Source organism: Micromonospora sp. CPCC 205539 (genome assembly GCF_036906815.1).
In the GTDB taxonomy this organism is placed as follows: Bacteria; Actinomycetota; Actinomycetes; order Mycobacteriales; family Micromonosporaceae; genus Micromonospora.
The window spans coordinates 1-55,891 of sequence record NZ_JBAKHW010000001.1 but is presented as its reverse complement, the minus strand read 5'-3'; the positions used below and the strand labels follow the sequence as shown (position 1 = coordinate 55,891).

55 protein-coding genes (1 of these 55 cut by a window edge) are annotated in these 55,891 nt (G+C 70.1%); 22 read left to right on the top strand and 33 right to left on the bottom strand.

Features of this window, described 5'->3' with window-relative positions; all coding sequences use genetic code 11:
* The 3 genes from V6V47_RS00275 to V6V47_RS00265 form a co-directional block, all read right to left on the bottom strand.
* Positions 1-350: the 5' end (the start) of an ArsR/SmtB family transcription factor gene (locus V6V47_RS00275; RefSeq protein ID WP_334625850.1), read on the bottom strand. 376 nt of this gene lie to the left of the window's left edge; only the first 350 of its 726 coding nucleotides appear in the window; its start codon is at positions 348-350; its stop codon lies beyond the left edge, outside the window.
* 923 nt (positions 351-1,273) lie between these two features.
* Entirely contained in the window at positions 1,274-2,404 is a 1,131-nt protein-coding gene (locus V6V47_RS00270) for a DUF1996 domain-containing protein (RefSeq protein WP_334625849.1), read from the bottom strand.
* 246 nt (positions 2,405-2,650) lie between these two features.
* Positions 2,651-3,106: a GNAT family N-acetyltransferase gene (locus V6V47_RS00265; protein ID WP_334625848.1), complete on the bottom strand. Its 456-nt coding sequence runs from the start codon at positions 3,104-3,106 to the stop codon at positions 2,651-2,653.
* 147 nt (positions 3,107-3,253) lie between these two features.
* Here V6V47_RS00265 and V6V47_RS00260 point away from each other — a divergent pair, with 147 nt between their 5' ends.
* Complete coding sequence (locus V6V47_RS00260) at positions 3,254-4,072, top strand: hypothetical protein (protein WP_334625847.1); 819 nt, start codon at positions 3,254-3,256, stop codon at positions 4,070-4,072.
* A 30-nt stretch (positions 4,073-4,102) separates the two neighbouring features.
* Here V6V47_RS00260 and V6V47_RS00255 read toward each other — a convergent pair whose 3' ends face one another.
* Positions 4,103-5,086, bottom strand: coding sequence for a hypothetical protein (locus V6V47_RS00255; protein WP_334625846.1), 984 nt, complete (start codon positions 5,084-5,086; stop codon positions 4,103-4,105).
* Between the two features lie 141 nt (positions 5,087-5,227).
* Here V6V47_RS00255 and V6V47_RS00250 point away from each other — a divergent pair, with 141 nt between their 5' ends.
* Both V6V47_RS00250 and V6V47_RS00245 read left to right on the top strand, forming a co-directional pair.
* Entirely contained in the window at positions 5,228-5,866 is a 639-nt protein-coding gene (locus tag V6V47_RS00250; protein WP_334625845.1) for a class I SAM-dependent DNA methyltransferase, read from the top strand.
* A 319-nt stretch (positions 5,867-6,185) separates the two neighbouring features.
* Entirely contained in the window at positions 6,186-6,572 is a 387-nt protein-coding gene (locus V6V47_RS00245) for a GNAT family N-acetyltransferase (protein WP_334625844.1), read from the top strand.
* Between the two features lie 184 nt (positions 6,573-6,756).
* Here V6V47_RS00245 and V6V47_RS00240 read toward each other — a convergent pair whose 3' ends face one another.
* Positions 6,757-7,770 (bottom strand): ADP-ribosylglycohydrolase family protein, encoded by a 1,014-nt coding sequence (locus V6V47_RS00240; RefSeq protein ID WP_334625843.1) that lies wholly within the window; start codon positions 7,768-7,770, stop codon positions 6,757-6,759.
* 131 nt (positions 7,771-7,901) lie between these two features.
* Here V6V47_RS00240 and V6V47_RS00235 point away from each other — a divergent pair, with 131 nt between their 5' ends.
* From V6V47_RS00235 to V6V47_RS00225, 3 genes are all read left to right on the top strand, one after another.
* The gene (locus tag V6V47_RS00235) at positions 7,902-8,609 is read left to right on the top strand and encodes a hypothetical protein (protein ID WP_334625842.1); all 708 of its coding nucleotides are present in this window, start codon (positions 7,902-7,904) and stop codon (positions 8,607-8,609) included.
* Between the two features lie 134 nt (positions 8,610-8,743).
* Entirely contained in the window at positions 8,744-9,223 is a 480-nt protein-coding gene (locus V6V47_RS00230; protein ID WP_334625841.1) for a hypothetical protein, read from the top strand.
* Positions 9,224-9,298: 75 nt separating this feature from the next.
* Positions 9,299-10,507: an MFS transporter gene (locus V6V47_RS00225; RefSeq protein ID WP_334625840.1), complete on the top strand. Its 1,209-nt coding sequence runs from the start codon at positions 9,299-9,301 to the stop codon at positions 10,505-10,507.
* Here V6V47_RS00225 and V6V47_RS00220 read toward each other — a convergent pair.
* Complete coding sequence (locus V6V47_RS00220; RefSeq protein ID WP_334625839.1) at positions 10,492-11,097, bottom strand: HD domain-containing protein; 606 nt, start codon at positions 11,095-11,097, stop codon at positions 10,492-10,494. The two genes, V6V47_RS00225 and V6V47_RS00220, sit on opposite strands and share 16 nt — an antisense overlap.
* A gap of 134 nt (positions 11,098-11,231) precedes the next feature.
* Here V6V47_RS00220 and V6V47_RS00215 point away from each other — a divergent pair, with 134 nt between their 5' ends.
* The 6 genes from V6V47_RS00215 (at position 11,232) to V6V47_RS00190 (ending at position 15,296) form a co-directional block, all read left to right on the top strand.
* Positions 11,232-11,672 carry a YbaB/EbfC family nucleoid-associated protein gene (locus V6V47_RS00215; RefSeq protein ID WP_334625838.1) on the top strand — a complete coding sequence of 147 codons (441 nt, stop codon included), beginning with the start codon at positions 11,232-11,234 and terminating at the stop codon, positions 11,670-11,672.
* A 5-nt stretch (positions 11,673-11,677) separates the two neighbouring features.
* Positions 11,678-11,998 carry a type VII secretion target gene (locus tag V6V47_RS00210; protein WP_334625837.1) on the top strand — a complete coding sequence of 107 codons (321 nt, stop codon included), beginning with the start codon at positions 11,678-11,680 and terminating at the stop codon, positions 11,996-11,998.
* Positions 11,999-12,008: 10 nt separating this feature from the next.
* Positions 12,009-12,710, top strand: coding sequence for a WXG100 family type VII secretion target (locus tag V6V47_RS00205; protein ID WP_334625836.1), 702 nt, complete (start codon positions 12,009-12,011; stop codon positions 12,708-12,710).
* 7 nt (positions 12,711-12,717) lie between these two features.
* Complete coding sequence (locus V6V47_RS00200) at positions 12,718-13,482, top strand: EndoU domain-containing protein (protein WP_334625835.1); 765 nt, start codon at positions 12,718-12,720, stop codon at positions 13,480-13,482.
* A gap of 5 nt (positions 13,483-13,487) precedes the next feature.
* Positions 13,488-14,081 (top strand): hypothetical protein, encoded by a 594-nt coding sequence (locus V6V47_RS00195; RefSeq protein WP_334625834.1) that lies wholly within the window; start codon positions 13,488-13,490, stop codon positions 14,079-14,081.
* Between the two features lie 129 nt (positions 14,082-14,210).
* Positions 14,211-15,296 carry a glycerophosphodiester phosphodiesterase family protein gene (locus V6V47_RS00190; RefSeq protein ID WP_334625833.1) on the top strand — a complete coding sequence of 362 codons (1,086 nt, stop codon included), beginning with the start codon at positions 14,211-14,213 and terminating at the stop codon, positions 15,294-15,296.
* 65 nt (positions 15,297-15,361) lie between these two features.
* Here V6V47_RS00190 and V6V47_RS00185 read toward each other — a convergent pair whose 3' ends face one another.
* From V6V47_RS00185 to V6V47_RS00175, 3 genes are all read right to left on the bottom strand, one after another.
* Entirely contained in the window at positions 15,362-17,257 is a 1,896-nt protein-coding gene (locus V6V47_RS00185) for an ABC transporter ATP-binding protein (protein ID WP_334625832.1), read from the bottom strand.
* A gap of 50 nt (positions 17,258-17,307) precedes the next feature.
* A complete protein-coding gene (locus tag V6V47_RS00180; RefSeq protein WP_334625831.1) occupies positions 17,308-17,949 on the bottom strand; it encodes a hypothetical protein in 642 nt (213 codons plus the stop codon).
* A gap of 98 nt (positions 17,950-18,047) precedes the next feature.
* A complete protein-coding gene (locus V6V47_RS00175) occupies positions 18,048-18,428 on the bottom strand; it encodes a YccF domain-containing protein (protein WP_334625830.1) in 381 nt (126 codons plus the stop codon).
* Positions 18,429-18,531: 103 nt separating this feature from the next.
* Here V6V47_RS00175 and V6V47_RS00170 point away from each other — a divergent pair, with 103 nt between their 5' ends.
* The gene (locus V6V47_RS00170; protein WP_334625829.1) at positions 18,532-19,023 is read left to right on the top strand and encodes a hypothetical protein; all 492 of its coding nucleotides are present in this window, start codon (positions 18,532-18,534) and stop codon (positions 19,021-19,023) included.
* On the opposite strand, the gene V6V47_RS00165 is transcribed toward V6V47_RS00170, so the two are convergent.
* Both V6V47_RS00165 and V6V47_RS00160 read right to left on the bottom strand, forming a co-directional pair.
* On the bottom strand, positions 19,024-20,232 hold the full coding sequence (locus V6V47_RS00165) for a chitosanase (RefSeq protein ID WP_334625828.1): 1,209 nt from the start codon (positions 20,230-20,232) through the stop codon (positions 19,024-19,026).
* 155 nt (positions 20,233-20,387) lie between these two features.
* Positions 20,388-21,218, bottom strand: a complete 831-nt coding sequence (locus V6V47_RS00160; protein WP_334625827.1) for a PIG-L family deacetylase — start codon at positions 21,216-21,218, stop codon at positions 20,388-20,390.
* A gap of 248 nt (positions 21,219-21,466) precedes the next feature.
* Here V6V47_RS00160 and V6V47_RS00155 point away from each other — a divergent pair, with 248 nt between their 5' ends.
* On the top strand, positions 21,467-21,973 hold the full coding sequence (locus tag V6V47_RS00155) for a hypothetical protein (protein ID WP_334625826.1): 507 nt from the start codon (positions 21,467-21,469) through the stop codon (positions 21,971-21,973).
* 16 nt (positions 21,974-21,989) lie between these two features.
* Here the strand turns inward: V6V47_RS00155 and V6V47_RS00150 are convergent, their stop codons facing one another.
* Entirely contained in the window at positions 21,990-22,697 is a 708-nt protein-coding gene (locus V6V47_RS00150; RefSeq protein WP_334625825.1) for a SanA/YdcF family protein, read from the bottom strand.
* A gap of 115 nt (positions 22,698-22,812) precedes the next feature.
* On the bottom strand, positions 22,813-24,153 hold the full coding sequence (locus V6V47_RS00145) for a glycoside hydrolase family 18 protein (protein WP_334625824.1): 1,341 nt from the start codon (positions 24,151-24,153) through the stop codon (positions 22,813-22,815).
* Positions 24,154-24,310: 157 nt separating this feature from the next.
* Here V6V47_RS00145 and V6V47_RS00140 point away from each other — a divergent pair, with 157 nt between their 5' ends.
* Positions 24,311-25,249 carry a bile acid:sodium symporter family protein gene (locus V6V47_RS00140; protein WP_334625823.1) on the top strand — a complete coding sequence of 313 codons (939 nt, stop codon included), beginning with the start codon at positions 24,311-24,313 and terminating at the stop codon, positions 25,247-25,249.
* An 11-nt stretch (positions 25,250-25,260) separates the two neighbouring features.
* On the opposite strand, the gene V6V47_RS00135 is transcribed toward V6V47_RS00140, so the two are convergent.
* The 6 genes from V6V47_RS00135 to V6V47_RS00110 form a co-directional block, all read right to left on the bottom strand.
* On the bottom strand, positions 25,261-25,737 hold the full coding sequence (locus tag V6V47_RS00135; RefSeq protein ID WP_334625822.1) for a heme-degrading domain-containing protein: 477 nt from the start codon (positions 25,735-25,737) through the stop codon (positions 25,261-25,263).
* 145 nt (positions 25,738-25,882) lie between these two features.
* Positions 25,883-28,495 carry a rifamycin-inactivating phosphotransferase gene (gene rph / locus V6V47_RS00130; RefSeq protein ID WP_442934168.1) on the bottom strand — a complete coding sequence of 871 codons (2,613 nt, stop codon included), beginning with the start codon at positions 28,493-28,495 and terminating at the stop codon, positions 25,883-25,885.
* Between the two features lie 147 nt (positions 28,496-28,642).
* Positions 28,643-29,140 (bottom strand): YcxB family protein, encoded by a 498-nt coding sequence (locus tag V6V47_RS00125; RefSeq protein WP_334625821.1) that lies wholly within the window; start codon positions 29,138-29,140, stop codon positions 28,643-28,645.
* Positions 29,141-29,229: 89 nt separating this feature from the next.
* On the bottom strand, positions 29,230-29,622 hold the full coding sequence (locus V6V47_RS00120; protein WP_334625820.1) for a hypothetical protein: 393 nt from the start codon (positions 29,620-29,622) through the stop codon (positions 29,230-29,232).
* Positions 29,623-29,733: 111 nt separating this feature from the next.
* Complete coding sequence (locus V6V47_RS00115; protein WP_334625819.1) at positions 29,734-32,100, bottom strand: VWD domain-containing protein; 2,367 nt, start codon at positions 32,098-32,100, stop codon at positions 29,734-29,736.
* Entirely contained in the window at positions 32,097-32,684 is a 588-nt protein-coding gene (locus tag V6V47_RS00110) for a hypothetical protein (RefSeq protein WP_334625818.1), read from the bottom strand. The genes V6V47_RS00115 and V6V47_RS00110 overlap by 4 nt, the downstream gene beginning before the upstream one ends.
* Before the next feature lie 253 nt (positions 32,685-32,937).
* Between V6V47_RS00110 and V6V47_RS00105 the strand changes: the two genes are divergently transcribed.
* On the top strand, positions 32,938-33,747 hold the full coding sequence (locus V6V47_RS00105) for an SAM-dependent methyltransferase (RefSeq protein ID WP_334625817.1): 810 nt from the start codon (positions 32,938-32,940) through the stop codon (positions 33,745-33,747).
* A 63-nt stretch (positions 33,748-33,810) separates the two neighbouring features.
* Here the strand turns inward: V6V47_RS00105 and V6V47_RS00100 are convergent, their stop codons facing one another.
* From V6V47_RS00100 to V6V47_RS00090, 3 genes are all read right to left on the bottom strand, one after another.
* Entirely contained in the window at positions 33,811-34,425 is a 615-nt protein-coding gene (locus V6V47_RS00100; protein WP_334625816.1) for a DUF1345 domain-containing protein, read from the bottom strand.
* A gap of 404 nt (positions 34,426-34,829) precedes the next feature.
* On the bottom strand, positions 34,830-35,273 hold the full coding sequence (locus V6V47_RS00095) for a hypothetical protein (RefSeq protein ID WP_334625815.1): 444 nt from the start codon (positions 35,271-35,273) through the stop codon (positions 34,830-34,832).
* 223 nt (positions 35,274-35,496) lie between these two features.
* Positions 35,497-38,220, bottom strand: a complete 2,724-nt coding sequence (locus V6V47_RS00090) for a M14 family zinc carboxypeptidase (RefSeq protein ID WP_334625814.1) — start codon at positions 38,218-38,220, stop codon at positions 35,497-35,499.
* 249 nt (positions 38,221-38,469) lie between these two features.
* On the opposite strand from V6V47_RS00090, the gene V6V47_RS00085 reads away from it, so the two are divergent.
* Complete coding sequence (locus V6V47_RS00085) at positions 38,470-38,901, top strand: effector-associated constant component EACC1 (RefSeq protein WP_334625813.1); 432 nt, start codon at positions 38,470-38,472, stop codon at positions 38,899-38,901.
* Entirely contained in the window at positions 38,898-40,850 is a 1,953-nt protein-coding gene (locus V6V47_RS00080; RefSeq protein ID WP_334625812.1) for a caspase family protein, read from the top strand. Before V6V47_RS00085 ends, V6V47_RS00080 begins: the two co-directional genes overlap by 4 nt.
* A 13-nt stretch (positions 40,851-40,863) precedes the next feature.
* Here the strand turns inward: V6V47_RS00080 and V6V47_RS00075 are convergent, their stop codons facing one another.
* Both V6V47_RS00075 and V6V47_RS00070 read right to left on the bottom strand, forming a co-directional pair.
* Positions 40,864-41,220 carry a winged helix-turn-helix domain-containing protein gene (locus tag V6V47_RS00075; protein WP_334625811.1) on the bottom strand — a complete coding sequence of 119 codons (357 nt, stop codon included), beginning with the start codon at positions 41,218-41,220 and terminating at the stop codon, positions 40,864-40,866.
* Positions 41,213-41,983: a hypothetical protein gene (locus V6V47_RS00070; protein ID WP_334625810.1), complete on the bottom strand. Its 771-nt coding sequence runs from the start codon at positions 41,981-41,983 to the stop codon at positions 41,213-41,215. Before V6V47_RS00070 ends, V6V47_RS00075 begins: the two co-directional genes overlap by 8 nt.
* Before the next feature lie 234 nt (positions 41,984-42,217).
* Between V6V47_RS00070 and V6V47_RS00065 the strand changes: the two genes are divergently transcribed.
* The 3 genes from V6V47_RS00065 to V6V47_RS00055 all read left to right on the top strand — a co-directional run bounded on the left by V6V47_RS00065 (position 42,218) and on the right by V6V47_RS00055 (position 45,859).
* A complete protein-coding gene (locus V6V47_RS00065) occupies positions 42,218-43,594 on the top strand; it encodes an FAD-dependent oxidoreductase (RefSeq protein WP_334625809.1) in 1,377 nt (458 codons plus the stop codon).
* A 216-nt stretch (positions 43,595-43,810) separates the two neighbouring features.
* A complete protein-coding gene (locus V6V47_RS00060) occupies positions 43,811-44,710 on the top strand; it encodes a DUF4394 domain-containing protein (RefSeq protein WP_334625808.1) in 900 nt (299 codons plus the stop codon).
* Between the two features lie 192 nt (positions 44,711-44,902).
* Positions 44,903-45,859, top strand: coding sequence for a LysR family transcriptional regulator (locus tag V6V47_RS00055; protein WP_334625807.1), 957 nt, complete (start codon positions 44,903-44,905; stop codon positions 45,857-45,859).
* On the opposite strand, the gene V6V47_RS00050 is transcribed toward V6V47_RS00055, so the two are convergent.
* From V6V47_RS00050 to V6V47_RS00015, 8 genes are read right to left on the bottom strand one after another with little or no spacing between them, the layout of a single operon-like run.
* Entirely contained in the window at positions 45,784-47,019 is a 1,236-nt protein-coding gene (locus V6V47_RS00050; protein ID WP_334625806.1) for a vWA domain-containing protein, read from the bottom strand. The two genes, V6V47_RS00055 and V6V47_RS00050, sit on opposite strands and share 76 nt — an antisense overlap.
* Complete coding sequence (locus tag V6V47_RS00045; RefSeq protein WP_334625805.1) at positions 47,016-47,870, bottom strand: SRPBCC family protein; 855 nt, start codon at positions 47,868-47,870, stop codon at positions 47,016-47,018. Before V6V47_RS00045 ends, V6V47_RS00050 begins: the two co-directional genes overlap by 4 nt.
* Positions 47,867-48,736 (bottom strand): AAA family ATPase, encoded by an 870-nt coding sequence (locus V6V47_RS00040; protein WP_334625804.1) that lies wholly within the window; start codon positions 48,734-48,736, stop codon positions 47,867-47,869. Before V6V47_RS00040 ends, V6V47_RS00045 begins: the two co-directional genes overlap by 4 nt.
* The gene (locus tag V6V47_RS00035; RefSeq protein WP_334625803.1) at positions 48,733-49,305 is read right to left on the bottom strand and encodes a nucleotidyltransferase family protein; all 573 of its coding nucleotides are present in this window, start codon (positions 49,303-49,305) and stop codon (positions 48,733-48,735) included. The genes V6V47_RS00040 and V6V47_RS00035 overlap by 4 nt, the downstream gene beginning before the upstream one ends.
* A gap of 9 nt (positions 49,306-49,314) precedes the next feature.
* A complete protein-coding gene (locus V6V47_RS00030; protein ID WP_334625802.1) occupies positions 49,315-50,181 on the bottom strand; it encodes an XdhC family protein in 867 nt (288 codons plus the stop codon).
* Between the two features lie 12 nt (positions 50,182-50,193).
* The gene (locus V6V47_RS00025; RefSeq protein WP_334625801.1) at positions 50,194-52,584 is read right to left on the bottom strand and encodes an aerobic carbon-monoxide dehydrogenase large subunit; all 2,391 of its coding nucleotides are present in this window, start codon (positions 52,582-52,584) and stop codon (positions 50,194-50,196) included.
* Positions 52,581-53,129, bottom strand: a complete 549-nt coding sequence (locus V6V47_RS00020; RefSeq protein WP_334625800.1) for a (2Fe-2S)-binding protein — start codon at positions 53,127-53,129, stop codon at positions 52,581-52,583. The genes V6V47_RS00025 and V6V47_RS00020 overlap by 4 nt, the downstream gene beginning before the upstream one ends.
* Positions 53,130-53,131: 2 nt before the next feature.
* Positions 53,132-54,004, bottom strand: coding sequence for an FAD binding domain-containing protein (locus V6V47_RS00015; RefSeq protein ID WP_334625799.1), 873 nt, complete (start codon positions 54,002-54,004; stop codon positions 53,132-53,134).
* Positions 54,005-54,122: 118 nt separating this feature from the next.
* Here V6V47_RS00015 and V6V47_RS00010 point away from each other — a divergent pair, with 118 nt between their 5' ends.
* A complete protein-coding gene (locus tag V6V47_RS00010; protein WP_334625798.1) occupies positions 54,123-55,193 on the top strand; it encodes an XdhC family protein in 1,071 nt (356 codons plus the stop codon).
* Between the two features lie 17 nt (positions 55,194-55,210).
* Here the strand turns inward: V6V47_RS00010 and V6V47_RS00005 are convergent, their stop codons facing one another.
* Complete coding sequence (locus V6V47_RS00005; RefSeq protein ID WP_334625797.1) at positions 55,211-55,630, bottom strand: PPOX class F420-dependent oxidoreductase; 420 nt, start codon at positions 55,628-55,630, stop codon at positions 55,211-55,213.
* Positions 55,631-55,891 lie beyond the last annotated feature (261 nt).

Below are 55,891 nucleotides of genomic sequence, written 5' to 3'. Positions count from 1 at the left end.
CCGAGGTCGACCTCGGCGTGGAACGGCCCGTCGACCTCGAGCGCGCTCTGACGCCACCGGATCCCCGTGTGCAGCGTGTTCAGAACGACGGCCACACCCTGCGTCGCGAGTTGCCAGGCTCGGCGCTTCATCTCGAACGACATGGCGCGTCGGATCCCTGGCCAGAGTGGTGCCAGCACATTGTCGTGATAGATCCGCATGGACTGCCCGAGGTACTTCAACGCGGCCACGCGCCCCTGGGCGAGATCCCGGACCCACGGTGGGGGGCCCTGCGTCCACGGCAGCTCGGTCAGCTCGGCTTGGAGGCGTGCCGGATGTGTCGACTGGACGACGTCGAGCGCCTCGTCCAAGGAGCCGGCGCTCTCCGGTATGAGGAAATCGGGAATGCCCCCGCTAGCTGGAACGAGGTCCAGTAGTTGACGCGCTCGCGCCGGGATGTGTCGGGTGCGTCCGGCCCTGTGGAGGCGCCGGAACGTGCTTCGGGGCTGCTGGATGACCTGCGCGCTGACGGCCAGTTCGCAATAGGGGCCGGGGAGGGCGAGGGTGACCCGGGACAAATCATCAACATCGAGCCTGAGCCGTATCACCAATCTGCACCCCGTTTGATCGGCTGACAACGATGCAGTATCGCATCTACAAGGGAAAGTCTCAAGCATCATTTAGCGGAGGTTGAAAGGATTCCCGATGGGACGTCGCAGTGCCAAGGATTGTGGGTGGCGAGCAATCAACTGATCGATGGGGAGGAATGTAATGCGCTTACGTCAAGTGCTCACTGGGATGGGTCTTGGTGTTGTGCTCATCATCGGCGCGATGCCCGCACCGGCTCAGGCCCATCAATCGGCTGCCCACGAAACCGCGCCCACGTCTTCCGCGGCGGCCGCCTGTCAAAACCCGACGCCCAGGCTGGACAGACCGACCAACGGGACGGTCGTCAGTGCGAAGGCTCCATTGCGGATAGGCCCGAACGAGGTGTGCCGTCCGATCGGGACGGAGCTGAAAGATGCTTCTCTCATTTTCTACTGCTACGTGCGAAACAGCGCTGGAAATACGTGGACCTTCGTGGAGAACCCGCGAGTGCTCGCCTACGGCTGGATTTACGACAAGCACTTGAGCGGTAACGGCAGCGCAGTTCCCTGCTAGCCGAGCATTGGATGGTCGCAATCCATTTCTGAACGGCGTCCGAGATTATCCCTGAACGACGACGACGGCGGACGGTCAGCCCCGGATGGGGGAGGACCGTCCGCCGCCAGCAGGCGTGGTGCCGCGATAACCGCTAGAAGTTACCGGCCGAGTTGCACTTCACGCCCTGGTCGAGGCAGTTGCGCACCCGTGCGGCGAGCGCGTCGTCCTGCCACGCGTTGAAGAAGTCCGCGTGCATCGAGAACGTGGTGCCGGACGCGAGGGAGACGCCGTCGGTGTTCGCGCTGAGCGGGTACGAGATCACGAACGACACTGAGGGGACCGGCACCGGGTGGCTCGACGGGCAGGCGCCGGTGCGGTTGTCGAAGTCGGCCATGTGCGCCTTGTGGTCCGGGCTGTCCAGGTGCTTGCCGTCCCAGCAGTCCCCGAAGGAGATCTGCCGGACGATGTGCGCGGTCTTGGCGCAGACCGGCATGACCTTGTCGGCGCTCCGACCGATCTCGCCGCCGATGCCGGCACACCAGAAGTGGTTGCCCTGCTTGTCCGGGGTGTCGACCTGGTTCTTCGCGTTACCCGTGACCATGCGCAGGCCGAACGGGAAAGGCTGGGTCTTGCTCGGGTCCTTCAGGCGGGAACCGTAGTAGACGGTCACCTCATCGGGTTCGACGACCTTTCCCTTCTGGATCATCGTCGGGATCCAGTAGGCGGACTGGTCCTGGGGCGAGTTGCACGTGGTGGCGGTCGACGCTCGCAGCGACTCGGCGGTCGAGTTGGCGTTGGTCGACTTGTTGCCCCAGAACGTGTGGTTGTGCGAGGCGCCCTTCAGTTTGGGCAGCACGATCGGGTCGTCGTTGTTGCGGTGGCTGGTCGTGCAACCGACGTTGAACTCGGGCACCTTGACCGGGTTGCCGGTCACCGGCTTGGGCTTGCGGGCGAAGAACGCCTTGGTCGCGGCCGCCTGCGCCGCGGCGTCGACCTTGAGCCAACTGCCGGGCGAGGTGGGCGTCGTGTTGGTGGGCGGGGTGGCCGACGCGCCCGTCGCGGGTGGGGTGGCCGAGGTCGCCGTACCCGGTGTGGCCGAGGCGCTGCCCGGGGCCGCCGACGCCGACGCGGCGGGGTCGGTCGAGCCCATGCCCGAGTCACCGGACGGACCGGACGCACCGGGGGTGCCCGGATTCTCCTTGCATCCGCCCGCGAGCGCCACACTCAGCAGCAGCAACGCGGCGACCGAACGACGTCGTCTGGGGGTGGGTCGTACATTCATGTGGGGTCACACCTTTCATCCGGAAAGGAAGACTACGAGTGCGCCCCTGCTCATTTCGAGCCAGAATGTTTATCTCTTTCTTAAATCTCGCTCCGCGATCGGCGGATCTGCTTTCTGGAGCCACCGAGCTGTCGCGTCGATCTTATTTTCTCGGTTTCTCGCCAAAAACCGTAATCTGCGATGCCGCAGTAAGGTCGCCATTCTGCGGGCCCTATTCGCACCGCGGCTGCGTGCGCCTCGGCGGGATCACCACATCAGCACGCCGACGGTCTCGCCCTCACTCTGCTCGCCGGTCGGCCGGAAACCCAGTGTCAGGTAGAACTCCTCGGGCCCGCCGGCGCGAGGCTCCCAGGTGACGTACGCCCGGGTGCCGCCGCGGCTGCGGATCTCCGCGCACGCGGCCTCGACGGCGAATCGACCGTAGCCGTTCCTCTGGGCGTCGGCCGCGATGTTCAGCCGCCAGAGGCCGGAGCGCCGGTCGTCGGGATCGCGCTCGGGGTCCCAGGGCAGGTCGAAGAAGGCCATCAGGAAGCCGACCAGCCGATCGCCGTCGTAGATCAGCCTCGGCCAGGCGTGATCGGGGAAGACGTACGCCTCGGCCAGCGATTTCACCACCGGCGCGACCAGATCCTCCTGGTCCGGGCGCACGGACAGGGCGAGCGCCGCCTCGTAGTTCTTCGGAGTGATCCGCTCCAGCCGCATCGGCGGACCATAGCGGGCGGACGCGGGCTCAGCGAGCGGATTTGGGATGCGTGCCGCCTCGGCCTCCTCGGTGCGTCAGCCGCGCCGTCGGCCATGGCCCCGCTCTTCAGTCACCTGCCGTGCACGGCCCACAGGCATAATGCGCACGTGTCGCACGCCGATCTCACGTTCGCCGCCTGGATGGCCCTGCCCGACGAGGCCGCCGGTCGCACCGCCGCCGCCATCGCCCGTCGCATCGACGCCCGCCTGGTGGGGACAAGCCCGCAGGTGTACGCCAATCAGGTCGGCCGGGTCGCCCTCTTCGAGCGCGACACCATCCGCTACGCCCTGGTGCCCGGCGGCACCGTGCAACTCGGCTACGACGCCGACCGTTTCGCACCGAGCGACCGGCAACTCGCCGACTTCGCCGAGTCGGCCGCAGAGTGGGACCTGTCCGGGCCACTCAACCGTTTCGTCGCCGAGGTCACCTCGGCGCCGCGCCAGGTGGACCTACCGGCCCGGCTCGTCGCGGTGCGCTCGGAGGAGGCCGACGCGCTGTTGGCCGATCTCGACGACAGCGACGAGGCGTACGACCACGCTGGGCTGATGGCCGGCCTCGGCAGCCGCGGCCTCAGACCGCCGACCCCGGACGAGTGGGAGTACGCCTGCGGAGCCGGCGCCTCCAGTCTGTTCCGCTGGGGTGACGACTACCCCGAGGGCGAGCCGTACGGGGATGTGCCGCTCATTCAGGAGCCGAACCTGTTCGGGCTGGTCATCGCCGACGACCCGTACCGGTCCGAGTTCACCACCGAGCCGGCGGTGCTGGTCGGTGGTGATGGTGGCTCGGCTCTCTGCGGCGGCTACGGCAGTTTCCTGAGCTGGCTCACCCTCGCCACCGCGTACCGGGAAGCCGACTTGGCGGACGCCATCTACGACGGTGGCCTTGTCGGAGAGACCCCGGTGCGGCCCGTCCTGGAGATTCCCTGACCACGCTCCCTGGTCGACGGGTACGGGCGGTCACTGCATGGCGGTGGCGGCCGGGTGGTCGAAGGAGACCGGGCAGCGGAAGACGTACAGGGCATAGCCCCGGCCGATCTCGACGGCGGTGGGTGTGAGCGATGTGCTTGCCGGCTCCTCCTCCACCGGCCGCCAACTGCTGTCCGGCCCGTGTCGCTCGGTCGAGGCGGCGGTGAACAGCAGCGTCATCGCTGTGCCGCACTCGGCGCAGTCCATCGGGTGCGGGTCGGTCAGCGACCAGTTCGCGTAGCCGCCCACCTTCCAGCCCGGCGCGAGCGACAGGTCGCGCTGGTAGCTGTGCCCGGTCTCCTTCCTCCACGCGGTGATCCGAGCGTTCAGATCCTCGGGCAGCAGAGCGCCGTACTGGTACTCGCGGACCTGCTCCGGGTGCACGACGCAGGGCACCGGCAGGTAGGAGTCGCTGACCACGGGTGGCTCGGGGGCCGTGGTCAGCGGGTCGACCACGTCGGCGCTGCGTCGCCAGTACAGCCGTACCCGTGGGTTGTAGCCCTCCTCGGAGTGATCGAGCGGGCACCAGAGCACCTGGAGCAGGTCGGTGCCGTCCGGGCCGGCGAAGTCGGGAACGTCCCGACGATGCAGCTGGGCGACCGGGATCAGCGGGATCGGTTGGTCGAGCAATTCGTCCGGCTCGGAGAAGTCGTAGTCGGGCACCACGGCCCGCTCTTCGGCCGTCAACTCGTAGGCGCCGGTCGTGTCCGCCCGAAGCTGTGCCGCCGCGTAGATCTCCCGGCTGCGGCGGACGGTCGCTGGTGTGCTGAGTTGGTCGGCGTCGTGGGCGTCGCCGTCCAGGCAGACCGGCCAGGGCTCGTCGGCCGGCCAGAGTAGCGGGCCGCCGACCGAACTGTCGGCGGTCGTGGGCTTGCCGGGTCGGGGATGCAGCCGGGTGGCCGTCGTCGAATGGTCGCGCAGTTCTGGGAAGAGTGCGGTGATGTCCACCGGTCGCGGCGGCGTGGTGCGCGTCATGGCCGGCGATCATAGGGGCCGGGTAGGACCAAGGGGACCCCGAAGTCGCGCAGCGTGGCCCTTAAGGTCTGACTCACGCAGGCCGGTCACGATGTCGGCCCGGCCGATGCCGTTGGCCGGGTCGGCGCTATCGTGCAGCGCATGGCCGTTACCGGTTGGCTCGACGACACCCGGGCCTCCTACGACACGGTGGCGGCCAGTTACGCCGAGCTGTTGCGTGACGCTCTCGCCGGCGAACCGTTCCAGCGGGGCATCCTTGCGCTCTTCGCCGAACTGGTGCGGGCCCAGGGCAACGGGGCGGTCGCCGACATCGGCTGCGGCCCGGGCCGGCTCACCGGCTATCTAAACGGCCTCGGCCTGGACGCGTTCGGTGTCGACCTGTCACCGGCGATGATCGAGGTAGCCCGGCGGGACCATCCCGCCCTGCGTTTCGAGGTGGGCTCCATGACTCGCCTCGACCTGCCCGACGGTTGTCTGACCGGCCTACTCGCCTGGTTCTCCCTGATCCACGTTCCCGACGACGAGGTACCGAGAGTCCTGTCCGAATTCCACCGGGTACTGCGGCCCGGTGGAGTCGTGCTGCTCGGGTTCCACGCCGGCGACGGCAGTCGACTGAAGACCGAGGGCTACGGCGGTCACCCGATGCACGTCTACGTACACCGCCGCCCGCCGCACCGGGTCGCGGCCTGGCTGCAGGCCGCCGGCTTCACCGTCGAGGCCGAGATGACCCACCGGCCGGCGCCGAACGTCGAGGGCGGGTTCGTCTTCGCCCACCGCTGACAGGGGCGGAGGCATCCGAAACCGCAGACCAGACGGGCCCGGACGGCCCGCCTGCCCACCCCAGCGAAGGCTTGCGCCGTCCAGGATCCATGTCGGATGTTCACGCCCGACCGTTCGCCTGACGTGGTGCAGTGCCTACTCCTCGGCGAGAACTCGCTGGTCGTAGCCGTTCCTCAGTCTCCTGCCGCGACGCCCGATTCGCCGCAGATGCGGACGCTGAACGCGGGCGCGACATACTTGCTCCATGGATAGAGCATGGAGGCTTCGTCCAGCGCTGTCTGCGGACGCGGAATGGCTTGCTGACCTCAAGGCGCGCGCCATGCGCCCAGACCTGGAACGCCTGGGACTGTGGGATAAGGAGTGGGCTCGCCGCCGGTTCCTGGACACCTACGTTCCTGCCAACACCGACATCATCGAGGTCGACGAGGAGCCGGTGGGTGTCATCGCCGTGCGGCCCGAGGTCGATGCGCAATGGATAGAGCACTTCTATCTTGATCCTGCGATTCAGGGTCGGGGCATAGGCAGTCAGGTACTCCGGTACGTCATGGACGCCCACCGCGACGCGAGGCCTTTCCGGCTTGCCATCGACCGGGGTAGCACGGCGCGCTGGCTCTACGAGCGAGTTGGCTTCGTTCACCTCTGCGACGACAGCAACGGCGTGGATCAGATTTTTGGCGCTCCGGGAACCGCTGCCGCGCGAACGTGACGATCAGATCCACCCCCTGTCACGTCGGGGGTCCGCCTTCCTCCCCAAGCAGTAGGCGGCACAGCATCGGGCCATCGAGCACAAGACAGCACTGGATGACCCCGGCTTGCTGAGCCGAGGCGAGTGCACCGACATCGACATGTGCGGACGTCGACCGATCGGCAACCCGGATCACCGTGGCTGACTAGTCCCAGGCGTGGCCCATGGCGGTGAGCTGGTCGGCGTACTCGATCTGATCCTGCCAGTGCGCCGGCCAGGCCGCCATGCCCAGCGAGGCGCCGAGGAACGCCCCCGCCAGGCACGCGATGGAGTCGGAATCCCCGGACGTGGAGGCCGCGCGGGCCAACGCCGTCACCGGGTCATCGGCATGCCAGATGGCGCAGAGCAGCCCGGTGGCCAGGGCCTCCTCGGCGATCCAGCCGGCCCCGGTGACCCGGCAGGCGTCCCCGCCGTCGTCGGCCATGCTCAGGGCGAGGTCGAGACGGTCCAGGACGCCCAGGCACTCGTCCCAGCCCCGGCTGACGTAGTCGGCCGGGGTCTCGATGCCGGGCTGCTGCCAGAGATCGTCCAACCACGACAGTCGATAGACCGTGCGCTGCTCGTGCGAGCGGGCGCGGAGCAGGCCGGGCAGCGCCGCCACTTCGGCGCCGTCGCGCAGCATCCGGACGGCGTACGCGGTCAGCTCCGAGGCCGCGAGCGCGGTCGGGTGCCCGTGGGTCATGGCCGCCTGGAGTTGCGCCACCCCAGCGAGTACGTCGAGGTCGTAGTCGGGCACCAGCCCCACGGGCGCGACCCGCATGTTCGCACCGCACCCCTTCGAACCGGTGACCGTGGCCTGGGTCCAGGGCACGCCGAGCGAGAGCTCGCCGCAGGCTCGCAGGCACGTCATGCCCGGAGCCCGGTTGTTGTCTGGGCTCGTGGCCCACTGCACGAACCGCTCCCGCAGCAGCGCTTCCAGCGCCTCCGGGGAGGGCTCCCGCGCGTCCAACAGGGCGTGACCCACGGCGAGCGCCATCTGGGTGTCGTCGGTGACCAGTGCGGGAACCCCGGTCAACTCACGCGGGCCGTCGGGCCCGTACCGATTCTGGATCTCGGCGGTCGTCAGGAACTCGGTCGGCTTGCCCAGCGCGTCGCCGTACGCCAGCCCGAACAGACAACCTGCTGCGGTATTGGCTGCGGCCGGTCTCGTTTCCTGCACGCGGCATGTTACCCCGCCTCAGCCGGGCATTTTCGGCTTGGCGCCAGCGGAGGCGATTCATCAGGCGGTCCGCATTGGACACCCATTGCAACAATGGCGGCTGTGGTCCAGTTGCGCGAGGAGCAGGTGCCGTGCAGATCATCGAGGTGACCGATTTCGGAGTCCGGTCGGCGGTTATCCGCCTGCGGCGCCGTGAGACGGCGCTGCAGTTCGTGCTGTATCCGATGATCCACATGGCGAAGCCTGAATTCTATGCCGCGGTGACCACCCGGCTCAAGCGGGCCGACATGGTCGTGGTCGAGGGCGTGGGTGACGGTCAAGGGAAGAGCTCGGTGCTGGTCGGCGCGCTGACGCTCAGCTACACGGTGCTCACGTTCAACCGGCGGGTGAAGCTGGTCAAGCAGGACATCGACTATGCGGCGTTGGGCGTCCCGGTGGTACGCCCCGACGTCAGCCTGGACGAGTTCGCAGCCGGCTGGCGGCGTGTGCCGCTGGCGACGCGGCTGATGATGTGGTGCGCACTCCCCGTCGTCGTCGGCGCCCGCCTCTTTGGCGGTACCCGGATGATCTGGTCACGGTCGATGGAGCAGAACGACTTGCCCTCTCCCGAGGAGGAAGACCTCGCTGACTGGTCGCCGAAGCTGGAGGCCGCCTTCGGCGGCGAACGCGACGACCGTCTCCTGGCTGCCCTCACCCGTCTCCATGAGGAGCGTTGCGGGGAGGACATCGAGGTCGCCGTGGTCTATGGCGCGGCCCACGTACCGGCCATCGTGCACGGATTGCACCGGTACGGCTATCGAGCACGCGCCGCCGACTGGCTGACCGTCGCCGACCTGTGACCCGGCCGACGCTGCTGGTCAGGGCGACCGTGGCGCACCGCAGAGCCATCGCCGACGGAGGACTTGCGATCTCGTGTCGATCACCAGTCCGGCAAGCATCCCGCCAGGGTCTGGCGTCAATGTAACGTTGACGTGTGACGTCTGAGCTGGCTCAGTTGGCCGACGTGCGCGCTACCCGCGCTCGGTTGGACGAGCAGGAGTTGGAGCTCATCGACCGGGCGCGGCACTCCGGCGCCACGTGGGCGCAGATCGCGCAGGCGCTGGGCTTCGGCAGCCGCCAGGCCGCGGAGCAGCGCCGCCAACGCCTCGTGACCGCGCGGTGGTCGCGGCGGCAGCATCTCGATCTCGGCTACGCACCGCGGATCGCGGCACTCCGCGCCGCAGTGGCCGACCTGCGGCGGTGGATCGAGACGGATCGGCGGTGGGACGCGCGTTTTCGGCGGGCGGCGCTCGTCCGGAGCACCGTGGAGGTCGCCCTGGACGCCGCTCCGGGCTCGTTGTACGCGTTGGCACTGCACCTCATCGCTGATCTCACCGACGCTGGTGAGGGGCTGCCCGCCCCGGTGCGAGCTGCCGCGGCGGATATGGCAGCCGCGCTGTCAACGGACCGTTGACAGGCCGAACCAGCGTTGCTCCGCGCAGGCTCAAGAATGAGGATATGAGTCTTCCCGGATCAATCTGGAGGGCTCATGCGCCGCAATGCCGGCCTGTTCGTGGCGATCTCACTGCTGTCGGGCTCCGGCAGCAGCGCCATGTCGTTGGTCGCCGGCATCTGGATCCTGGATCTCACCGGGTCCACCAGCCTCGCGGCCCTCGCCGGTCTCTGCGTGTACGCCCCGGTGCTCGTCGGCCCCTGGCTGGGCGGACTGCTCGACCGGGCACCCCGACGGCCGCTGGTCATCGTCGTCAATCTCCTGCTGGCAGCCGTACTCCTGGCTCTCTTCGCGGTCCGCGGGCCCGAGCAGACGTGGCTCCTCTTCGCCGTCTCGGCTACCTACGGTCTCAGCTACGTGCTGATCGACGCGGGCGAGACGGCGCTGCTGCCGTCCGCGCTGCCACCGGCGGACCTCGGTGACGTCAACGGGTGGCGATCGAGCGCGCAGGAGGGCATGAAGCTCGTCGCCCCACTGGCCGGCGCTGGCCTGTACGCCTGGCAGGGCGGCCACGCGGTCGCCGTGCTCAGCGCGGCCATGCCGGTGCTGGTCGCCGTCCTCTACGCGGCGGTGCGCCTGAACCGGACGCCACCGGAGCAGCCGACACGGCAGCAGCGTGGCCTGCGGGCCGGGCTCGCCGTCCTGTCCGGGCAACGGGCGACGCGCGTACCGGTCGCGCTCGCCGCCGCCGCGATTGCCATGTCCGGCTTCTCGACCGCGGCGGTCTATGCGGTCGTCACCACGGATCTGGGCCTGCCGACGACGTTCCTCGGGGTGCTGGGCAGTGCCCAGGGCGCCGGCTCCATCGCTGGCGGTCTGATCGTGGGCCGGCTCCTCACGCGGCGCGGCCCCGTCGGGGTCGGTGTCGCCGGGACGGTGCTGTTCGCCGTCGGCTGCCTCGCGCGTTGCCTGCCGTGGTGGCCGGCCGCGGTCGTCGGTGCGGTGGTCGCCGGCATCGGCCTGCCCTGGACGCTGGTCGCAGCGGTGACCGCCGTGCAGACGCACACGCCGACGGCGCTGCTCGGCCGGGTCGCCGCGACGGCCAACTCCGTGATGTTCGGGCCGATCACGCTGGCGATCCCCCTGGGTGCGGTGGCCGTCCAGCTCGGTGGCCGTCCACCGCTCATCGCCGCTGCCGTGTTCTGCCTGGCGGCTGCGGTTGCCGCGTCCCACCGCCCGCGCGGGCAGTGGAATGCCGATGAGGCGCCGCACCGCACGGCGGTGCCACGTCAGACGACAGGATGACCCTGCACCGGATGGGTGGCTTGGAACGCGAGCCGGCGGTCGGCGTCGGCGCCGATCCGGTCGAGGATGTCGTCCAGGTCCAGGAACACCGACCACGGCTCGCGACCGGTGACGTCGGCCAGTCGGTCGACGAGCAACTGCTCCAGGTCGGTGACCCGCTTCCCCTTCCAGATCTTGTCCGCCAGGCTGACCAGCAGGTCGTCGACCTCGATCCCGGCTTCCTGCCAGGAGGCGTGGGTGCGCGCGTAGCGGGCCAGCGACGCGGCGACACCGTGCCGTAGCAGCAGTTCGTAGCCGGCGGGCTCGTGGGCGGAGCCGGGGCCGGACAACTCCTCCGGGTGCACGACCTTGCCCATGTCGTGGGTGGCGGCGCCGAAGAGCACCGCCGCGCGGTTGACCGGGAGCTGCGGGAAGCGGTCCGTCAACGCGTCCGTGAGCTGCGCGGCGACGTCGTGGACGGCCCGCAGGTGTGCGGCCAGGCGCGGCGGCGCCTGAAGTGTTTCCAGCAGGGCAACGACCTGGTCGGGGAGGGGCCGCAGCGGCGGGTCACCGGGCACGGTGAGGGCGCGGCGCAGCGCGTCGGAAGTCACCCTCGCAAGGGTACGAGCCGCACCGGACAACGGGCTTGGCGTCGGATGAGGGTTCACCGCGGTGCTCGCCACGGGACTCCCTCGATCGCGGATGCTTGTTAGACTCCGCCACTGATGATCATGGCGGGGGGAACATGAGCGCCGGCCTTGCGGGCGATGGTGGTGGACTGCTGGATCCGGACAGCGCCAGGGAGCGACTCTCGGCGTGGCAGGGCCGGATCGGCAAGCTGGCAGCCGACACCAAGGCCATGAGCGACCGTCTCGAGCACCTGCGGGTGACCGCGTCCGACGGCAACAGGCTGGTCGAGGTCACGATCGATTCCGCTGGGGCGCTGGTGGATCTGCGGCTGGGCCAGCAGACCCAGCGACTCGCCCCGGATGTGGTCGCCAGGACGATCATGGCCACGATCCGTGCGGCCAAGGAGGAGTTGGCCGACCGCTCACAGGAGATCATCGCGGAGACCGTGGGGACCGAGTCGGCGGCGGCACGCGAGATCGCCGAGCGCGTCGGGCAGCAGCTGCGCGGTCCGGACCCGGGCGCGGAGACCGGCGACGACTCTCGAAGCTGGCGGTGAGCCCGATGGACGACGGGTTCGCGGTCGAGGCGGAGGAGATCCGCACCCACGCGCACAACATCGAGGCGCTGGCGGAGCGCTTCGCGGCGGTGAAGGCCGCCAGCGCGCACATCTCGCAGGACGATTCGGCGTACGGGATGCTGTGCGGCTGGATCTCGGCGGTCCTGGAGGGCAAGCACACCCGACAGGACGAGCTGTTCGCCGAGGTGGAGGAGAACCTGAGGCTGGCCGCCACGGGCCTGCGTCAGACCGCCGACGGTTACGACGCGGTCGACGACGACAACGCCACCCTGCTGCACGGGGTGGGGAACCAGTTGACCCCGTGAGGACGGCGCGATGACCGACGGTTCGCTCGTCGCCGACGTGAACTCGACGCGTGAGGTCTGGACCGGCGCCTCCCTCGCCGACAGCGTCGAGAGTCTGGTCGACGCGATCAGGAGTGAGGGCTGGGTCGACGACCTGTTGGCGGGTGCCGCTTTCGGGCTCGACGTAGCGGCGAGCGTGATGGATCCGTTCAGCGCGCTGCTGGCCAACGGTCTGGGTTGGGCGATGGAATACTTCGAGCCGCTGCGGGAGATCCTCGACGATCTCACGGGGATGCCCGATGTGGTCGCCTCGCATGCCGCCACCTGGAACAACATGGCCACCGAACTGCACAGCATGGCCGCTGACCTGCGCGCACGCCTCGACGGCGACCTGCCCCAGTGGTGGGGGCAGGCCGCGATGGCGTACCACGGTCTGATGGACCACAACGTCGAGGCCCTCGGCGGCCTCGGCGCGGTCTCCGCCGCGATGGCGGCGGCCACCGAGGGCGCCGGCAACCTGGTGGCCTTCACCCGCGACATCGTGCGCGACCTCATCGCCGACCTCGTGGCGCGGGTGATCGTCTGGGCGGTCGAGGCCATCTTCGTCGTCACGATCCCGGTGGTCGCCGCGCAGATCGCGGCGGCCGTCGTCAAGTGGGCCGGCCGCATCCTCATGTACGTCGGTGCCCTGATCACCAGCCTGACCAACCTCACCCGCATCGTGAACGGATAGGGCGTCCATGGCGAAGCCCGGAAAGCCCCCCGGCGGTGGCGGTGGCGGTGGTGGCGGTGGCACCGGCAAACCCCCGAAGAGCTACGGCGGCATCAACGCGGGCAAGGGCATCTCCAGCGCGCAGCAGGCCACCGGCCAGGCATCGAAGCAGGGGCACCCTCCCGGCGTCGCCGGCCCGGGCTCGACCAGTTCGAAGCCGGCGAAGCCCACTCCGCCTCCCGCGCCGACCCAACCGCCGACGGCGGGTGGCGTCCACCACAGCGACGCGTCGAGGAAGCACATCATCGAAGGCGACGGCGGCCGGCAGGGCGGCCACCTCGCGGGCACCGGCTTCTCCAACAAGACGGAGTTTCCGAAGAGCTGGGATGAGACGAAGATCCTCGACGCCGCGCACCAGGTGACGCAGCAGGGCCCGCCCTCGAAGGGGCCGTACCTGACCAAGGACGTCAACGGCAACCCGGCGTGGGCGTACGACTACACGGGCGTGGTCGACGGGGTTGAGGTCAAGACGACCGTGCTCGCCGACGGCGAGATCCGCACCGCGTACCCCCCGGACAAGTCCAACCCGGGCGTCATCAGCAACCCCCCGGCGCCGAACCCCGCTCCGCAGGGAATCCCGAACGCCGTCCCGCCCCGTTACAGTAATCCCGCTGCCGGCGGCGACGGCAGTTGGACCTGGGAGGGCCCGAAGGGCGGCCGGATCATCCGGGTGGTCCAGGACGACCAGGGCAACGTCACGAAGACCGATCTCGGCGAGTACAAGAAGAAATGAACACCATGGATGCGAAGACCTACGCCGCGGCCGCCGAGGTGTGCAGGCGGCTCGCGGGCCGGCTGTCCGACGACGTCCTCGGCACCGTGCGGGAGAACTACGCGGCGGGCGAGCTCGACCTCGGCGACACCGCGCTCCTGCTCAACCTGGCGTACCAGGGCGTCGGCATCACCCTCGAGGAACAGGCCCTGATGCGGTCCTTCCTCGGCGACCCCGACGGCCCCGACCTGGCCGAGGTGCCGGTCATCGCCGAGGTGCCGCCACCCCCGTACCGGTTCAGCCCGACCGGCCCCGCGCACGCCCCCGACCCGACCCGGGCCGACACCCTCCTGTCCGCCGCCGCCCCGCTCCGGCACGGCCGCAGCCTCCACCGCGCCTGGCGGGCACCCCTCGACGGGGCACCCGACGGGGCCGCGTGGTCGTACGTGTTTCAGGTGGCCGAGGGTACGGACGAACTCGCGACGTACTCGGGCGTGATGGCGGAGCTGTGGGTCTCGCTGCAACTGAAATGGCCGGTCGAGGTCATCGTCGAGAACTCGCCGCGGACGCCCTACCAGGCCGCCGCGCTGGCCGCCGCGTCCCCGGTCTGGCAGGCCTGAGGCGCGACCCGCTGTGCCGCGGGTTCGGCGAACGTTCACCGACAGCTTGTGGCGAGGACATCGCCCGGGGCGCCCGCCTGCCTAGCCTCACCAGGGCAAACGCACCCCAAGAGCTGAGGTACCCGACTCATGTCCCCACGTCTGTCCCTGCGCCACCTCCTGGCGGGCCTGGTTGTTGTGCCCGCGCTCGCGGCGCCGGTAGCCGCGCAGGCGGCACCCGCCGACAACGCCAGCGCGCTGCGCCCGCACAAGGCGAACTTCGACCTGCAAGCGCACCGCGGTGGCATCGGCATGACCACCGAGGAGTCGCTCCAGGGCTTCGCCAAGGCGATGCGCCTCGGGGTCACCACGCTGGAGCTGGACACCCAGATCACCAAGGACCAGAAGGTCGTCGTCAACCACGACCGCCAGATCAGCGCGCAGAAGTGCGTGGACACCTCGCCGGTCACGCTCGGTGACCCGATGTACCCGTACGTCGGCAAGTACATCAAGGACCTGACGCTCGCCCAGATCAAGACCATGGACTGCGGCTTCCAGCAGCTCCCTGGGTTCCCCGAGCAGGAACAGATCAAGGGCTTCCGGATGGTCGAGCTGAAGGACGTCCTCGGCCTGGTCAAGAGCTACCGCGCCAAGGACCTCAAGCTCAACATCGAGACCAAGGTCGAGGCGGGAGCGCCCGAGCAGACCGCCCCCCGCGAGCTGTTCGTCCGACGGGTCTTCGAGGAGATCCGCCGTTCCGGCATCGAGAAGCAGGTCACCATCCAGTCGTTCGACTGGGGTGCGCTGAAGGAGATGCACCGGCTCGCGCCGAAGTGGCCGCTGGTCGCCCTGACGAACTACGACTTCCTCCAGGTCGGCAAGCCCGGCGCCTCCCCGTGGCTCGGCGGCATCGACGCGGACGACTACGACGGTGACTTCGTGAAGGCCGCCGCCGCCATCCGGGGTGTCACGGCCCTCTCGCCGAACTACGGCTTCCCGCAGAACGGCACGATCAGCGACCCGAACTTCCGCTTCTACCCCGACAAGACCATGGTGGCCGAGGCGCACGCCCGCGGCCTGAAGGTCATCCCGTGGACCTGCGACGACCCGGCCACCGTCTCGGCGCTCATGGACATGGGTGTCGACGGCATCATCACCAACTACCCGAACCGGGTCCGGCAGATCATGGCCGACCGGGGCATGCGTCTGCCGCAGAGCTACCGGCCCCGCCACTGAGCCAGTAGTAGGCACGAGAACGGCCCCATGAGCGGAAACGCGCTCCGGGGCCGTTCTCGTCGCGGTCAGGCGACCGCCACGGGCTCACCCTGGTCGGCCGGCTCGTCCTGATCGAACTGGGTGCGGTACAGCTCCTGGTACCGGCCGCCGGCCGCGAGCAGATCGGCGTGTCGCCCGCGTTCGACGATCCGACCGTCCTCGACGACGAGGATCTGGTCGGCCGCCCGGATCGTCGACAGTCGGTGCGCGATGACCACGCTCGTCCGGCCGGTCAGGGCTTCGGCGAGCGCCTCCTGGACCGCAGCCTCCGACGTGGAGTCGAGATGCGCGGTGGCCTCGTCGAGGATGACCACGCGGGGCCGCGCCAGGAGCAGCCGCGCGATGGTGAGTCGCTGCCGTTCGCCACCCGACAGGCGGTAACCACGTTCACCGACGACGGTGTCGAGGCCGTCCGGGAGTGACCTGATCAGGCTGTCGAGTCGGGCCCGGCGGAGGACGTCCCACATCTCCTCCTCGGTCGCGTCCGGGCGAGCGAACTCCAGGTTGGCGCGGATGCTGTCGTGGAACAGGTGCCCGTCCTGGGTCACCACACCGAGCGCCGTACGGATCGAGTCGGCCGCCAGGTCGCGTACGTCGACGTCGGCGAGCTTCACCGTGCCGTCCTCGACGTCGTAGAGGCGGGGGACGAGCTGGGCGATCGTCGACTTGCCCGCGCCGGAGGAGCCGACGAGGGCGACCATCTGGCCCGCTTCGGCGCGGAACGACACTCCGTGCAGCACCTCTTCGCCGCCGCGCGCGTCGAGCTTCGCCACATCCTCCAGCGAGGCGAGCGACACCTTGTCGGCGGCCGGGTAGCCGAACCGGACGTCCTCGAACTCCACCGCCACCGGCCCGTCGGGGAGCGGCCGGGCGTCGGACTTGTCGAGGATCAGGGGCTTGAGGTCGAGGACCTCGAACACCCGCTCGAAGCTCACGAGCGCGCTCATCACCTCGACCCGGGCGCTGGCCAGCGACGTCAGCGGCGCGTAGAGGCGGGACAGGAGCAGCGCCAGCGCGACCACGGCGCCGGCGTCGAGGCTGCCCCGGAGGGCGTACAGGCCGCCCAGCCCGTAGACCAGCGCGAGCGCCAGCGAGCCGACCACGGTGAGGGCGGTGATGAACACCCACTGGAGCATGGCGGCGCGGATGCCGATGTCGCGTACCCGCCGTGCCCGCGCCGCGAACTCGGCGGACTCCTGGGCCGGGCGCCCGTACAGCTTCACCAGGGTCGCCCCGGGTGCCGAGAAGCGCTCGGTCATCCGGGTGCTCATCGCCGCGTTGTGTTCTGCCGCCTCGCGCTGCAACCGTGCGAGCTTCGACCCCATCCGCCGCGCCGGCACGATGAAGATGGGCAGCAGTACGAGCGCCAACAGCGTGATCTGCCACGAGAAGCTGAGCATCACGGCCAAGGTCAGGATCAGCGTGACGATGTTGCCGACGACGCTCGACAGCGTGTCACTGAAGGCCCGCTGCGCTCCGATCACGTCGTTGTTCAACCGGCTGACCAGCGCACCGGTGCGCGTACGGGTGAAGAACGCCACCGGCATGCGCTGGACGTGGTCGAAGACGGCGGTCCGGAGCTGGACGATCAGCCCCTCGCCGATGCTCGCGGACAGGTAGCGCGTCACCAGACCCAGGCCGGCTTCGGCCAGCGCGATCAGGGCGATCAGCACCGCCAGACGGATGACGACGCTGGGATCGGCTCCGTCGACGATCGCGTCGACCACCCGAGCGGCGAGAACCGGCGCCGCCACCGTGAGGACCGCCGTCACCACGCTCAACATCAGGAACCTGATGATCAGGGAGCGGTGTGGTCGCGCGAACCCGGCGATGCGCTTCACCGTGGCTCTCGACAGTGGCCGTTCGTCCTGTGCGTTCATCGCGCGGTGCAGGGACATCCACGCGGTAACTTCCATGCTCATGCCGTACCTCCGTAACGGAGGTTAGAACCTCACCCAAGCTTGAGGTCAACTCACCGCGCCGGGTGCTCCACCTCCGCGCGGATCTGGCCGAACAGTTCGTGCGGGTTGTCCGTCTGCTTGAAGCCGAGGAAGGTCACCAGAGCGAGCGTGTGCTGGTCGACCCACACGCAGACGTCGCCACGGATGCCCGTCTCCGTCCGGCCGACGCCGCATCTGGCCGCACCACCCAGCGGGCCTGGCGCGATCGGGGTCACGGCGGTGACGTTCGGCAGTCCGGTGAAGAGCTTGTCCAGGGTCGCGTCCGGGTCGGTGATCGTGCCGGAGACCCCGCTGACCAGGATGACGCGCTGATCGTCGCCGGGGATGTGCAGCCCGAGGTCTCGGGAGTAGACCTCCTCGGCTCGAACGTAGGCGGTGCCCACCGCGCTGGTAGGTGCGCCGGCGAGCAGCTTCTTGAAGTTGCCCATGTTCTGCTGGGCCTGGCCGTGCAGGACTCGGTCCACGGACTCGGTCCAGGTGTCCAGGAGCTTGGTTGGCTTGTCGAGGCGCATCGCTGCCGTGGCGGGCGAGGGCTGCGTCACCGCTGCGGGCTCGGGGGCGCCGGCCGGCCCCGTGCATCCGGTCACCGCCAGCAGAATCGCCAGAGTCAGCGCGTTGGCAATCGCCACGCCGGCCGGCCTTGTACGCGTCATGAGTCCCGTCCCCGTCTCGTGTTTCGCGCGCAAGATATCGCAGCCGCCGCTGGCTGCCGCGCGGGGCGTCGCGGCGGTGGTGCGTGATCGACACGGGGTCAGGGTGCGGCGACGACCTCGCGGCCGAGGGGCCAGAACGCGGCCGGGACGAGCTTGAAGTTCGCGATGCCGAACGGAATTCCGATGATCGTGACGCAGAGCGCGATGCCGGCGAGGATGTGGGACAGGGCGAGCCACCAGCCCGCCAGCACCACCCACAGGACGTTCGCCAGCCCGGAGGCGACGCCGACGCCCGGCTTGGGCACGAGGGTACGGCCGAAGGGCCACAGCGAGTAGACGGCGAGGCGCAGCGACGCGACGCCGAACGGGATGGTGACGACCAGGACGAAGCAGATCAGCGCGGCGAAGCCGTAGCCGATGGCGAGCACGATGCCACCGCCGAAGATGAGCCACAGCACGTTCAGCACGAAGCGAATCACCTCTCCATCATGAGCGACGCTCGCCATTCGGAACCGGATGGGCCCCTGCGGTGTCCTGACAGAGTCGGGACTGGCCGGCGCGACCGTGATTCGGAGGCGCGAGATGGGTGCATGGCACAGAGTTCTGCTGGGATCGGCGGTTCTGCTGCTGGCGGGGTGCACGGCGCCCGCGGGCCAGTCGGTCACTTCGACGAGCGCCCCGGCCGGCTGCGGCCCACGGATCGAGACCGGGCCCCTGCCGGACTGGGCGGACGCCGGGTTCCACGGCGACACCCGGGCGCCGCACGTCTTCGGCGCCAAGGGTGACATCGTCGCGGTGCTCTTCGGAAACCCGCTCACGCACGGCAGGAAGGACGGGGCCAACAACAAGATCCTGTGGGTTTCCCGGCCGGCCGCGACCTCGCCCGACCCGGCGTCGCCGGCCGCTCTCGCGATCACGGCGACGCTGGACGGCACGCAGACGCGGGTGACCCGCGAGGTCGCCGGTGGCCCGGGCCCGTCGATCATCGACATGCCGCAGGCGGGCTGCTGGCACCTCGACCTTCGATGGTCCGGGCGCACCGACACGATGGATCTCGTCTACGCCGCCGGCTGATCAGCCGATGCGGTACTGGTCACCGTAGACCGCGAACACCAACGGCGTGGTCAGGGTGAAGTTGCCGTTGTTGAGGAACACCCGCTGGGCCGTGTCGACGCGGGAGGTGTCCGAGTGGGCCTCCTCCTTCTTCATCTCGATGACCCGCTCGTCGAGGAAGGCGTTCAGCCAGGTGCGCTCGTCGCCGCCCTGCGCCGGCGGCTTCGTCCGGGCGAGGGCGCGGCTGCGGATCTGCCGCATGCCCTCGTACCCGTGCATCACCGCCGCGTCGTAGTAGGCGAACTGGCCGAGCGCCCGGACCCCGTCGGTCTTGCCGTCGCGTACCGAAGGGTTGAAGTACACCCGGTCCCGCTCGGCCTCCTGCGCGGCCCGGAACACCGAGTCGTTGGCTGCGGTCCGCCAGTCGCGGGGGTAGTTGGGGTCGAGGCCCGCGTGCGAGTCGCTGCCGTCGACGGCGCGCAGCGCCGGCAGGTACGAGGCCAGCACGTTGCCCGGCTTGGTGCGCGTGTACGCCTCGACCAGTTCCAGCATGTCACCGGTGCCGGAGCAGAAGCCGATGATGCCGGCGGTGTAGCCCCGCCCGTCGCCGATGTCCTCGATGTAGGAGAACTGTGCGCGCCAGTCGAGCGACGAGTTCTCCGCCGCCGAGACGATCTGCATGGCGATGTCCTTCTTCGCCGGATCGTCGAGGTTGACCCCGCCCGGGGTGGTGGGCGGGGGAGTGGGCGTGCCACCGCCGGGCAGCGTCCACCGCTGGTTGGTGCCGCCGGAGCAGCTCCAGATCTGCAACCGGGCACCGTTCGCGGTGCTCCGGTCCGTGACGTCGAGGCACTTGCCCGAACCGGTGTTGACGAGCGCGCCACCGCTGGCCGTCCACTTCTGGGCGGCGGTGTTGTTGCAGTCGTACAGCTGCACCTTGGCGCCGTCGGTGGTCGACGCGGCGGTGACGTCCAGACACTTGCCGAGTGCCCGGACGGAGCTGTCGGTGTTGCCGACCGTCCAGCTCTGGGCCGCGCTGCCGTTGCAGTCCCAGAGCTGGACCGGCGTGCCGTTGGCCGGGTTGGCCCCGGCCACGTCGACACACTTGCCGCCGAGGCCGGTGATCGGGCCGGCGGTCGCGGCGCTGGCCGACGGTAGGCCGAAGCCGACCGCCGCGGTGCCGATCAGCAGGGCACCCACGGCGTAGGCGGCTGTGCGTTTGCGAGACATGGTGCTCCTCGGGGGAGTGGCGGCGTGCCGCCGGCCGGTCGTCTGCCCCCGTGCGACGGATCGACCCTGGCGGGTGCCGCGAGCACCAGGAAACATTATTAACAAATAACAGTACGTCGATGCGCTGTCAAACGGTGGACAGTGCCTCAGGCCGGTCAGCGCAGCCCGGCGAAGAGGTCGTCCTCGGGCAGCGGAGCGCCGGTCGTGTCACGAACCCGGAGGAAGGTCTCCGTGCCCATCAGCTCGGTGAACCGCTCCCGGCCCAGTTGCAGGAAGAAGATGTTCTCGGTCTGACTCGCGTGCGCGGCCAACGCGTCGAACTTCTGCCCGGCGTAGCTGGTCGTGTCCACCCAGGTGGTGATCTCGTCGTCCGGCAGGCCGAGCTGCGGCCCCGGCTCGTCCGCCGCCTCCGGGTCGGCCCACTCGACACCCAGCTCCTGCATGATCCGGCCGAACTCGGCGAACATGGTGCGCGGCACCGTGGTCCAGTAGACCTTCGCGGGGATGTCCGTCTGCGCGACGGCCGCCATGGTGATCCGGTGCGCCTGGATGTGGTCCGGGTGGCCGTAGAAGCCGTTCTCGTCGTAGGTGACGATGACGTCCGGCCGGTACTGCCGGATCAGCTCGGCCAGCCGGTCGGCCGCCTCGGCCACCGGAGTCGTCCAGAACGCGCCGGGCTGGTCGTTGGTCGGCCAGCCCATCATCCCGGAGTCGGCATAGCCGAGCGTCTCCAGGTGCGTGACCTTCAACGCGGCGCAGCTGACCTCCAGCTCACTCTGGCGCATCGCCACCACGGCGGCCGGGTCGTGCCCCGGGTCGCCGGGCTTGACCCCGCCAGGGCCGTCACCGCACCGCCCGTCGGTGCAGGTCACCAGCACCGTCGTGACGCCTTCCGCCGCGTAGCGGGCAAGGACGCCACCGGTGCTCGTCGCCTCGTCGTCGGGGTGGGCGTGCACCGCCATCAAGGTCAAAGGTCGTTCAGCCATGCCATCACCCTACGAGGCTCGTCGTCGCCGCACGGGCCAGCTGACCAAGCCGCCCCCGGGGGCGCCGCTGTCCGCGCTGCAACCAACGTGGCATCAGTGCGGGGCGCGTACCACCAGAGTTTCGACACATGTCAATCTGCCTGGGGATGCCCGGAGGGCGGTCGATTTCTATAGTCCGATTAGTGCGCCGGAGTCGCCGGCACAACCATCGGGAAAGAGGGATCCACATGGGACGAAGAATTTACGGAATGGTGGGGGTCGCACTGATCTCAGCCGTCGTCGCGACAGTCGGCCCCGCCGCGTCGGCGAATTCGGCTGCGCCCGCGAGTTCTGCCGCAAAGGCGAGTTCGGTCGCACTGGTACAACCGCAGGCCAGCAAGGCCCCCGAGCACAGCGAGGCGGTGGCCGGGAGTCCGCCGAGCTCGTTCGACTCCTGCGTGAACGGGCCGAACGGCAGGTCATGCTTTCAAAAGTACGGGGACAAGATCTGGGTGCTGGACACGTACGCGAACGGCAGGGGTCACTTCGCGTCCTGGAGCAATTGGCTGTGGGACGGAAACAGTTGGGAGCTCTATCGGGAGGGCTTCTGCAATAACGGACTCACCGCGGGAGTGTGGGGCTACTGCGACAAGGAGTTCTACGAGGACAGCACAAATCCGAACCCGTACGGAAACAAGGGTAGCGGCCTCAGAATCTCCTCGTGTGATGCCCTGATCGGTTGCTCGGACTACTTCTGGATCCGCAACAACGGCTGATCGCCGACGGAACGCCTCAGCCGTCCCGGAGGGCGTCGTCGACGCCGGTGTCGGGACGGCCGAGGTGGGCAGGGTCACGGCCGGAGAGCAGATCCAGCGACGCTTTCAGGCAGGCGCCGTACTCGCGGGCGGAGCTGACCCGCCACCGCTGCGCGTACCGTTGCGCGGTCTCGTCGCCCACGCCGTTGGCGTCGATGCCGAGGCGCCGGCACAGCGCCACGGCCCGGGGCAGGTGGAAGGACTGGGTCACCACGGTCGCGCGCCGCACCCCGAAGATCCGCTTCGCCCGCGCACACGAGTCGTAGGTGTCGAAGCCCGCGGGGTCCAGCACCACCTTCTGCACCGGCACGCCCCGGTCGACCAGCCAGCTCAGCATCGCGGCGGGCTCGTTGTAGTCGGCGTTCCGGTTGTCGCCGGAGACCAGGATCGCCCGGACCTTGCCGCTGGCGAGCAGCCGCTGCGCGATCTCCAGCCGGGCGGCGAGGAACGGTGACGGCGTGCCGTCCAGCTCCACCTTGGTGCCCAGGACCAGGGCGACCGGGGCGTCCGGCACGCTGGCGCCGCTGTAGAGGTGGCCGTCCGCGCCACTACGGATCCACGCGACGCTGGCCGCCACGGCGCCGCTCAGCAGGACCGCACCGACGACCATCGTGACCAGTGCGCGGCGGACCAGCCGACGGTGCTCCACGTACCACTGTCTCACCGCACCACGTCGCCCCCGCATGCTGCGGGATTATGCCCGGTGATCGTTGTGGAACGGCGAGGCGCGTGCCGCCGGCCCGCCGCCGGCCGAGGAGATCGGTCGGTGACGGGCCGGCAAGGGCGCTGCGCGGGTGCGCCTAGAAGGTCGTCAGCCCGAGGCTGATCGTCTTGGTGAGAGTGGCGTTGTCGTCGTCGCCGTCCAGCGACCAGATCATCGCGCCGGCCAGGCCGGTGCGCCGGATGTAGAGCATCTTCTGCAGCACGACAGCGGGGTCGTCGTACGTCCAGAACGTCGTACCGTCGAACAACCAGGCGTGCCCGGCGCGGAGGTCGCGGTGCACGGTGAAGCCGTTGCCGGCCAGGTTCTTGAGTTGCTTGTAGTCCTCGTAACCGGCCTCGAACGTGGCCGGCGCGGGCGCGGTGGCGGGCTGGAACAGGCCGTTGCCGCCTCCGGTGATGCCGGTCCAGCCCCGGCCGTAGTACGGGATGCCCAGGACCAGCTTGTCGCGGGGCGCGCCGCGGTCGATCCAGCCGTTGATCGCCACCTCGACGGAGAAGTCCGGGTTGTCCGGCGAACCGGCCGGCACGCGCAGCGCGGACTGCTGGTTGGCCACCGCCTCCCAGCCACCGTGGAAGTCGTAACCCTGCACGGTGGCGAAGTCCAGGTAACGGAAGATCTTGCGACCCTCGAACCCGGCGTCCATTGCCGCCGGGTTGGCCGGCAGGAACGCCGTCAGCGGGTGGTGCGTGCGGGTCGTGCGGCCGTACGCGTCGAGCTGCCGACGGAACTCGGCGAGCAGCTTGGTGAAGTTCTCCCGGTCCTCAGGGCGGACGACATTGCCCGGCTCACCCGCCCAGTTCGGCCACTCCCAGTCGAGATCGATGCCGTCGAAGACACCGGCGGCGGCACCCGGACCGCCGCTGCCACCGGCTGCCGGCAGGTTGCCCTTCAGGTACAGGTCGATGCAGGAGGTGACGAACGCCTTGCGGGAGGCGTCGGTACGGGCGGCGTTCGAGAAGTACGTCGACCAGGCCCAGCCACCCAGCGAGATCAGAACCTGCAGGTCGGGGTGCTTGGCCTTCAGCTTGGCCAGTTGGCCGAAGTTGCCGTTGAGCGCTTGACCGGGGGCGTCGGCGACACCGTCGACGCTCTCCTCCGCGGGGACGGGACGCTGGTAGTCGGCCCAGGGATCGCCCTCACCCGGCCCGCCGTCCAGATAGCAGCGACCGTCCTCGGTCACGTTGCCGAAGGCGTAGTTGAGGTGGGTGAGGCGGCTCGCCGCCCCCGAGGTCTCCAGCTTCTTGACCGGGAACGCCCGGCCGTAGATGCCCCACTGGGTGAAGTAGCCGACCCGGTGGTAACCGGTCCGGTGGGTCGGGCGGTCGCTCGCGCTCGCGGCGGCCGGCGGTGCGGCGGTGACCAGCAGCGTCGCCAGGGCGACGAGGGCGGTGAGGCGGCGGTGGCGGAATTGTCGCATCGGCACTCCCACGAGGATGGAGCAGAAATAGTAAAGACACTTATCTGATTGATGAAGCTAAGCCGATCACCGTCCGCGGTCAAGAGTTGACGCGCCAACCGTAGCCAGCCGCACGGGGGATTGTGGGGGCGTTACCAGGTGGTAACGATGTCGTGTCATGGACTCCGCGCTGACTTTGATCGGACTACCCATCGCCCTCGGCATCATCATGCTGGGTCTGGGGCTCGGACTGACCATTGCGGATTTCCGCCGGGTGGCCAGCTACCCGAAGGCCGCCGTCATCGCGCTGGTCTGCCAGGTGCTGGTGCTGCCGGCGCTCTGCTTCGGCCTGGTCCTCGCCTTCGACCTGGCGCCGGAGTTGGCCGTCGGGATGATGCTGCTGGCCGCTTCCCCCGGCGGCACCACGGCCAACCTCTACAGCCACCTGTTCGGCGGGCACGTCGCCCTGAACGTCACCCTGACCGCCATCAACTCGGTGCTCGCCGTGGTCACCCTGCCGGTCCTGGTCAACCTGTCGGCGCGCTACTTCCTGGCCGACGGGACCGACATCGGCCTGCAGTTCGACAAGGTCCTACAGGTGTTCGCCATCGTGCTCGTCCCGGTCGCGATCGGCATGCTGATCCGAGCACGGGTGCCCCACCTCGCCGAACGCCTGGACCGCCCGGTACGGATCCTGTCCGTCGTCGTGCTGGTCGCGGTGATCACCGGGGCCGTGCTCGGCGAACGCGAGAACATCGCCGACTACTTCGTCGCGGTCGGCCTGGCCGTGCTCGCGTTCAACATCCTGAGCCTCGCGATCGGCTACGGCGTGCCCCGGCTGGCCGGCGTCGATCGGCCCGCCGCGACGGCGGCCGGGTTCGAGATCGGCATCCACAACAGCACGCTGGCCATCACGATCGCGCTCAGCCCGGCGCTGCTCGACAGCACCGAGATGGCGATCCCCGGGGCGGTCTACGGCATCGTCATGTTCTTCACCGCGGCGGCCTTCGGCTACCTGGTGACCCGCACCGGCACCCGGCCGGCCGCCGAGCCGGGCGGGCCCGCCGTCGAGCCGGGCGGGTCCGCCACCACCTCAGGCGGCGCCGCCGTCACCTGAGCTTCGCTCGACTAGCGCGCGACCCCGCGCAGGATGTCGACGACGAAACGGTGGTCGTCCAGTTGCGGCAGCCCGGAGACACCGATCCAGCCCACCACGCCGGTGCCACGAACGTGCAGCGGCAGCGCGCCCCCGGCGGCCGCGTACCGCGAGGCCGGCAGGCCGTACCGCTCGGTCAGCGTCACCTGCTTGTCCCGGCAGAGCCGCGCCATGTACAGCGAGGAGTGCTCGAAGCGCGTCACCACCCGACCCTTGCGACGCAGCCACCCGTCGTTGTCCAGCGTCGAACCCGGCAACCCGCAGTGGAACAACTGTCGCCCGGCCCGCCACACACCCACCGCGATCGGGAGTGCCTGCTCCCTCGCGGCGGCGACGGCCCGCATCCCCAACTCGTACGCGTCCGACTCCGACAGGGTCGCGAGCTCCAGCGCGGCTTCCTCCCGCAGCAGCTCATCCAGCGTGGGCCACGGGGCCTGGTCGACTGACATGCGAACCTTCTTCTCGTCGAGCGCGTGCCGCGGTACGGCTCGCAGTGGCGGACCGAGGACTGCCCCGGTTGACCAGGACAGCTGCTCAATCTAACTACGTCCGATCGTCGCCGCGTTCGCGGCCACTCAGTCGAGGCCTGGCCGGTCAGGGCAGGAACTCGACGTACCCGTCGCTGCCGTGCACGCGGATCCGCTGCCCGTCGGCGATCAGCCGGGTGGCGTCCACCACGCTGACGACCGCCGGCAGGCCGTATTCCCGTGCGATCACCGCGCCGTGTGTCATCTGGCCGCCGACCTCCGTCACCAGGCCCGCGATGGCGACGAAGAGAGGCGTCCAGCTCGGGTCCGTATGGGCCGTGACGAGGATGTCACCCGGCTCGAGGTCGGCCTGAGCCATGTCCAGGATGACGCGCGCACGCCCTTCGACGGTCCCGGCGGAGACCGGCAGGCCGACCAGGGCGCCCGCCGGTACGTCGTCGCGTCGGTACGTCCCGGTGACGACCTCGCCCTCCGACGTCAGCACCCGGGGCGCCGTGAGCGCCTGGTACGACCGGAACGCGTCCTTGCGCTGCTGGATCAGCCCCTCGTCCACCTGGTTCGAGCGCACGACGTCGTGGAACTCCTGGAACGTGAGGTAGAAGACGTCCTCCTTCTCGGGGAGCACGTTGGCCTGCACGAGGCGCTCGGCCTCGTCGAGCAGGGCCTGCTTGTAGACGAAGTAGCGGCTGATGATGTCGTACTTCGGGTACTCCCGGTAGCCGATGAAGGTCCGCACCCGGTCGATCATCCGTTTGGTCTCGTCGGCCTTCTGCTCCCCGTCCGGCAGCGCCCGCAGGCGTTCGAGCACCTCCCGCTCTTTCTCCTGCGCGTCCTGCCGTCCCTGCGCGAAGCGCCGCTCGGCGGCGCCCGGCTCGAAGAGCTTGATGTTGTCGAGGATCACGGGAACGAGCGTCGTGGGCTGCTCGCGCCAACGCGGCCTCGTGATGTCGATCTCGCCGACGCAGCGCACGCCGTACCGGTCGAGGTACGCCTCGATGGCGTCGCGCGCTTCGGTCCCGCCCGCGCGCTTCGGCAGCTCGTCCAGGAAGCTGTCGTCCTCGACGCCCCGCAGGAACGCCACCACCTCCGGATGCGGTCGGATCACGTCCGCGACGTCGAGCAGCGCCAAGCCCATCTCCGAGGTGATGTTGCCGGGAGCGGACAGCGTGAGGGTGTCGGCCGCGTTCCTCTCGCCCAGCCATTCCTCCAGCCGGTCGTTGAGCCACCAGGTGGCCTCGATTCCGGCCATGACCGCTTGCATGTTCAATCGATCGCTGAGCACCCGCTTGTGCTCCTGAAAGGCCTCCAGCAGGAAGTCGAACAGCGCCGGGCCGCTCAACGTCGCGATGTCACGCCGCAGAGCGGCGATGGACACCTGACTGCGCTCGATCAGCTCGTCGACGATGGCCGGATCGTTCTCGATCGGGGCGGGCGGCCCGCCGGCCGGCGGCCCGCCGGGTTCGGCGTCCGGGAGCGCCGGGACGAAGTCGGGGCGGTCGAGGAGGGTCTCCAGCGCGTTTCCGGTCAGGGGATCGGACCTCCCCGCCATCTCCAGGAAGCTGGCGCGGCTCGCGGGCGAGGCCAGGAGCCGGGTCGCGTCGACGAACAACCTCCCGCCGGCCTCGTGCATCGGCGCCAAGGCCGTCAGCTGCCACATGGAGAGCCCCAGGGGCTTCATGGGGTCGGTCATCATCTGCTGATGACCGACGGAGAGGTAGACGTGGTTCTCCTGGTCGTGAGCCACCGGGACGGGGAACAGCGTGGTGATCGGCCGGCTCTGCACGATCTCGAAGTCACCGTCGACCAGGCACCATTCGATGTCCTGCGGACGGCCGAAGTGCGCTTCGATCCGTCGCCCGAGCTGCACGAGCCGCACGACCTGCGCATCCGTCAGCGCCGGCTGCTCCTGCCGCTGCGGGTCGATCGCGACCTCCTGCGTGCCGCCGGTCGGCAGGGCGAGAACGGCACGTTGTTTGGCGGCGATCTGCGTGGCGACGACCTCGCCGTCGCGCACCGTGAAGACGTCCGGGTTCACCAGGCCGGAGACCAGGGCCTCGCCGAGGCCGAAGCTGGCGTCCACGGTGGCGATCTTCCGGTTGCCCGTGACGGGCTCGGCCGTGAACAGGATGCCGGCCGCTTCCGGGACGACCATCTGCTGGACGACCACGGCCATGAGGACCTTCCGGTGGTCGAAGCCGTTCCGCGTGCGGTAGGTCACCGCACGCTCGGTGAACAGCGACGCCCAGCACCGGCTGACGTGCTGGAGGATCGCCGCCGGCCCCACGACGTTCAGGTAAGTGTCCTGTTGGCCCGCGAACGAGGTCGTCGGCAGGTCCTCTGCCGTCGCGCTGGATCGCACGGCGTAGGCGCCCTGCTCGCCGAGCTGGGTGAGTGCGCGGGTGGTCGCCGCCGCGAGATCGCCCGGGATGGCGATCCCCTCGATGGTCCGGCGGATCTCCGCGCTGAGTGCGCGGATCGCCTCCCGGTCGTTCGGGTTCAGGCGGGCCAGCTGATCGAGCCGGTCGTCGAGCGCCGGCGCTTCCGCCATGATCCGCCGGAAGGCGGCCGTCGTCACGCAGAACCCGGCGGGCACGCGGACGTCCGGAATCCGCGACAGCCCGCCCAGGTGCGCGGCCTTGCCGCCCACGACCGCGGCCTGCGACTCGTCGATTTCCTGAAGATCCAACACGTACTGCTCGGTCAACGACAACGCACTCACGTCGTGCCCCCAATTACTCGGCGGTGCCGAATCCAGCCGCCGATTCTGCGGCAGGACCGGGGTCTTGCCGCAAGCCCCCCTGTGCGCTATACGTTAGAAGTGGAGGGAGCGAGATTTGCTGTCTCTGCGGTCGGCGACGCGTAGATCTCACCGAGATTCGAGCAGCCCTCGTCCGACTATGAAGGCTCGCAACGTTTCGGCGTCGTCGACGGACATCAAGCCGCGTGGGATGACCGTCGCCGGCATCTTGCCGACATACACGATCCAGAACTCAGGCGTGTCCCTGACCTGGGTGACCCCGTCCCAGGCGATGCCGCCGGATTCCGAGCCGCTGCGCATCATGATGTTGTCGTCGGTGATGTCGTAGCCGCCTTCGACGGCATAGCGACTCGAGCGGCGGCGGGCGCGCAACCGCACCCACGGCGAGTAGAGCATCGACAGCAGGCCACCGATGACCAGTGCCAGGCACAGCGACGAGACCTGCTCACCCCAGGTGAGCCCCCGCGAGACGGCGAAACCGATCGCCCCGGCCGCCGTCAGCACCGCGCCGATATAACCGTACTTGCGCAGCCGAACACTGCTGAGCGCTGCGGCCACGCGGCCCGGGTAGGCGGGATCGGCTGGGACGTCAAAGCGGATGTGCACGCCAGAACGATAGTGCCCCCACCTGATGGTGCGGCGTCAGGTCGGCGTGGTGCTCTCCCCCGAGGAGCACTACGCCGACCTGGCGTTTCTCAGTAGTCGCAGGTCGGCGAGTTCATGATGTCGATGGCCACGGCGTAGCCGTAGGGCTCCAGGTACGCGAGCTCGTCCGGCTGGACGCAGACCCAGCCGCCGCCCGAGTAGTAGATCTTCGCGCCGTCGTCGTTCCGGCTGTTGTAGACCCAGTCCGCGCCTTTGCTCCGCGAGCCGAGCGTCTGGTACCAGTTGTCCTGGAACGACGCGGTCGGCGGGTTGCCGTTGTACGGGCTTCCGGTGACCCAGAAGCAGACTCGGGGGTAGTTGCAGCCCATTCCCGAACCGGCCTGTGCCGGTGTGGCGACGAGCCCGCTCGCCGCGGTCATCGCGCCCGCGGCGAGCGCGGCGGACAGAAGTCGACGGGACCGGGTGAAGGTGGTTGCGCGCATCGTGTGACCTCCTGCTGAGAAGAGTGGGGCGCTGGATCGGCCCCGAAATCACGATGTCAGCGGCCGTTGCGGGCAACCAGGAGCTTCACCGGCGGTTGACCGGCGGTTGGGTCAGCCGGTCTGCCGGACGGTGAACGTCGCCGATCCGGTCTCGTCCGCCCACGGGTCGAGCACGAGGGTGTACGTGCCGCGCTTCGGCAGTGGGCCCGTCTCGAACCGTCCCGTCCCGCCGATGACGCATCCGCTACCCACCACGTCACCGTCCGGGCCGGTCAGGGTCAGGATTCCGCACCGGTCGGGCAGGCTGGCGGCAGTCGCCTCGACGGTGAGCCGTCGACCGGCGTCGGCGGGAAACCGCAGGCGGCTGACCGCGCCGGGGCGGCTGATGGACAGCGTGCTGGCCCGCCCGTCCGGGACGGTGTCGAGCTGGTCGTCGTGGGCGTCGCGGAGCCGTACGTCCGCCCAGCCCGTGTCGGTCGAGTAACCGTCGAGGTCCAGGACGTACCGACCGGTGGTCGGCAGGACGAACCCGTCGACGAATCCCTGGCCGCCGATCACGCACCCGGAGGCCACCTGTGTGCCGGCCGGGTCACGCAGGCGCAGCAGATCGCATCGATCCGGCAGGGTGGCGCCGGTGACCTGGAGGAAGACCTTCTGGCCGGCGCGCCCGTCGAACGCCAGGCGGCTCACCGCTCCCGGCTGGGCGAGCGTCGCCCGGACCGCGGGCCCGTCGACGGTGAGCGTCCGGTCCTCGTCGGTCACGGTGACCACGCGTACGGTCGCTCGGCCCAGGTCGGAGTCCCACAGGTCGAGCACCACCTGGTGGTCGCCGGTCGCGGTCAGCGTGGTGGCGTCGATGAAGCCGACACCGGAGATGACGCAGCCGGTCGCCAGGGTGCGCCCCTGCGGGTCGAGCAGGAGCAGCACGCCACACCGATCCGGAACGGTGGCGGCGGGGACCTCGACGAAGATCTTCTGACCGGTGCGGCCCGGCACCTTGAGCGCGGCGGTGGCACCGGGCCGGGTCACCTCCAGGTCGACGTCACCGGCGGCGGGGGCGTCGCGCTGCGCGCGGGCGGCGTCCGCGGCGAACGCCACCTGCCCGGTGAGGCCGACGTCGAGTGCGCAGTCCGCCAGGGTCTGCGGGTCGGTCACACCGGCCCGCCGGCAGATGAGTTCGGCGGTGGCCCGGTTCGGCAGGTCACCAACGGTGAGTGACCGCTGCGGGAAGCGCCGATCGGTGAACGTGCCAGTGTCCTGACCCGGCTCGTAGTCGAACAACGACCGCCCAGCCTCGACCCGCCAACTGTCGGCGAAGCCGGGGTAGAGCGCCTCGAACGTCGGTGGCTGGGCCAGCTTCGCGCCGTTGCGGACGATCAGGTCGTCGCCGGGGTTCCCGTCGTGGTCGCCGAGCAACCCCTCCAGCGCCCCGGCCCGTCCGTCGGGCGCGCTGACGCTCACGCTCATACCCCACACCCCGATCGGGCGTACGTGCAGCCGCGCGCCGTCCGGCCAGTCCACGGTCACCGTGCCGTCGTACTCGGTGGTGACCGTGCCACCGTGGGGCAGCTTCACGCCGGCTGGCCCGGAGGTCGGCGCCGCGCCGTTGACCCGGGTCACCGGCCCGTCGGGTGTCGCGTACACGCCGACCCGGTCACCGGCCACCCGGACCGCGACGGCGGAATTGACGGACACCACCGAGCTGGCCGGGAACATCGTCTGGCGGGCCTGCACCTCGAAGTCGTCCTTGGTCGAGCGGGCGAGCACGAACTCCCCGGCGGCCTGGAAGTCGTACCGCAGGCCGTCGAAGGTGAGCAGGTGCGGGTCGCCATTGCTGTTCGCGCAGCGGTAACCCTTGCCGACCACGGAGATCGAACAACCACCACCGGGCCGCGGCGGCGGAGGCGGGTCGCAGTCCTTGCCGTTCGCCGGCAGCTTCATTCCGCTGTACGTCGTGCGCTCCTGCAGGCCGGCGGCTCGCCGGTAGGCGTTCTCCGCCAGCACGGCGTGCACCTCGTCGGGGTCGACGGTGCTGACCTGTCGACCACCCTGGGTGCAGAACGTGCCCCGTTTGGTGTCGTTCGCCTCGTCGAGCGCGTGGTTCATCTCGTGGATGAGGGTGGCGCACTGGTCCTCGGTGAAGCCGGCGCCCTCCTCCGGCAGCTTCCGCCCGTCGTTCTCCGGCCACCAGTTGATCTGCACGTCGCTGCCGGGCACGTACGTCGTGGTGCTGCTCTCCGTGCCGATGATCGGCCTGCGTACCTTGATCTGCTTGCCCGAGCGCTCCAGCGCGTCGAGCACGGCACCGTTGCCGGAGCCACGGATCTGCCCCACGCAGCCCGCGTACTCCGTCTGGAGGTCGGTGTTGACGCTGACCACGGCGGACGCGGCCTGCGGGGCGAGCAGCACCAGCACCCCCGCCAGCACCACGCCGACGCGACCCGCCCGCCCACCGACTCGCCACCGCACCCCGGTCACCCGCCCTTCACCTCGAACGCCACCGTGCCCTGCTCCACCGTGGCGGCGCAGGCGTCCGCCGCGACCCCCCGCAGCGGCGCCCGCAGATAGCCCAGCACCAGCCGGTACGCCCCCGGCTGGTCGACCGGCCACCAGGTGACGGTGGCGCCGCCACGGCCGTCCGGGGCGGAGGTGGTCAACGCCGCGCCGACCGGGCTCTGCGGGTCACTGTTCAGGGTCAGCTCGACCGACCCGCGCGGTGGCACCCGCACCAGGTTCTCGATCAGGTACGCGGTGAAGTCCCGGTAGTACGCGGCACCGCCGACCGTGGGCGCCACCGCCGCGTCGTCACGGGTCAGCGACAGCACCGTCACCGCCCCGTCCGGCACCCGACTGAGCTGGCACTCGGCATCCCGCTTGTTGACCAGCTTGATCCGAAGGCCGACCTGCTCACCGACCCGGTAGGCCGGCTGCGACGCGCCGACGGTCAGGCCGATCGACGCCGCGCCACCGGCGGGGGAGGGCGTCGGCCGGGACTTGCGGCACCCGGCCGCCGTGGACACCAGCAGCAGGGTGAGGCAGCCGGCGAGCGCCGCTCGACCCATCGACCCTGCCCGGGGTAGGCCCATCGCCGTGTGCCTCCTCCGGGTGCCGACGTCCGTGTCAAAGATCCCGGCCAGCCTGCACCGGGTCACACGGCGACGCTGTCGTGATGCGGACCGGCGGATGTCCGCTAACCGACGCGCCGGGCGCCGAGGGCGCGAACGTCGGACCCCGGCGTCAGGTCAACCACCGAGATTCAAGTATCCACCATGGACGGTATGCTCCGGGCTCGGTGGCGCGGAGAGGTGGACGATCATGACTCAGTCGGAGCCCGGGGCTGGCCTTCAGCCCGACAAGCCGAACGCGGCGAGGATGTTCGACTACTACCTCGGCGGCAAGGACAATTTCGCCGCCGACCGTGCGGCGGCCGCCGCGGTGCTGCAGGTCGCGCCGTGGATGCCCGAGGCCGCCCGGCAGGGCCGTGGCCTGATCGCCCGCACCGTTCGCCACCTCGTGCAGGAGCGGGGCATTCGGCAGATCCTGGATCTCGGGTCCGGCCTGCCGACTCAGGACAACGTGCACGAGATCGCCCACCGCATCGACCCCGAGGTGCGCGTCGTCTACGTCGACGACGACCCGGTGGTGTGCGCGCACGGCCGAGCCCTGCTCGCCGACGCGAAGACCGTGACGGTGGTGCAGGCGGACCTGCGCCAACCCGAGCAGGTCCTCGGCCACCCGGAGATCACCGCGGCGCTCGACTTCGACAGTCCGGTCGCGATCCTGATGATGTTCGTCCTGCATCTGGTGCCCGACGACCAGGATCCGCAGCGGATCGTGGCGACCTACCGCGACGGCCTCGCCCCCGGCAGCTACCTGGCGCTGTCGCACGCCAGCACCGACGTGCACCCTGATCTGATGTCGCGGATCTCGGCGATCTACGAGCGCGCGAACAGCCCATTCGTGCCGCGCAGCCACGCGGACATCTCCGACTTCTTCGGTGACTTCGTCCTCGAGCCGCCGGGGTTGGTCAACATGTGGCCGTACACCGAGCCGCCCTCCACCGAGGACCCGGACGTGGCCCGCACCGGCTACAGCGGCGTCGGCTGCAAGCCTCAGCGGAGTTGACCGCCCGGTGCGGACCGCCGCCGTCGCGCGGGAGGTCGGCACCGGCGCGCCAATGGCCGGAGGTCAGCCGGTGATGACGCTGACGGCGATACCGACGGTCGCGGTGTTGTAGATGAACGACAGGATCGAGTGCGACAGGATCTGGAGTCTGATCTTGGACGTCTGCGTCTCCACGTCCGAGACCGAGAACGTCGCACCGAGGGTGAACGAGAAATAGGTGAAGTCGATGAAGGTCGGCCGATCCGTGTTGGGAAAGACCAAGTGCTGCGTCGGCAGGGCCGCGTAGTAGCCCTGCGCGTACCGCTCCGCGTAGCCGAAGTGCAGAATGCCCCACGCGAGCAGTACGGCGGGGATGCCGACGACCTTCGCGAGCAGTGTGTCGTCCGCGTTGTCGCCACCAATGACGATCAGCAGACCAGAGACGATTCCCACGACGCTCGCGAAGATGGTGAAGAGCAACCCGACGCGTGGCCCGAGGGCACGCTTGAGCCACTCGTCGTCGTCGCTCACCCTCTTGTACCGGAGGCGGTTGATGCGGATCGCCAGGTAGATGATTCCGATGCAGTCCCAGAGCGCGATGTATTCGGCAACATCATCGGACGCGATGACGAATATGCCCAGGACGATAAGCGCGACCTCGATCGTCCGGGACACGGCGAACGACACTCTTCTGGCCATGATGAACCTCACAATTATGTGCGGAGAGGTGACGCCATGGTGATTTCCTCGGTCATCCACGGCGAGCGAGGATTTTACTGCACACGCCGAGGAGTGACCTGCGGGGCCGCAGCCCATTAACACCCAGAGTGGTCGCATTATCGCGTTACTGTCGAGTACGCGATTTGCTTATCGACTGAGCACCGGTCCAATGTGGCGGGCGACACGTGCACGACAGCGTGCCGACCCATTCCGGTGATCCGGCACACACCGGTGATTCCGTAGGTCGCCAGCGGCATATTTCGTTAGTGGATGGTGTGGTCGGCCGGGGGTGCCACGCACGCCAGGGGCGGGGACCGTCATCTCCGGTGCCCGCCCCTCGTCCTGGTGGTGGCCCCGCGTCCGGGCCGCTGTTTCGGCTGCGGTCAGCCGTCGACGCTTCGGAAGGTGGTGCTCCGGCAGTAGGAGCCCCTTGTGTCGTCTGGGCCGTCCGCCCCGCAGATCTCCATCCTGACCACGTCGTTCGCGTAGACCTGAGTCGGATCCCAGATGACCGACGACCCGGAGCCGCCGCCGTTGTACTTGTAGCCCTTCAGGACGTCGTCCACGTAGACGAGCGCCATGACCCCGTCATTGTTGCCGCACGTGTCCCGCAGGACGAAGTAGTCGTCATTCATCCCGCCGCCGGGCGCACCCTCACCGTAGTCGACAAAATTGAGGATGCCGGCCTGGCAGGAGTTGCCGGCATCCCAGGCCGTCACGGCGTGGTCGTCGTTGACGGCGGCGGAGGCCGGTGAACCGGCGCCAAGGAGTGCGGCGGCCACCGCGAACGCCATGGACAGTCTGAGCGCGAGAAGCTGGACTTTCATGTGCACCTCCATGAGTGTCGGGATCGGGTCGATGGATTCGGCGACCGGCTCAGCGTATTGATGCCGCTCGAATGATCGCCATCGTCGACCTTTGTTCCGAACGAGCACCGAACTGTCCGGCCTGATTGATGGCGTGTTCGGTCGTGTCCCGACCAGCCCGTTCGCCGTACGAAAGCGGGGAGCCGGGTGTCCCCGGCTCCCCGCTCCCGTTGCGTGGTCAGTCTCAGCCCACCAGCGACCGCAGCGGGATCGAGGCGGCGCGCAACGCGCGTACCAGATCCCTCAGGAACGGATGCTCGTCGGCCTGGCGTCCCTCCGGGTTCGGGATGACCAGGTGGGCCGAGCCGCCCGTCACGGACGTGCGGGCGTCCGTGGTGAAGCGCCCGACGATCGCCTGGGTGCGCGGCAGGTCGGTCGCCGCCACCTCGATGCTGATCGGCCGCCACCCGCCGCTCAGGTCCGGCGTCACCGGCGCGGCGGCGGCGCTGGCGCGCGCCGCGTCGACCCCGGCCGCGCGCCGTGGGGCCGCACCCTGCGTCGCCGGGTAGAGCAGCGCGTTGGCCACCAGGTGCAGACCATTCTCGTTGTACGCGCGGAAGAGCGGGTTGTACGCGAACAGCACCGCCCGGCCAGCGCCGGTCGGCTCGTCGACCACCGCCACCGTCCCCTTCAACGTGTCGGCGCCGACGGTGTAGCCGTTGGCCCAGAAGGTGGCACCCGACGGGTAGCTGAGCACGTTGGTCCCGGTGCTGGTCGGGGTGAGGATCGGGTCGCTGTTGTTGAACTCGAAGTCCTCCGCCGGGCGGCCCAGCGCGACCGGGCTGTCCTGGTCGACGTCGACCCGCAGGTGCGAGCCGATCACCAGGTAGTCGTCCGGCTTGGCCTTTTCGGTGGTGGAGGTGAGCCCGGCGGCCCGGGCCACCCGGGTGCCCTCGTTGCGCAGGCCGACGTAGGTGTGGCCCTGGGCGATCCAGTCACGCAGGTTCGCCTGACCGGTCGCGGTCAGCCCGCCGGTCGGGCTGCTGCCGTCCGGCACCAGCAGCACCGTACGCCCGGTGAACGCCGCGGTGTTGTCGTTGATGTCGGCCGTGGTCACCGGCGTCAGGTCCAGGCCCCACCGCTTGCCGAGCACGTACCGGGCCTCGCCGTGCGAGCCGGACGTCGTGGAGATGCCCGTGCCCTGGAAGAGCCCGACGTCGGGCAGCTCGACCCGGGTCCCGGTGGGCGCCCCACCCGGGGTCAGGCTCACGCCGAGCGATTCGGCCAGCTCGTCGACCTCGCGGCTCAGTCTGGTGGCGGGTAGGGCGACCGCGCCGGTGGCCAGGTCGCGTACGAGTGGCACGCCCCGGCCGAGCAGGGCGAAGGTGAACTCGGCCGCCGCCGCCGAGTCCAGCGGGTACCGGTACGAGCCCCAGGGTCGCGCCGCCGAGGTCCGGCCGCCGGAGATCTCCCGTACGAGCTTGGCCTTCGGCCGTACGGTGTCACCGGTGTAGATGGTGGACACACCCATCAGCAGCGGGTTGCTCCAGGACGACACGTCGTAGAAGTAGGGGAAGGGCGTGTACGGGTCCTCGCCCATGATCGCTTGGATCCAGTGCTTCTGCGGCTGGTCCATCGGGATCCAGTACGCGCCCTTGGGCACCGTGACGTCGCGGGCCGTCCGGCCACCGAAGATCCGAGCGGTCGGCACTCGGGTCGGCCGCTGCACCTCGTACACCTCGACGTCCATGCGGCGTAGCCGCTCGACGAGCTGGCGTACGTCGGCGAGCTGCCGGTCGGGCAGCAGGAAGTACGAGCGGATCGTGATGTCCGGCACCGGGAACTGGACCTCGTTGGTGGGCTGGACCACCTCGTTCGGCTCCAGCCTGCCCGCCCGGCCCTCGGTGAGCGCGTCGGTCCAGATGTCGAAGTAGTCGCTCAGCAGCTCACGCTTGTTGGCGGCGGCCCAGCCCAGCGTCGACCACTGGGTGTGGAACTGCTGCTGGACCCGGTCGGCGACCGCCGACGCGCTGCCCTTCTCGTAGGTCATGCCGGCCGCACCGAAGCCGGCGGTCGGGACCGTGTCGCCGTACCCCATGAAGAACATGTCGTACGTGTCGTAGTTGAAGTAGCACTCGGTGGTGACGACCTCGTCGCAGGCGCCGTTGTAGCCGAAGCCGCTCTTGTTGGCCTCGCCGATGCGGTTGATCCAGTCCACCGCCTCGCCGGCGATCTCGTGGTGGATCGGGTCGGCGTTCGGCGGGAAGAAGTACTGGCGGCCACCCATCTCGTGGGCGTCGATGAACACCTGGGGCGGGTAGCGCCGCAGCAGTTCGAGCTTGCCGTCGGTCTCCTGCTGGGTGCGGGCGAACCAGTCCCGGTTCAGGTCGAAGCCGTACTCGTTCTGCCGCCGGGTGGCGTCGCGGCCGTCCGGATTCTGCGTCGGCACGATGATGGTGACCAGGTTGTCGTTGCGGTCGGCGACCGCGCAGGACAGGCCGGCCGCCAACTCGTACAGCGTCTTGAGCGCGGCGTCCGTGCCGCTCTTCTCACCGCCGTGCACGTTCGCGGTGACCCAGACGATGGCCGGGCTGTCCTTCGCGGTGCCGGCTGCCCTCCTCGGGCTGGTCCGGCGCGGGTCCCGCAGGTCCCGGACGTCGTCGACGATCCTGCGCAGCGCGGACGGCCGGACGTTCCGCTCGTTGGACACCACCGCGTACGGCAGCGGCTGGCCGAGCACGCTGCTCGTCATGACGCCGGTGGTGACGCGGTCGGACGCGCCGTCGACGGCCCCGAGATAGGTCCGGACCTCGTCGTTGGTGACGACCCGCTGCTGGCCCAACCCGAGGGGAAAGCCGAGTACGGCCTCCGGGGTGGGCACCGTGCTCAACCGGGCGGTCGGGTCGGTGCTGCAGGGGGAGTGCCGCGGGGCGCTCGCGGCGGGCGTGCCGCTGAGCAGGGGAACCATGCCGAGCAGGAGTGTGATCGTGGCGGCACTCGCCAACCGCCTCGAGGGGACCGTCCAGGACGGGCGTATCGATGGGGCCATGTCTCGTGTTTCCCTTCTCGGGAAAATGGATCACAGTGGCCGGAGCTTATGAATCACCGATGGCCTGGTCAAGGCGACAACGTGATCGAACGTGGTCGAATTGTTCCGCGAGTCCAGATTGGTCGGTCGGGGGGGTGCGGCCGTCGGCACTCGTACCGATAATGGTTCTTGCCCGCGCTGGTTGTCCGTCGGGAGGGGGAGACATTGCCGGTCTCACTGGAGACGATCACACTCTGGGTGTATCCGGATCTTCCGTCGGCCGATGCCCGCCGCTCGCTGGCGTCCTGGCTGCGCGCCGAGGACCGGCTGCGCGGAAAGGTCACCGCGGCCGCCGCGCCCGACGCGACGCCTGAGCCCGACCAGATGACAGCTGGCGTCACCGATGTGCTGCTGGTGGCCGTGGGCAGCGGTGGCGCGGTCATGGTGCTGGTGCAGGCGATCGCCGGTTGGTTGGCGCATCGCCGCGAGGACGTGACGGTGAGGCTCACCCATCCGGGCGGCTGGTCGGCGGAGTTGGACATCCGGCGGGCTCGCGACATGGATCAGGTCGTCGCCCTCATCGAGGCCGCGGTGCGGGCGTTGGACCACGAGGGGCCGTGAGGCGCCCCGACCCGGCTCGGTCGACGGCCCTGTTGATCGGCACCGCGACGCACGACCAGCAGGCGCTCGAAGACCTCCCGGCGGTGCGGGCGAACGTGACCGAGCTGGCGCGTCTGATCACCACCGGTCCGGTGGACCTGGTCGCGCTCGAACGCTGCACCCAGCTCCTCGACCTTCCGCACCCCCGGGAGGCCGGCGTCACCATCGCGGAACGCTGCGGCGAGGCAGACGATCTGCTGCTGGTCTACTACGCCGGCCACGGCCTCCTCGACGACAACGGTGAGCTGTTCCTCGCCCTGCCCGGCACCGACCCTCGACCGGACTGGCTGAAGTACACCGCGATCCCGTTCAGCTGGATCCGCGACGCCATGCGCGAGAGCCCTGCCCGCACGCGGGTGCTGATCCTGGACTGCTGCTTCGCGGGCCGCGCGCTCAACACCATGTCCCCGGTGGACGTGGAGAACGGGCTCGCCGACCGCAGCGAGATCCAGGGCACGTTCACCCTCACCGCGACCTCCGACAACGTCGCTGCCATCGCCCCGATCGGCGCCGAGCACACGGCCTTCACCGGCGAGCTGCTGCGCCTGTTGCAGCACGGGCCACCGGTGCGCGACGGCCACCCGGACGGCGAAGCCCTCACCCTGAGCGCCGTGTACCGGCACCTGGTGGTGACCCTCCCCAGCCATGGCCTGCCGCGCCCGCGTCAGCGCAACACCGACCTCGCGGCCGACCTGGTGTTGCGACCGGCCCCGCCGGTTGTCGCCGCCGGGCCGACGCCGCTCGACGATCAGCCGGCCGAGCCGGACGCCACCGCCGTCACACCGGCCAATCTGCCCGCACTTGTCGAGCCTCGGCCGGTGATCGACACGCTCCGCAGGCCCCAGCGACTGCTCCACCCCTGGCACCGCACACTCCTGGCGGCGCAGTGGCGACGGTTCGCGTTGTACTTCGTCAGCTTCGTCCTGTTCACCGCGTACCTGGTGGCGTGGATCGTGTCGTTGCAGAGGGCCCCGGAGGTGAGGACTCCGTGGGGCGCCGTCAACCTGCTGGCCGTCCTCCTCGAGTGTGGTGCGGCAGGCGTCGCCACCGTGCTGGCGGCCACCGGCATTCGTGACACGAGCGCCGGGTTCTGGCGGGACGCGAGGATCAAGTGGCAGTTCGCCATCGTCGTCTGGGGCGTCGTGGTGGTCGTTCTGGCCTGCAGCGTGTTCATGCGTTCCTGGGCGTCACGGGCGGGCGAGGCCGCCCAGGTGCTCGCCCTCATCTTCATCGTCGCCGTCGTCGGCCTGATCCTCTGGTCGATGCGGTACCGCTATGGGAGGCCGACGAGACAGGATTCCGAGCGCTCTCCGGCCCGCCAGTTGTGGTGGAGCACCCCGGCCGCGATCGCCTTCACCCTCGGGACTCTGATCGCGGCCCTCACCGAACCGGACGAGACGCAGGGCCAGACCAGGGTGGGTCTGCTGCTCAAGACCCACACCCTCGGCGCCTCGTGGATGGTCGTCGTGTCCCTCCTGGTCGGCGTTCTGGTCGCCGTCCGGCTCTACGACCTCGTGACCGGTCATCTGGCGCTGTCGCGACGGACGCTCACCGTCACGCTCGCCAGGCAGGGCATCGGCATCCGGACCAGCGCCCGGAACAGGTTCATCGCCTGGCATCACCTGGACCGGATCTTCGTCGCCGGCAACGTCCTCGCCATCGCCTTCAAACGGGACTATCCCGAGGTCGACAAGCCGCGCGAGTTCAGCTACTCGGCCGAGCTCGGCGGGTTCCCGGTGGCCGACATCCGGCACTTCCCGCACACCCGCGCCGAGATCCTGCACTCCCTTGCCCACTTCGCGGGCCCGACCCTCCACGGGGTCACCCCACCAGGTCCCGAAGACGATCGCCTGCCGACACGCACGGACGGCAGCCCGGCCGGGTGGTACCGGGAGCGGTGGAGCACCTAGTGATCCGGGCCGGTCAGGTGGCGTCCGGATCGCCGTCGAGGCGATCGGCGCCGGCGCGCCGCACCCGGGCGACCAGTTGCTCCAGGGCGGTGATCTCGGCGCGCAACGCCGTACGGCCCTGCCGGGTCAGTCGCAGCCACGTCGTGGGGCGCCGGCCCTCGTACCCCTTGATGACCCGGAGCAGGTCGGCCTGCTCCAGGACCCGCAGGTGTCGGTTGAGGTTGCCGTCGGTCAGCTTCAGCTCGTCCCGGAGGGTCGAGAACGTGCACTCCTGCGTTTCGCTGAGCACGGTGAGAATCGCGAGACGGACGCGCTGGTGCACGGTGTCATCCAGCGCCAGCGCCGGGTGTGGCGGCGGCGAATCAGTCATCGTTGGCCGCCCGCCAGCTCTGCCAGCCGCGGATTACCGCGAACATCAGCAGGGGCAGGGCCATCAGGATGAGCCAGAACCCGGGTCGCCAGTCCAGCTGCCCGCCCAAGGAGTTCGGGCCCCCGCCGAGGTCACCGCTCAGGGCGTCGGCGGCCCAACCCGGCAGGTATCCCATCGGGAACCAGCCGCACAGCCAGACCGTGAGCGCGGTGATCCATCCGCCGGCGACCAGCAGCCCTCGGCTGCGCTCGGCCCAGCCGAGAGCCAGCACGGCAGCGGCGACGGGCAGCAACGGGGTCAGCAGCCCGGGCAGCCAGAACTCGTGCCGGATCGCAGCCAGCGCCCCCTCCTGGACCGGTGCCTGGGCCGGCACGGCCGCGAGCACGGCCAGCAGGAGCAGGACGCCGAGGCCGGTGCCGACGAACAGGGGCCAGGCCACTCGCAGGCCCAGCGCACGGGACCGCCATCGGTACCAGGCTCCGACCGCGGCGAACACGAGCGGTGTGCCGAGGAACCAGAACAGGTACGACGCGACCGGGCTGAGTTGCTCGTCGGGAAGCCCCGCCCAGAAGGGAGCGTCGGCGGAGATGCTGTTCGTCCAGGCGTACGGGTGTCGGTAGAGCGCGCTGCTCGCGAGCAGGAGCGCGGCGATGGCGAGGGCGGGCAGCCAGGCGCCGCCGTGCGCCCGCGTCCGGGTCCGTCGCCGTAGTCGCTCCAGCTCGGCCAACGTCTGCGTGGCCTGCCGTTGGCTCGCCTGCTCCATGAGTGCTCCCAACTTTGCGTCAGCAATGCACTTTGCAATGCAGAGAGTGTAACCATGCGCTGGCTCTTGTCGGTAGACCGACAGTCAGAAAGGGTGGGATCGTCGCGGGCCCGACCGGGCGGCGATCGACGTTTGTGCAACGATTCGTCGGGCCGTTCCGCGGACCGGCCGTCCCGCCAGCCTGCCCGCGTGCTGGTCGCTGGCAGGCATACCTCGTACCCCTTGGAGAGCACGATGTCCCTCTCCCCGGCTCGGGTCTTCGCCGCGCTCAACGCAGTGCGTCCCCCCGACCAGGCATCCCCGATCATGGGCAAGGCCGTCGTGATCGGCGGCAGCGTCGCTGGCCTGCTGGCCGCGCGGGTGTTGTCCGACCACGCCGAGAGCGTCCTCATCATCGACCGGGACGACCTCCAGTCGACCGGCGAGCGGCCCGGCGTGCCACAGGGGACGCAACTTCACGCGTTGCTGCCCGGCGGCCTGCTGCAGCTCGAGCAGATGTTCCCAGGGTTCCGGGAACAGGCCGTGGCCCAGGGGGCGGTCGAGGCGCGGCCGGAGGCTCGGCGGAACTACCTCGACGGTCGCCTCAAGGTCGTCGTGCCCGACGACGCCGACACCCTGGCCGGCAGCCGTCCGCTCCTGGAGGGGTTGATCCGCCAGCAGGTGCTGCGACTGCCCAACGTCAAGACGGTCAGTGCCCGCGCCACGGGTCTCGTGTGCGACGGCGACGTGGTCACCGGTGTCCGCTACGAGGTTGGTGGAGACTTCGGCGTCGAGTCCGGCGATTTCGTGGTGGACGCCATGGGGCGTTCGAGCCGGTTGTCCGAGTGGCTGGAGGAGGCCGGCTGGGACCGGCCCGTCACGCGGCGGATGACCGTGCACCTCAACTACGCGACCGCCCTGTTCCGACGTCCGCAGGCGGCCCCCGACGCGGCGGTCGTCATGGCGCTGCACACACCGCGGACAGAGGTGGATGTGGCCGGGGCGGCCGTCTTCGCCATCGAGGATGGCCGGTGGATGGCCATGATGGCCGGTTACGGGGACGACCGCCCGGGGCGCACCGAGGAGGACTTCGTCCGTCGACTGCGGGAGCAGTTCCCGCCGGAATTCGGCGCGGTGGCCGCGAACGAGATGCTCGGCGACGTGCAGACCTACCGCCACGCAGACAGTCGTCGGCGGGACTTCCACGCGCTGAACCGTTTCCCGGCCCGGCTCGTCAGCGTCGGTGACGCCGTCGCGTCGTTCAATCCCGTCTACGGGCAGGGGATGACGGCGGCGGCCCTGCACGCGGCCTGCCTGTCGACGTACCTGGGGTCAGGTCCGGCCCTGAACCAGCCGGCGCGTGACTTCCTCGCCCTCCAGAAGGTCGTGGTCGACGCCGCCTGGTCGATATCGACCAGCGCCGACCTGGCGCTGCCGCACGTCGACGGCCCCTACCCGCGCGGCTACCGGATCTCCCGCTGGGCCAGCAGGCAGATCATCGCGGCGACCGTCACCGACGTGGCGATCGCCCGCCGCTTCAACAGCGTGGTCTCCATGCGTGCGCACCCGGGCGCGCTGGCCACACCCGGCGTCCTGCTGGCCGCCCTGCGGGCCAACCGGCGGGCGCGCTGATCGATTTCCGCACGCGCCGGACATTGACGAGAGCCGTTCAATTAGTACGTGATCCGACAGTCGGTGGCGACGTCGCCGTATAGCCTCTGACCAGGGCAAACACTCCGGGCTGGGTGTTCGCGACAGCCCGTGCCCCGATGCCACTGCCGGGCATTCCACGTACCCCCGCACCAGGAAGGCTCCGCAATGCCCAGTGTCTTCAATCGAGGCTTACTCGTGACCGGTCTGGCCGTCGTCGTCGCGCTGTCGACGACATCGGCGGGAGTCGCTGCCCGGCCGGCCACAGATCCGGTCGCGCCCTCCAGCTCGTCGTCGTTGAACGCCGTCCGGTGCAGCGTCCTGTGGGACCTGCTGAACGCGGGCGGTCGCAACGGGCCGGTCGCGGTCGGCCTGACGCAGGACCAGCGGCTGATCAAGTTCGCGGTCAACCGCCCGCAGTCGGCCTGCACCATCGGCGCGATCAGCCTGCCCGGCATCAGCCCTCTCGTCGGCATCGACTACCGGGTCCAGGACGGCAAGCTCTACGGCGTCAGCACCACCGGCGCCATCTACACCCTGTCCACCAGCACCGCCGCCCCCACCTTCGTCAGCCAGCTGACCGTCGACCTCAACGGAACATCGTTCGGCGTCGACTTCAACCCGGCCGCCGACCGTCTGCGGATCGTCAGCAACACCGGCGCGAACCTGCGACACAACGTCAACGCCGGTGGTACCACCGTTGCCGACACCGTTCTCACGTTCCCGCCGCTCCCGGCCGCCGCTCTGGGAGTGGCCGGTGCGGCCTACACCAACAACGACCTCAGCCCGGTCACCGCGACCACCCTGTTCGACATCGACACGGTTGTCGACCAGGTCGTCCTGCAGTCACCGGCCAACGCGGGCCAACTGGTCCCCACCGGCCAGCTCGGTGTGGTCGCCGACCCTCGGGCCGGCTTCGACATCTACAGCGCCCTCCGCGGCGGTCGAGCCGTCAGCAACAGCGCCTATGCCGTCTTCAACGGCACCGGCCTGAGCCGGGTCTACAAGATCGATCCGCTCACCGGTGAGGCCCAGACGACCGGCGCGTTCGGCGCGAGCGACCTGGTCACCGACCTCGCACTGCAACTCACCCAGTAGGGCCCAGCGACAGCCAGCCGAGTCGACCCCTGGGCCGACTCGGCTGGCAGCGGCGCGAGTCCCTCGTCCGGCCGTAGCGAGGCGGTGTCCGTCTCCGGCGGCAGCGGGGCGGCTGCGCGGGGACTGACCGAGGTAGATTGCCAGGAGATTCCGGATCGCTCGACCCGGGGGCCGGGAGGTGGGTCGATTCCGATGACGCCCACGCAACTGCGCGCCTACGTCACCGTGGTCCGGCTGGGTTCGGTCAAGCAGGCCGCCGCGCAGTTGGAGGTCTCCGAGTCGGCCGTCTCACTGCACATCGGCCAGCTCCGCAAGGAGCTCGGCGACCAACTCTTCTCCCGGGCGGCGGCCGGGCTCGCGTTCACCCCGGGCGGTTTGCGGCTGGCCAGCCGCGCGGCGGAGCTGCTGGGCCTCCAGGACCGTACGGTGCACGAGGTGAGCGCCGCGGGCCGCGGCCGACGACTGCTGCGCGTCGCCGCGTCCAGCCTGTTCGCCGAGTTGGCCGCGCCGGGGCTGATCGAGTTGTTCGCGAAACGCGCCGCCGACCTCGACGTCGAGTTGAGCGTCCGCAACCCGGGCACGTTCGAGACGTTGCTGCTGACCCGTGCGGCCGACATCGCCATCGGGCCGCCACCGCCGGTCGTCGACCAGGCGATCGCCGGCCGACCGGTGATGAACTACCGACTCGTGCTCGTCGTCGGCCCGGACCATCCGCTGGCTGGCGTACCGGCCTCGCCGGGTCAACTGCGCGACCAGACGTGGCTGCTCGGGCCGTCAGCCACCGCCGACCGAGGGGCCGTTCCAGGGTTGCTGCGTCGGTTCGCCGTGCCCGACGACCGGCAGCGGATCTTCCAGAGCCACGCGGCCGCCCTGGCGGAGGCCAAGCGGGGCAGGGGCGTCGCGCCCGCGTTGTCGTTCACCGTCGCGCCGGACGTCCGCGCGGGTCACCTCCAACTGCTGGGCGGGCCGCACGCGACGTTCGAGGCCGTCTGGCACTCGCTGGTGCTCGCCAAGCCGGACACGCTGCCGGCCGCCGCCGAGCTGTCGCGGTTCGCGTCCACACCGCGGGCGATTCAGGCGATGATGCGCGGCGCGGGTGTCAGCGTCGGCCGCTTCAAGCCGTCCGTGCACGTCACGCTCTGGAGTTGACGGGCGGCGTCGGTCAGATCCTGGAAGGTCCCGGCCGGCAGCAGCCGGTCGCAGTAGGGCAGGGCGGCGGCCATGCCCGCGACCCGGGGCGCGAAGCCGGGGATGCCGGCGCGCGGATTCAACCAGACGATCCGGTACGCACGGCGACGCAACCGGGCCATCATGGTGGCCAGTTCGGCGGGCGGGTCGCTGTCCCAGCCGTCCGAGCCGATCACCACGATCGCCCCCCGGACGGCGTTACCGTGCCGCGACGCGAGCAGGGCGCGCAGATTCGTGGCGATCCGGGTGCCCCCGAAACGGTCGGTCACGACCGCGCTGGCCTGCGCGACCGCCGCAGCCGCCGAGGTGTGCCGCAGCGCAACCGTGAGCCGGGTCAACGTCGTCGCGAACGCGAACACCTCCGCGTCGGCGACCACCGCGAACGCGCGCATCAGATGCAGGTACGCGGTCGCCTGCGCCCGCATGGACTCGCTCACGTCGCAGAGCAGCACGACCCGGCGCGGTCGTCGTACGGGCCGCTCGCGCACGACCTCGACGGGTTCCCAGCCGGTACGACGGGCCCGGGCGATCGTCGGTCGGAGCGCCACCCGACGGCCGGCCCGACTGGCGACGTGTCGCCTGGTACGTCGCGTCGGCCAGCCGGCGACGGCCGCACGGAGGGCGTCGCCGAGCAGCGCGAGCTGGGCGCTGTCCAACTCCTCGAACGGGCGCTCGGCGAGCGTGGCGAGTGCGCTGGGTCGCCGCTCGGGCAGCCGGAGCGGGGCGTCCGGCTCCCGCGTCTCGGCGACCGCCGGTGGCAGTGTGGCCCAGGGCAGCCCGCCGCCCGGGCCGGCGTCGTCCGTGGCGGCGGGCACCGGCACGTGTACGTCGTCGCGGCGGCCCGTCGAGCCCGCGGACCGGGCCAGCGGCAGTGGCGGGGCGTCGGCGAAGACGGCCGCGAAGACCTGATCGAACGCGGCGAGGTCGGTGTGCCGCCGGACCAGGCTGATCCGGGCCGTCCAGTAGAGCGTGGACATCTCCACCGGCGGGCTGGCGGCGAGCGCCCGAACGAGGTCGTCGACGTCGGTGAGCCCGGCCGGGACGCCGGCGTGCCGCAGCCGATCGACGAAGGCCACCGCGAACGCGGCCCGGTCGACTCCCCGCAGCACGGTGTGGTTCACCGACGCGCGACCAGCCAGACGATCACCGCGCCGACCGCGACGACGCCGACGGCCACCGGCAGGAGCCGCTTGACGATCGAGCCACCGGCGATGGTGAGCAGATCGAGCGCCTCGGGCTCGGCGGCCGGCTCGGCGCGGGCGCTGCCGCTCGACGGCGTGGCGAGGGAGGTCGGCGCGGACGACGGGTCGATGGTTGACGGCTCGGCGGGGGAGGTCGGCGCGGACGACGGCTCGATGGTGGACGGCTCGGCGGGGGAGGTCTCCACGGGGGACGGCTCGACGGCGACGGCGGGTGCGGTCGCGACTGCCGTGGCGGACGCGGTCGGCACGGGCTCCGGGTCCGAGCGGGGGGCTGGCGTGGCCGGGATGCTGGCCGCCTCGGCAGCCGGCGTCGCCGGGTTCGGCTCCTCGGCCACCAGCTTCGCTTCGAGGTTGGTGACGAACTGGGCCAGCAGCTTGCCCGACACCTCCTTGATCATGCCGCTGCCGAACTGGGCCAGCTTCCCCGAGATCTTCAGGTCGGTGTCCACACTGACCAGCGTCCGATCACCGTGCGGGCGTAGCTGCGCGGTGACCAGTGCGGCCGCGTTGCCCGCCGACCGGGTGTCCCGGCCCTTCGCGTCGATCACCCCGCGGTGGTGCGCGTCGTCCCGCTCGACGAACCGAGCGGTGCCCGCGAACTCGGTGATCACCGGCCCGACCTTCACCCTCACCTTGCCCTGATAGACATCGCCGTCGACGCCGGTCAGTTGGGCGCCGGGCAGGCAGGGCGCGATCCCCTCGAGGTCGGTGAGCACCGCCCAGGCCCGCTCGATCGAGGTGTTGACCGTGAACTCGTTGGTGATCTTCATGGCTGGCTCTCCTGGTGGCTGCCGAGCGCGGCAGCAACGGCGGCGCGGTCGTCGGGGGTCTTGGCGATGGTGCCGATGGTCCGTACGACGTCGTCCGCAGCGAGGTCGGTGACGCCGAGCACGGACAGCGCGGCGACCCAGTCGATGCTCTCGGCCATCCCGGGTGCCTTGTCCAACTCCAGGCCGCGCACCCGGCCCACGAACTCGGTGGCCGTACGGATCAGTGGTTCGGCGGCCCCCGGCACGGCGCGGCGGACGATCTCGGCGGCCCGGCTCGGCTCCGGGAAGTCGATCCAGTGGTAGAGGCAGCGGCGGCGCAACGCGTCGTGGAGTTCCCGGCTGCGGTTCGAGGTGAGGATGACGACGGGCGGCGTACTCGCGGCGATCGTGCCCAACTCGGGGATCGTGATGGCAGCCTCGCCGAGGAACTCGAACAGCAGCGCCTCGAACTCGTCGTCGGCGCGGTCGATCTCGTCGATCAGCAGCACCGGCGGGACCGGCCCCTGGTGGCGTACGGCCCGCAGGATCGGCCGTTCCTGGAGGAACTCGGCACGGAACAGGTCGGCCTCGGCCAGCGGCGCGTGCTGTGCCTCGGCGAGCCGGATCGCGAGCAGTTGCCGCTGGTAGTTCCACTCGTAGAGCGCTTCGCCGGCGGTCAGGCCCTCGTAGCACTGCAGCCGGATCAGCGTGGTGTCCAGTGCCCGGGCCAGCGCCTTGGCCGCCGTCGTCTTGCCGACGCCGGGCTCACCCTCGAGCAGGAGCGGCTTGCCGAGCTTCAGCGCCAGGAACAGTGCCATCGCCATGCCGTCGTCGACCAGGTAGTCGACGGCGTCGAGGCGGCGTTGGACGGCCAGGGTGTCCTTCACCGTGCCTCGCCCGCCAGGAGCCGCTCGTAGTCCGCTCGGGTGTCCACGTCGATCGGCACCGGGCCCTCGACGGGCACCTCGGTCACCGGGTGGCGACCGGAGTGCAGCAGCTTCCAGACGGCCTTGTCGCCATGCAGGCCGGACAGCTCGGGAAGGACCTCGCGACCGAATCGGAACGGATGGCCCAGCCCGTCGGAGTATCGGCACACGGCGAGCGCTGTGGTCGCCGAGGCGACCCGGCGGACGTCGGCGGCGCGTACGCCGGGCTGGTCGCCCAGGAGCAGGACGAGCGCGTCCGCGCGGGGATCGACCAGTGCGGCGGCGGTGCTGATCGACGACCCGCAGCCGGTGCTGAATGCCGGGTTCTCGACGACCTGCACACCGCTGAGGTCCACCCGGTCGCGCACCTGGGCCGCCGAGCCGCCCAGCGTCACGAGCACCTGGTCGAAGCCGCACGAGCGGGCCACCGCGAGCGTCGCGTCCAACAGCGTCCGCCCACGGTACGGCAGTAGTTGCTTGGCCTCACCGAGGCGGGTGGAGGCCCCCGCCGCGAGTACCAGGCCGGTCACGAACACGGGTCACGCCGCAGTGAAGCTGGCGAGGCAGCCGGCGCAGCAGAACCAGTGGTCCTCCCCGTCGACGTGCGCGTGTGGCGTCTCCGGCCCGACCAGCACGGTCATCCCGCACACCGGATCGGTGGCCTGCTGGGGCCGGGTCACCGCCGCGCCGAGGGCCGGCGCCAGCCCGTCCACCCGAACCGCGCGGACCACCTCGCTCATGATCGACAGGGCGATCTCCTGCGGTGAACGCGCCCCGATGTCGACCCCGGCGGGGGAGTGCACGCGGGCCCGTTCGGCGTCGGTCAGCCCCAGTTCGTCGAGGACGACCGCCCCCCGCTTGCGGCTGGCGACCAACGCGACGAAACCCACCCCGGCATCCAGCGCCGCCCGGATCGCGTCCTGCTCGCCCTTGCCGAGCCCGGCCACCACGACCGCGGTGGCCCCCGCGTAATCGCTTGAGGTGGTGACCTCGAAGTCGAGGAACGCGGCGAGCGTCGCCACCGCGGCACTGATCGGAGTGCTGCCGGCCAGCCCCAGCACGGGCGCGGGCAGCACCGGCCGCAGGAAGATCTCGATCGCGCCGCCGGAGTGGCACGGGTTGACCACGACCCGCGCCCCCGGCGCCTCGGGAAAGGCCGCCGCCTCGTCCGGCAGCACCCGCAGTAGCAACGGGGTGCCCTCCCGCAGGGTGTCCAACGCGGCCGCCCGCACCGAACTCTCGGCGCACACGCCGCCGACGAAACCCTCGATCGAGCCGTCCGGCAGGATCACCGCGGCGTCACCCGGCCGGGCCGACGTCGGCTCCTGGGCGCGTACCACGGTGGCGTGCACGAACGGCGAGCGTGAGACGGTCAGCTCGTGGGCGCGGTCGGCGATCGTCGTCATCGGTGATCCCCCTCAGATCGGCGGCCGGGCGTTGCCGCGCATCGCGTCCCAGACCCGCGACGGCGTCAACGGCATGTCGGCGTGCCGTACGCCGAAGGGCTTGAGCGCGTCCACGACCGCGTTGACGATGGCCGGCGGCGAACCGACGGTGGCCGACTCGCCCACGCCCTTCGCGCCGATCGGGTGGTGCGGCGACGGCGTGACGGTGAAGCCCGTCTCCCAGTCGGGCACCTCCAGCGAGGTCGGGATCAGGTAATCCATCAGCGACGCGCCGAGGCAGTTGCCGTCCTCGTCGAAGGCGATCATCTCCATGAGAGCCATCCCGACCCCGTCGGTCAGGCCGCCGTGCACCTGCCCCTCGATGATCATCGGGTTGATCCGGGTGCCGCAGTCGTCGACCGCGATGAACCGACGCACCTTCACCTGCGCGGTGCCCGGATCGATGTCCACCACGCAGATGTACGCGCCGTGGGGGTAGGTCAGGTTGGACGGGTTGTAGCAGATCTGCGCCTCGAGCCCGCCTTCGACACCGTCGGGCAGATCGCCGGCGCCGTGGGCGCGCATGGCGATGTCCTGGATCGTGACGGACTTACCCGGGTCGCCCTTGACGTGGAAGGCGCCCTTCTCCCAGTCCAGGTCCGCCACCGACACCTCGAGCATGCCCGAGGCGATGATGCGGGCCTTGTCGCGGACCTTGCGGGCGACCAGGGCGGCCGCCGCGCCCGACACGGGCGTCGACCGGCTGCCGTACGTGCCGAGGCCGAACGGCGTGTTGTCGGTGTCGCCGTGCACCACGTCGATGTCGGCCGGCGGGATCCCGATCTCTTCCGCGACGATCTGCGCGAACGTCGTCTCGTGCCCCTGGCCCTGGGACTGCACACTGAGCCGGACGACGGCCTTGCCGGTCGGATGCACCCGCAACTCGCAGCCGTCCGCCATGCCCAGGCCGAGGATGTCCATGTCCTTGCGGGGCCCGGCGCCGACGGCCTCGGTGAAGAACGCGATGCCGATGCCCATCAGCTCGCCCCGGGCCCGCTTCTCCTGCTGCTCACGGCGCAACTCGTCGTAGCCGGCCATCTCCATCGCCAGCCGCATGGTGGGCTCGTAGTCGCCGGAGTCGTACACCCAGCCGGTCTTCGTCGTGTACGGGAACTGCTCCGGCTGGATGAAGTTCTTCAACCGCAGCTCGGCGGGGTCCATGCCCAGCTCGTCGGCGAGGCAGTCGACGATCCGTTCGACCAGGTAGACCGCCTCGGTGATCCGGAACGAACAGGCGTACGCGACGCCGCCGGGCGCCTTGTTGGTGTAGACCGCCGTCATCCTGCAGTACGCGGCCTCGATGTCGTAGCTGCCGGTGAAGACACCGAAGAAACCCGCCGGGTACTTCACCGGCGCGGCCGTGCCGTTGAAGGCGCCATGGTCGGCGAGCACGTCGGTGCGGATGGCCAGGATGCGGCCGTCCCGGGTCGCCGCGATCTCGCCCCGCATGATGTAGTCCCGGGCGAAGCCGGTGCTGATCAGGTTCTCCGAGCGGTCCTCCATCCACTTAACCGGCTTACCGGTGACGATGGACCCGACGATCGCGCAGACGTACCCGGGATAGATCGGCACCTTGTTGCCGAACCCGCCGCCGATGTCCGGCGCGATGACCTGGATCTTGTGCTCGGGGATGCCCGCCACGATGGCGTACAGGGTGCGGTGCGCGTGCGGCGCCTGCGTGGTGGACCAGAGCCGCAGCTTGCCCTCGACCGGGTCGAAGTCGGCGACCGCGCCGCACGTCTCCATCGGCGCCGGGTGCACCCGGGGATAGACGAGATCCTGACTGACCACCACGTCGGCGCGGTCGAACACGGCTGCGGTGGCGGCCTCGTCGCCGGTCTCCCAGTCGAAGCAGTGGTTGTTGGCCTTGCCCTCGAGGTCAGTACGGATCAGCGGGGCATCCGGTTCCAGCGCCCGGCGGGCGTCGATGACCGGGTCGAGAACGTCGTACTCGACGTCGATCAGCTCGAGTGCGTCGCGCGCGCCGTACCGGTCGTCGGCGACGACGAACGCCACCTCCTGACCCTGGAAGCGCACCTTGTCGGTGGCGAGCACCGCCTGCACGTCGTTGGAGAGAGTCGGCATCCAGGCCAGCCCCTGCTCGGCCAGCATCGCGCCGGTCACCACCGCCCGGACCCCGGGGGACGCCTCGGCGGCGCTGGTGTCGATGCTGACGATCCGGGCGTGCGCGACCGGCGAGCGGAGGATCGCGAGGTGCAGCATGCCGGGGAGTTGGACGTCGTCGACGAACCGGCCACGGCCACGGACGAACCGTGGGTCCTCCTTGCGCAGCATCCGGCCGTGCCCGACCGGCTTCTGATCGTTGTCGTGGAAGGTGTCCAGGCGCTCGTGCACGGTCGTCATGCGACACTCCCCGCGGGCTGGCCGGCGTCCGCGATCTCGCCGGCCGTGCTGGACTCGGTGGTCTCGACGACCCGGGCGGCAGCGGCGGCCTCGTGTACGGCGGCCCAGCGCACCGAGCGCACGATGGTGGCGTAACCCGTGCACCGGCAGATCTGGCCGGAGATCGCCTCGCGGATCTCCGCCTCGGTCGGGTCCGGATTGGCGTTGAGCAGTGCCCGCGCGGTCATCATCATCCCGGGAGTGCAGAAGCCGCACTGCAGGCCGTGGCACTGGATGAAGCCCTGCTGGATCGGGTCGAGCTCGGCGCCCTTGGCCAGCCCTTCGACCGTACGCACCTCATGGCCGCCGGCCATCGCGGCGAGCACCGTGCACGACTTCACCGGCTCACCGTCCAGCCAGACCACGCAGGTGCCGCAGTTGCTGGTGTCGCAGCCCCAGTGCGTGCCGGTCAGGGCGAGCGTGTCCCGGAGGAAGTGCACCAGCAGCAGCCGGTCCTCGATGTCCCGGGTGACCTCGACGTCGTTGACGGTCATGGTGACCTGCATGCTCAACTCCTCGCCCGCTCGACGGCCCGGCGCAGGGTCCGTTTGGTCAGCTCAGCGGCCAGATGCCGCTTGTAGTCCGCGCTGCCGCGCTGGTCGGTGACCGGATCGCAGCTCCGCGCCGCGATCGCCCCGGCCTGCTCGAAAAGGTCTTCGGCCGGCTCCCGGCCCCGCAGCGCCGCCGAGATCTCCGGGATGCCCGTGGTGTTCGGGCCGACCGCGGCGAGCCCGACCCGGGCGTCCACGATCACTCCGCCGTCAAGCCAGACCGCCGCGCCGGCCGAGACCACGGCCCAGTCGCCGGCCCGCCGTTCGACCTTCTCGTACGCGCTGCCGCCACCCGGTCGGACGGGCAACCGGATCTCCACCAGGATCTCGCCGTCGCCGACGGCCGTCTCGTACGGGCCGACGTGGAACTGCTCCATCGAGACGACGCGCTCGGCGCCGCCCGGTCCGCGGATCACACAGCTCGCGTCCAGCGTCGTGCAGACCGCCGACAGGTCCTCGGACGGGTCGGCCTGGCAGAGCGAGCCGCCCAGCGTTCCGCGGTTGCGCACCGTCGGGTCGGCGATCACCCGTTCGGCCTCCGCGAAGATCGGGAACGCCGCGGCAAGCTCGGTGGACTCGAGCAGCTCCCGGTGCCGGGTGAGCGCGCCGATGCGCACCTCGTCCGGGCCGGAGCGGATGTAGCCGAGCTCGGCGTGGAGATCGTTGATGTCGATCAGGTAGTCGAAGTTGGCCAGCCGCAACTTCATCATCGGCAGCAGGCTGTGCCCGCCCGCGACCAGTCGCGCGGTGCTGCCCAACCGCTCCAGCAGGGCGATCGCCTGATCCACACTGGTCGCACGTTCGTATTCGAATGGTGCCGGGACCTGCATGTCACACCTCCGCGGTCCGGCAAAATCTGGCCCGCGCACCCCGCAAAGTCAACGCCGACCTAAGCAAGTACTTAGGTGGGCGTTGACGGTGCCACCGCGGTTCACGGATCGTGCGGCCATGCGGGACATCGTCGACGGGTTGACGGCCTGGCGCGCCAGCGGCGTCGCGTTCGCCGTGGCCACGGTCGTACGGACCTGGCGGTCGGCACCCCGGCAGCCAGGTGCGGCCATGGCGGTCAACGCCCGCGGCGAGGTCCTGGGCAGCATCTCCGGCGGTTGCGTCGAAGGCGCCGTCTACGAGCTGTGCCAGGCGTCGCTCGACAACGGCAAGGCACAGACCCAGACGTACGGCGTCAGCGACGACGACGCGTTCGAGGTGGGCCTGACCTGCGGCGGCCTCATCGAGGTCCTGGTCCAGCCGGACGTCGCACTGACCCAGCTCGACGAGGTGCTCGCCGCGATCCGCGACGGCCGGCCGGTGGCCACCGCGTCGATCGAGGACGCGCAGTTGGTGGTCTGGCCCGGCCGGGTCGCGGGCAGCCTCGGCGAGCCCGACCTCGACCACGCGGCGGCACAGCAGACCGCCGGCATGCTGGCGCTCGGCACCACCGGCACGGTCCGGCTGGGCGCGCACGGGGAGCAGCGGCGCGACGAGGTGAGCGTCTTCGTCCAGTCGTACGTGCCGCCACCCCGGATGATCGTCTTCGGGGCGATCGACTTCGCCGGTGCGGTGGCCCGGATCGGCCGGTTCCTCGGCTACCACGTCACGGTCTGCGACGCCCGTCCGGTGTTCGCCACCCGCAACCGCTTCCCGGACGCCAATGACCTCGTCGTGCAGTGGCCGCACCGGTATCTGGAGTCGACGACCGTCGACGAGCGCACGGTGCTCTGCGTGCTGACCCACGACCCGAAGTTCGACGTGCCGCTGCTCGAAGTCGCGCTGCGCACCCCGGCCCGCTACATCGGCGTGATGGGCAGCCGTCGCACCCACGCCGACCGGCTACGCCGGCTACGCGAGGCGGGGGTGGACGAGGCAGCTCTGGCGCGGCTCTGTGCCCCGACTGGCTTGGATCTCGGAGCGCGGACGCCAGAGGAGACGGCCGTGGCGATCGCCGCCGAGATCATCGCGCGGGCCTGGGGTGGTTCGGGGCGTCCGCTCACCGAGCTCGACGCCCCGATCCACCCGTGAGGTCCTTCTGACCGGCGTCAGCCGATCTGGCTGTTGTCCTTCTGCTCGCCCCAGCCGTGCCAGCGGTCGACCTCGATCAGGGCACTGAACCGTGCCCGGTCCCGCCGCGGGTACGCCCGACCGGTGTAGTGCTGGGACAGTCGGTCGATGTCGGCGAGGCCCTCGTCCTCGCGCAGCTCGGCGACGTGCCCCACGATGCTGACGTGGGTGTACCAGCCGCTCTCGTCCAGGACGGTGAGGGCGACCCGGGGATCGTTGCGGATGTGGGTCAGGCGACGACGACTCTCGTCCATGTTCACCAGAATCCGGCCGTCCTCCCACAGATACCAGGTGGCCGCCGAGACGGGCTGACCCTCCGCCTGCAGGGTGGTCATCACGGCGGGGTTCGGCTTGCGCAACATGGCGACCGCGGATTCGGGTAGCGGTGGCTTGGACATGCAGTCTCCTTCTCGCGACAGCGTTACCCCCGCACGTTACGCACCTCCAGGCCCGCTGGAGATCAGATGGGGACCTTCGCGGGCGCCGGCGATGACGGACCCGCTCGTCGTTGCACCGCAAGCGACAACCCCTACCAGTTCCACCGCCGCTCAATCAGAAGAACCCTGCCGCGCCTCGCCCTGCCGCGCCGCGCCCTGCCGCGCCGCGCCCTGCCGCGCCGCGCCCTGCCGCGCCGCGCCCTGCCGCGCCGCGCCCTGCCG

Excerpts from the sequence above, each read along its gene's own strand:
- V6V47_RS00010 (WP_334625798.1), top strand. The coding sequence starts at position 54,123 with ATGCGGGACATCGTCGACGGGTTGACGGCCTGGCGCGCCAGCGGCGTC.
- V6V47_RS00160 (WP_334625827.1), bottom strand. The coding sequence starts at position 21,218 with ATGGCTGAACGACCTTTGACCTTGATGGCGGTGCACGCCCACCCCGAC.
- V6V47_RS00155 (WP_334625826.1), top strand. The coding sequence starts at position 21,467 with ATGGTGGGGGTCGCACTGATCTCAGCCGTCGTCGCGACAGTCGGCCCC.
- V6V47_RS00075 (WP_334625811.1), bottom strand. The coding sequence starts at position 41,220 with ATGACTGATTCGCCGCCGCCACACCCGGCGCTGGCGCTGGATGACACC.
- V6V47_RS00045 (WP_334625805.1), bottom strand. The coding sequence starts at position 47,870 with ATGAAGATCACCAACGAGTTCACGGTCAACACCTCGATCGAGCGGGCC.
- V6V47_RS00255 (WP_334625846.1), bottom strand. The coding sequence starts at position 5,086 with ATGACGCGCACCACGCCGCCGCGACCGGTGGACATCACCGCACTCTTC.
- V6V47_RS00090 (WP_334625814.1), bottom strand. The coding sequence starts at position 38,220 with ATGGTTCCCCTGCTCAGCGGCACGCCCGCCGCGAGCGCCCCGCGGCAC.
- V6V47_RS00225 (WP_334625840.1), top strand. The coding sequence starts at position 9,299 with ATGCGCCGCAATGCCGGCCTGTTCGTGGCGATCTCACTGCTGTCGGGC.
- V6V47_RS00005 (WP_334625797.1), bottom strand. The coding sequence starts at position 55,630 with ATGTCCAAGCCACCGCTACCCGAATCCGCGGTCGCCATGTTGCGCAAG.
- V6V47_RS00265 (WP_334625848.1), bottom strand. The coding sequence starts at position 3,106 with ATGCGGCTGGAGCGGATCACTCCGAAGAACTACGAGGCGGCGCTCGCC.
- V6V47_RS00065 (WP_334625809.1), top strand. The coding sequence starts at position 42,218 with ATGTCCCTCTCCCCGGCTCGGGTCTTCGCCGCGCTCAACGCAGTGCGT.
- V6V47_RS00110 (WP_334625818.1), bottom strand. The coding sequence starts at position 32,684 with ATGGGTCGAGCGGCGCTCGCCGGCTGCCTCACCCTGCTGCTGGTGTCC.
- V6V47_RS00205 (WP_334625836.1), top strand. The coding sequence starts at position 12,009 with ATGACCGACGGTTCGCTCGTCGCCGACGTGAACTCGACGCGTGAGGTC.
- V6V47_RS00170 (WP_334625829.1), top strand. The coding sequence starts at position 18,532 with ATGGGTGCATGGCACAGAGTTCTGCTGGGATCGGCGGTTCTGCTGCTG.
- V6V47_RS00190 (WP_334625833.1), top strand. The coding sequence starts at position 14,211 with ATGTCCCCACGTCTGTCCCTGCGCCACCTCCTGGCGGGCCTGGTTGTT.
- V6V47_RS00185 (WP_334625832.1), bottom strand. The coding sequence starts at position 17,257 with ATGAGCATGGAAGTTACCGCGTGGATGTCCCTGCACCGCGCGATGAAC.
- V6V47_RS00100 (WP_334625816.1), bottom strand. The coding sequence starts at position 34,425 with ATGGCCAGAAGAGTGTCGTTCGCCGTGTCCCGGACGATCGAGGTCGCG.
- V6V47_RS00250 (WP_334625845.1), top strand. The coding sequence starts at position 5,228 with ATGGCCGTTACCGGTTGGCTCGACGACACCCGGGCCTCCTACGACACG.
- V6V47_RS00210 (WP_334625837.1), top strand. The coding sequence starts at position 11,678 with ATGGACGACGGGTTCGCGGTCGAGGCGGAGGAGATCCGCACCCACGCG.
- V6V47_RS00245 (WP_334625844.1), top strand. The coding sequence starts at position 6,186 with ATGCGCCCAGACCTGGAACGCCTGGGACTGTGGGATAAGGAGTGGGCT.
- V6V47_RS00120 (WP_334625820.1), bottom strand. The coding sequence starts at position 29,622 with ATGCGCGCAACCACCTTCACCCGGTCCCGTCGACTTCTGTCCGCCGCG.
- V6V47_RS00165 (WP_334625828.1), bottom strand. The coding sequence starts at position 20,232 with ATGTCTCGCAAACGCACAGCCGCCTACGCCGTGGGTGCCCTGCTGATC.
- V6V47_RS00015 (WP_334625799.1), bottom strand. The coding sequence starts at position 54,004 with ATGCAGGTCCCGGCACCATTCGAATACGAACGTGCGACCAGTGTGGAT.
- V6V47_RS00095 (WP_334625815.1), bottom strand. The coding sequence starts at position 35,273 with ATGAAAGTCCAGCTTCTCGCGCTCAGACTGTCCATGGCGTTCGCGGTG.
- V6V47_RS00150 (WP_334625825.1), bottom strand. The coding sequence starts at position 22,697 with ATGCGGGGGCGACGTGGTGCGGTGAGACAGTGGTACGTGGAGCACCGT.
- V6V47_RS00270 (WP_334625849.1), bottom strand. The coding sequence starts at position 2,404 with ATGAATGTACGACCCACCCCCAGACGACGTCGTTCGGTCGCCGCGTTG.
- V6V47_RS00180 (WP_334625831.1), bottom strand. The coding sequence starts at position 17,949 with ATGACGCGTACAAGGCCGGCCGGCGTGGCGATTGCCAACGCGCTGACT.
- V6V47_RS00135 (WP_334625822.1), bottom strand. The coding sequence starts at position 25,737 with ATGTCAGTCGACCAGGCCCCGTGGCCCACGCTGGATGAGCTGCTGCGG.
- V6V47_RS00145 (WP_334625824.1), bottom strand. The coding sequence starts at position 24,153 with ATGCGACAATTCCGCCACCGCCGCCTCACCGCCCTCGTCGCCCTGGCG.
- V6V47_RS00030 (WP_334625802.1), bottom strand. The coding sequence starts at position 50,181 with ATGACGACGATCGCCGACCGCGCCCACGAGCTGACCGTCTCACGCTCG.
- V6V47_RS00055 (WP_334625807.1), top strand. The coding sequence starts at position 44,903 with ATGACGCCCACGCAACTGCGCGCCTACGTCACCGTGGTCCGGCTGGGT.
- V6V47_RS00105 (WP_334625817.1), top strand. The coding sequence starts at position 32,938 with ATGACTCAGTCGGAGCCCGGGGCTGGCCTTCAGCCCGACAAGCCGAAC.
- V6V47_RS00215 (WP_334625838.1), top strand. The coding sequence starts at position 11,232 with ATGAGCGCCGGCCTTGCGGGCGATGGTGGTGGACTGCTGGATCCGGAC.
- V6V47_RS00200 (WP_334625835.1), top strand. The coding sequence starts at position 12,718 with ATGGCGAAGCCCGGAAAGCCCCCCGGCGGTGGCGGTGGCGGTGGTGGC.
- V6V47_RS00020 (WP_334625800.1), bottom strand. The coding sequence starts at position 53,129 with ATGCAGGTCACCATGACCGTCAACGACGTCGAGGTCACCCGGGACATC.
- V6V47_RS00140 (WP_334625823.1), top strand. The coding sequence starts at position 24,311 with ATGGACTCCGCGCTGACTTTGATCGGACTACCCATCGCCCTCGGCATC.
- V6V47_RS00195 (WP_334625834.1), top strand. The coding sequence starts at position 13,488 with ATGGATGCGAAGACCTACGCCGCGGCCGCCGAGGTGTGCAGGCGGCTC.
- V6V47_RS00070 (WP_334625810.1), bottom strand. The coding sequence starts at position 41,983 with ATGGAGCAGGCGAGCCAACGGCAGGCCACGCAGACGTTGGCCGAGCTG.
- V6V47_RS00025 (WP_334625801.1), bottom strand. The coding sequence starts at position 52,584 with ATGACGACCGTGCACGAGCGCCTGGACACCTTCCACGACAACGATCAG.